The 57,258-nt window shown below is 65.0% G+C and carries 53 protein-coding genes and 1 tRNA gene; 29 read left to right on the top strand and 25 right to left on the bottom strand.

The window, feature by feature from the left end:
* Nucleotides 1-289: 289 nt before the first annotated feature.
* The gene (pan1, locus tag EYW42_RS01425) at nt 290-1,504 is read right to left on the bottom strand and encodes a proteasome-activating nucleotidase Pan1 (protein WP_135533471.1); all 1,215 of its coding nucleotides are present in this window, start codon (nt 1,502-1,504) and stop codon (nt 290-292) included.
* Between the two features lie 166 nt (nt 1,505-1,670).
* Between pan1 and EYW42_RS01430 the strand changes: the two genes are divergently transcribed.
* The 4 genes from EYW42_RS01430 to rad50 all read left to right on the top strand — a co-directional run bounded on the left by EYW42_RS01430 (nt 1,671) and on the right by rad50 (nt 6,491).
* The gene (locus EYW42_RS01430) at nt 1,671-1,940 is read left to right on the top strand and encodes a MarR family transcriptional regulator (RefSeq protein WP_135533472.1); all 270 of its coding nucleotides are present in this window, start codon (nt 1,671-1,673) and stop codon (nt 1,938-1,940) included.
* Nucleotides 1,941-2,098: 158 nt separating this feature from the next.
* Nucleotides 2,099-2,539, top strand: coding sequence for a hypothetical protein (locus EYW42_RS01435; RefSeq protein ID WP_135533473.1), 441 nt, complete (start codon nt 2,099-2,101; stop codon nt 2,537-2,539).
* Nucleotides 2,536-3,825 carry a DNA double-strand break repair protein Mre11 gene (gene mre11 / locus EYW42_RS01440; protein ID WP_135533474.1) on the top strand — a complete coding sequence of 430 codons (1,290 nt, stop codon included), beginning with the start codon at nt 2,536-2,538 and terminating at the stop codon, nt 3,823-3,825. The genes EYW42_RS01435 and mre11 overlap by 4 nt, the downstream gene beginning before the upstream one ends.
* Entirely contained in the window at nt 3,822-6,491 is a 2,670-nt protein-coding gene (gene rad50 / locus EYW42_RS01445) for a DNA double-strand break repair ATPase Rad50 (protein WP_135533475.1), read from the top strand. Before mre11 ends, rad50 begins: the two co-directional genes overlap by 4 nt.
* A 57-nt stretch (nt 6,492-6,548) precedes the next feature.
* On the opposite strand, the gene EYW42_RS01450 is transcribed toward rad50, so the two are convergent.
* Nucleotides 6,549-6,971, bottom strand: coding sequence for a DUF7346 family protein (locus EYW42_RS01450; protein WP_135533476.1), 423 nt, complete (start codon nt 6,969-6,971; stop codon nt 6,549-6,551).
* A gap of 44 nt (nt 6,972-7,015) precedes the next feature.
* Complete coding sequence (locus EYW42_RS19635) at nt 7,016-7,189, bottom strand: DUF7331 family protein (RefSeq protein ID WP_168192932.1); 174 nt, start codon at nt 7,187-7,189, stop codon at nt 7,016-7,018.
* Between the two features lie 154 nt (nt 7,190-7,343).
* Here EYW42_RS19635 and EYW42_RS01455 point away from each other — a divergent pair, with 154 nt between their 5' ends.
* The 7 genes from EYW42_RS01455 (at nt 7,344) to EYW42_RS01485 (ending at nt 15,109) form a co-directional block, all read left to right on the top strand.
* On the top strand, nt 7,344-10,040 hold the full coding sequence (locus EYW42_RS01455; protein ID WP_135533477.1) for a DNA-directed DNA polymerase: 2,697 nt from the start codon (nt 7,344-7,346) through the stop codon (nt 10,038-10,040).
* 163 nt (nt 10,041-10,203) lie between these two features.
* Nucleotides 10,204-11,118, top strand: a complete 915-nt coding sequence (locus tag EYW42_RS01460) for an ABC transporter ATP-binding protein (RefSeq protein ID WP_135533478.1) — start codon at nt 10,204-10,206, stop codon at nt 11,116-11,118.
* A 57-nt stretch (nt 11,119-11,175) separates the two neighbouring features.
* On the top strand, nt 11,176-12,606 hold the full coding sequence (gene sufB / locus EYW42_RS01465; protein WP_135533479.1) for a Fe-S cluster assembly protein SufB: 1,431 nt from the start codon (nt 11,176-11,178) through the stop codon (nt 12,604-12,606).
* Between the two features lies 1 nt (nt 12,607).
* Nucleotides 12,608-13,819 carry a Fe-S cluster assembly protein SufD gene (gene sufD, locus EYW42_RS01470; protein ID WP_135533480.1) on the top strand — a complete coding sequence of 404 codons (1,212 nt, stop codon included), beginning with the start codon at nt 12,608-12,610 and terminating at the stop codon, nt 13,817-13,819.
* A 132-nt stretch (nt 13,820-13,951) separates the two neighbouring features.
* A complete protein-coding gene (locus tag EYW42_RS01475; protein WP_135533481.1) occupies nt 13,952-14,452 on the top strand; it encodes a ferritin-like domain-containing protein in 501 nt (166 codons plus the stop codon).
* Nucleotides 14,453-14,486: 34 nt separating this feature from the next.
* On the top strand, nt 14,487-14,918 hold the full coding sequence (locus EYW42_RS01480; protein ID WP_135533482.1) for a metal-dependent transcriptional regulator: 432 nt from the start codon (nt 14,487-14,489) through the stop codon (nt 14,916-14,918).
* A 118-nt stretch (nt 14,919-15,036) separates the two neighbouring features.
* Nucleotides 15,037-15,109: transfer RNA gene (locus EYW42_RS01485), tRNA-Gln, on the top strand.
* 139 nt (nt 15,110-15,248) lie between these two features.
* Here the strand turns inward: EYW42_RS01485 and EYW42_RS01490 are convergent.
* Nucleotides 15,249-16,475 (bottom strand): MFS transporter, encoded by a 1,227-nt coding sequence (locus EYW42_RS01490; protein ID WP_375137117.1) that lies wholly within the window; start codon nt 16,473-16,475, stop codon nt 15,249-15,251.
* 598 nt (nt 16,476-17,073) lie between these two features.
* Here EYW42_RS01490 and EYW42_RS01495 point away from each other — a divergent pair.
* Complete coding sequence (locus EYW42_RS01495) at nt 17,074-18,417, top strand: aryl-sulfate sulfotransferase (RefSeq protein WP_135533483.1); 1,344 nt, start codon at nt 17,074-17,076, stop codon at nt 18,415-18,417.
* 157 nt (nt 18,418-18,574) lie between these two features.
* Here EYW42_RS01495 and EYW42_RS01500 read toward each other — a convergent pair whose 3' ends face one another.
* From EYW42_RS01500 to EYW42_RS01510, 3 genes are all read right to left on the bottom strand, one after another.
* Nucleotides 18,575-20,017 (bottom strand): aryl-sulfate sulfotransferase, encoded by a 1,443-nt coding sequence (locus EYW42_RS01500; RefSeq protein WP_135533484.1) that lies wholly within the window; start codon nt 20,015-20,017, stop codon nt 18,575-18,577.
* A 114-nt stretch (nt 20,018-20,131) separates the two neighbouring features.
* A complete protein-coding gene (locus tag EYW42_RS01505) occupies nt 20,132-21,232 on the bottom strand; it encodes a TrmB family transcriptional regulator (RefSeq protein WP_135533485.1) in 1,101 nt (366 codons plus the stop codon).
* A 200-nt stretch (nt 21,233-21,432) separates the two neighbouring features.
* Nucleotides 21,433-23,544 (bottom strand): amylo-alpha-1,6-glucosidase, encoded by a 2,112-nt coding sequence (locus EYW42_RS01510; protein WP_135533486.1) that lies wholly within the window; start codon nt 23,542-23,544, stop codon nt 21,433-21,435.
* A gap of 125 nt (nt 23,545-23,669) precedes the next feature.
* Here EYW42_RS01510 and EYW42_RS01515 point away from each other — a divergent pair, with 125 nt between their 5' ends.
* The 8 genes from EYW42_RS01515 (at nt 23,670) to EYW42_RS01550 (ending at nt 30,737) form a co-directional block, all read left to right on the top strand.
* A complete protein-coding gene (locus tag EYW42_RS01515) occupies nt 23,670-24,974 on the top strand; it encodes an extracellular solute-binding protein (RefSeq protein WP_135533487.1) in 1,305 nt (434 codons plus the stop codon).
* A complete protein-coding gene (locus EYW42_RS01520; protein ID WP_135533488.1) occupies nt 24,971-25,960 on the top strand; it encodes a carbohydrate ABC transporter permease in 990 nt (329 codons plus the stop codon). The genes EYW42_RS01515 and EYW42_RS01520 overlap by 4 nt, the downstream gene beginning before the upstream one ends.
* Nucleotides 25,957-26,853, top strand: a complete 897-nt coding sequence (locus EYW42_RS01525) for a carbohydrate ABC transporter permease (RefSeq protein WP_135533489.1) — start codon at nt 25,957-25,959, stop codon at nt 26,851-26,853. The genes EYW42_RS01520 and EYW42_RS01525 overlap by 4 nt, the downstream gene beginning before the upstream one ends.
* Before the next feature lie 28 nt (nt 26,854-26,881).
* Nucleotides 26,882-28,072: an ABC transporter ATP-binding protein gene (locus EYW42_RS01530; protein ID WP_135533490.1), complete on the top strand. Its 1,191-nt coding sequence runs from the start codon at nt 26,882-26,884 to the stop codon at nt 28,070-28,072.
* Entirely contained in the window at nt 28,072-29,004 is a 933-nt protein-coding gene (locus tag EYW42_RS01535) for a hypothetical protein (protein WP_135533491.1), read from the top strand. Before EYW42_RS01530 ends, EYW42_RS01535 begins: the two co-directional genes overlap by 1 nt.
* Before the next feature lie 156 nt (nt 29,005-29,160).
* A complete protein-coding gene (locus tag EYW42_RS01540) occupies nt 29,161-29,493 on the top strand; it encodes a DUF7344 domain-containing protein (RefSeq protein WP_135533492.1) in 333 nt (110 codons plus the stop codon).
* A 146-nt stretch (nt 29,494-29,639) separates the two neighbouring features.
* Complete coding sequence (locus tag EYW42_RS01545; RefSeq protein WP_135533493.1) at nt 29,640-29,915, top strand: HalOD1 output domain-containing protein; 276 nt, start codon at nt 29,640-29,642, stop codon at nt 29,913-29,915.
* 99 nt (nt 29,916-30,014) lie between these two features.
* A complete protein-coding gene (locus EYW42_RS01550) occupies nt 30,015-30,737 on the top strand; it encodes a hypothetical protein (RefSeq protein ID WP_135533494.1) in 723 nt (240 codons plus the stop codon).
* A gap of 47 nt (nt 30,738-30,784) precedes the next feature.
* On the opposite strand, the gene EYW42_RS01555 is transcribed toward EYW42_RS01550, so the two are convergent.
* From EYW42_RS01555 to EYW42_RS01570, 4 genes are all read right to left on the bottom strand, one after another.
* A complete protein-coding gene (locus EYW42_RS01555; protein ID WP_135533495.1) occupies nt 30,785-31,642 on the bottom strand; it encodes a TrmB family transcriptional regulator in 858 nt (285 codons plus the stop codon).
* A gap of 24 nt (nt 31,643-31,666) precedes the next feature.
* Nucleotides 31,667-32,050 carry a DUF7344 domain-containing protein gene (locus EYW42_RS01560; RefSeq protein WP_138796920.1) on the bottom strand — a complete coding sequence of 128 codons (384 nt, stop codon included), beginning with the start codon at nt 32,048-32,050 and terminating at the stop codon, nt 31,667-31,669.
* Nucleotides 32,051-32,368: 318 nt separating this feature from the next.
* Entirely contained in the window at nt 32,369-33,400 is a 1,032-nt protein-coding gene (locus EYW42_RS01565) for a DUF3179 domain-containing protein (RefSeq protein ID WP_135533497.1), read from the bottom strand.
* Between the two features lie 65 nt (nt 33,401-33,465).
* Nucleotides 33,466-34,173, bottom strand: coding sequence for an alanyl-tRNA editing protein (locus EYW42_RS01570; RefSeq protein WP_135533498.1), 708 nt, complete (start codon nt 34,171-34,173; stop codon nt 33,466-33,468).
* A 209-nt stretch (nt 34,174-34,382) separates the two neighbouring features.
* Here EYW42_RS01570 and EYW42_RS01575 point away from each other — a divergent pair, with 209 nt between their 5' ends.
* Nucleotides 34,383-35,066 (top strand): HD domain-containing protein, encoded by a 684-nt coding sequence (locus tag EYW42_RS01575; RefSeq protein ID WP_135533499.1) that lies wholly within the window; start codon nt 34,383-34,385, stop codon nt 35,064-35,066.
* Here EYW42_RS01575 and EYW42_RS01580 read toward each other — a convergent pair.
* From EYW42_RS01580 to EYW42_RS01600, 5 genes are all read right to left on the bottom strand, one after another.
* Nucleotides 35,063-35,734, bottom strand: a complete 672-nt coding sequence (locus EYW42_RS01580) for a LysE family translocator (RefSeq protein WP_135533500.1) — start codon at nt 35,732-35,734, stop codon at nt 35,063-35,065. The genes EYW42_RS01575 and EYW42_RS01580 overlap by 4 nt on opposite strands.
* 75 nt (nt 35,735-35,809) lie before the next feature.
* Complete coding sequence (locus EYW42_RS01585) at nt 35,810-36,454, bottom strand: TMEM165/GDT1 family protein (protein WP_135533501.1); 645 nt, start codon at nt 36,452-36,454, stop codon at nt 35,810-35,812.
* Nucleotides 36,451-37,140 (bottom strand): metal-dependent transcriptional regulator, encoded by a 690-nt coding sequence (locus EYW42_RS01590; RefSeq protein WP_135533502.1) that lies wholly within the window; start codon nt 37,138-37,140, stop codon nt 36,451-36,453. Before EYW42_RS01590 ends, EYW42_RS01585 begins: the two co-directional genes overlap by 4 nt.
* 396 nt (nt 37,141-37,536) lie before the next feature.
* The gene (locus tag EYW42_RS01595) at nt 37,537-38,730 is read right to left on the bottom strand and encodes a threonine synthase (protein ID WP_135533503.1); all 1,194 of its coding nucleotides are present in this window, start codon (nt 38,728-38,730) and stop codon (nt 37,537-37,539) included.
* A 131-nt stretch (nt 38,731-38,861) separates the two neighbouring features.
* On the bottom strand, nt 38,862-41,816 hold the full coding sequence (locus tag EYW42_RS01600) for a PAS domain S-box protein (RefSeq protein WP_161972899.1): 2,955 nt from the start codon (nt 41,814-41,816) through the stop codon (nt 38,862-38,864).
* A 204-nt stretch (nt 41,817-42,020) separates the two neighbouring features.
* Between EYW42_RS01600 and EYW42_RS01605 the strand changes: the two genes are divergently transcribed.
* Complete coding sequence (locus EYW42_RS01605) at nt 42,021-43,304, top strand: NAD(P)/FAD-dependent oxidoreductase (protein WP_135533505.1); 1,284 nt, start codon at nt 42,021-42,023, stop codon at nt 43,302-43,304.
* Here EYW42_RS01605 and EYW42_RS01610 read toward each other — a convergent pair.
* Nucleotides 43,287-43,973 (bottom strand): metallophosphoesterase, encoded by a 687-nt coding sequence (locus EYW42_RS01610; RefSeq protein WP_135533506.1) that lies wholly within the window; start codon nt 43,971-43,973, stop codon nt 43,287-43,289. The genes EYW42_RS01605 and EYW42_RS01610 overlap by 18 nt on opposite strands.
* The gene (gene artA, locus EYW42_RS01615; protein ID WP_135533507.1) at nt 43,970-44,950 is read right to left on the bottom strand and encodes an archaeosortase A; all 981 of its coding nucleotides are present in this window, start codon (nt 44,948-44,950) and stop codon (nt 43,970-43,972) included. Before artA ends, EYW42_RS01610 begins: the two co-directional genes overlap by 4 nt.
* A gap of 131 nt (nt 44,951-45,081) precedes the next feature.
* On the opposite strand from artA, the gene EYW42_RS01620 reads away from it, so the two are divergent.
* The gene (locus EYW42_RS01620; RefSeq protein ID WP_135533508.1) at nt 45,082-45,864 is read left to right on the top strand and encodes a DUF7839 domain-containing protein; all 783 of its coding nucleotides are present in this window, start codon (nt 45,082-45,084) and stop codon (nt 45,862-45,864) included.
* Here the strand turns inward: EYW42_RS01620 and EYW42_RS01625 are convergent, their stop codons facing one another.
* On the bottom strand, nt 45,865-46,473 hold the full coding sequence (locus EYW42_RS01625) for a J domain-containing protein (RefSeq protein ID WP_202613782.1): 609 nt from the start codon (nt 46,471-46,473) through the stop codon (nt 45,865-45,867).
* A gap of 63 nt (nt 46,474-46,536) precedes the next feature.
* The gene (locus EYW42_RS01630; protein WP_375137118.1) at nt 46,537-47,313 is read right to left on the bottom strand and encodes a PHP-associated domain-containing protein; all 777 of its coding nucleotides are present in this window, start codon (nt 47,311-47,313) and stop codon (nt 46,537-46,539) included.
* Between the two features lie 93 nt (nt 47,314-47,406).
* On the opposite strand from EYW42_RS01630, the gene EYW42_RS01635 reads away from it, so the two are divergent.
* Nucleotides 47,407-47,697: a DUF7565 family protein gene (locus EYW42_RS01635; RefSeq protein WP_135533509.1), complete on the top strand. Its 291-nt coding sequence runs from the start codon at nt 47,407-47,409 to the stop codon at nt 47,695-47,697.
* Nucleotides 47,698-47,841: 144 nt separating this feature from the next.
* Here EYW42_RS01635 and EYW42_RS01640 read toward each other — a convergent pair whose 3' ends face one another.
* The 5 genes from EYW42_RS01640 to EYW42_RS01660 all read right to left on the bottom strand — a co-directional run bounded on the left by EYW42_RS01640 (nt 47,842) and on the right by EYW42_RS01660 (nt 52,440).
* Nucleotides 47,842-48,279, bottom strand: a complete 438-nt coding sequence (locus tag EYW42_RS01640; protein ID WP_135533510.1) for a transcription elongation factor Spt5 — start codon at nt 48,277-48,279, stop codon at nt 47,842-47,844.
* Between the two features lie 2 nt (nt 48,280-48,281).
* Nucleotides 48,282-48,452, bottom strand: a complete 171-nt coding sequence (locus EYW42_RS01645; RefSeq protein WP_135533511.1) for a protein translocase SEC61 complex subunit gamma — start codon at nt 48,450-48,452, stop codon at nt 48,282-48,284.
* Nucleotides 48,453-48,521: 69 nt separating this feature from the next.
* A complete protein-coding gene (ftsZ, locus tag EYW42_RS01650; RefSeq protein ID WP_135533512.1) occupies nt 48,522-49,655 on the bottom strand; it encodes a cell division protein FtsZ in 1,134 nt (377 codons plus the stop codon).
* Between the two features lie 80 nt (nt 49,656-49,735).
* Entirely contained in the window at nt 49,736-51,061 is a 1,326-nt protein-coding gene (locus EYW42_RS01655) for a D-aminoacyl-tRNA deacylase (RefSeq protein WP_135533513.1), read from the bottom strand.
* 74 nt (nt 51,062-51,135) lie between these two features.
* Nucleotides 51,136-52,440: a sodium:calcium antiporter gene (locus EYW42_RS01660; protein ID WP_135533514.1), complete on the bottom strand. Its 1,305-nt coding sequence runs from the start codon at nt 52,438-52,440 to the stop codon at nt 51,136-51,138.
* 86 nt (nt 52,441-52,526) lie between these two features.
* On the opposite strand from EYW42_RS01660, the gene EYW42_RS01665 reads away from it, so the two are divergent.
* The 5 genes from EYW42_RS01665 (at nt 52,527) to EYW42_RS01685 (ending at nt 57,233) form a co-directional block, all read left to right on the top strand.
* Nucleotides 52,527-53,327, top strand: coding sequence for a shikimate dehydrogenase (locus EYW42_RS01665; RefSeq protein WP_135533515.1), 801 nt, complete (start codon nt 52,527-52,529; stop codon nt 53,325-53,327).
* Between the two features lie 179 nt (nt 53,328-53,506).
* Nucleotides 53,507-54,091: a DUF4332 domain-containing protein gene (locus tag EYW42_RS01670; protein ID WP_135533516.1), complete on the top strand. Its 585-nt coding sequence runs from the start codon at nt 53,507-53,509 to the stop codon at nt 54,089-54,091.
* A gap of 39 nt (nt 54,092-54,130) precedes the next feature.
* Nucleotides 54,131-55,714 (top strand): aminodeoxychorismate synthase, component I, encoded by a 1,584-nt coding sequence (gene pabB / locus EYW42_RS01675; protein ID WP_135533517.1) that lies wholly within the window; start codon nt 54,131-54,133, stop codon nt 55,712-55,714.
* Complete coding sequence (locus EYW42_RS01680; RefSeq protein WP_135533518.1) at nt 55,711-56,391, top strand: anthranilate synthase component II; 681 nt, start codon at nt 55,711-55,713, stop codon at nt 56,389-56,391. The genes pabB and EYW42_RS01680 overlap by 4 nt, the downstream gene beginning before the upstream one ends.
* Nucleotides 56,376-57,233 (top strand): aminotransferase class IV, encoded by an 858-nt coding sequence (locus EYW42_RS01685; RefSeq protein ID WP_135533519.1) that lies wholly within the window; start codon nt 56,376-56,378, stop codon nt 57,231-57,233. The genes EYW42_RS01680 and EYW42_RS01685 overlap by 16 nt, the downstream gene beginning before the upstream one ends.
* The last annotated feature ends 25 nt before the right edge of the window (nt 57,234-57,258 follow it).

Here is a 57,258-nt window from a genome sequence, read left to right on the forward strand (position 1 = left end):
AGACACCGGCACACAGTGACAGCAGTCTCGACGACCCCGACCGACGGCCGGGAGCGCGGCGCTCGGCGGTTCGTCGAGCGTCGCGCGATGACGGGGAAGGGCTGGCAGCCGTCAAGCAATAGATCCGCGACCGGTCCGATGACTGAACGGACCGAAGCAGAAGAGGAGTGGTTTTGGTCGAGCTTTTGCCGAGTCGAGCGAACACGGCGCGAAGTCGTTCGAGACGATCACCGTCTCGTCACCGCGGAAGTCGATTCGGGTTTTCCGAACGACAGCGTAAAAGGTCGCGTCAGGCGAACGTCTTCGACACCGTCTCTTCCTCGGACTCCGACTCGATCTTTTCGTAGGCTTCCTCGAAGTCGGACTGGCGGATGTCGGTCCGGTCGTCGCGGATGGCGAACATCCCGGCCTCGGTACAAATAGCCTTGATGTCGGCCCCGCTCGCTTCCTGTGCCATCTCGGCGAGCGCGGTGAAATCGACGTCGTCTGCGGTGTTCATGTCGCGGGTGTGGATCTGGAAGATGATCTCACGACCCTCGTTGTCGGGCTTGGGCACTTCGATGAGACGGTCGAAGCGACCGGGCCGGAGGATGGCGCGGTCGAGCATGTCGAAGCGGTTCGTCGCCGCGATGATGCGGATCTCGCCGCGGTCCTCGAAGCCGTCCATCTCCGAGAGCAGTTGCATCATCGTCCGCTGGACCTCGGCGTCGCCGGAGGTCTTCGACTCCGTCCGCTTTGCCGCGATCGCGTCTATCTCGTCGATGAAGATCACGGCTGGTTCGTGCTCGCGAGCGACCTCGAAGAGGTCGCGGACGAGTTTCGCGCCCTCGCCGATGAACTTGTGGACGAGTTCGGAGCCGGCCATCTTGATGAACGTGGCGTCCGTCTCGTTCGCGACCGCTTTCGCCAGCATCGTCTTACCGGTGCCCGGCGGGCCGTAGAGGAGGACGCCGCTCGGGGGTTCGATCCCGACCTCGTCGAACGCGCCGGGCTTGTTGAGCGGCATCTCGACGGTTTCGCGGACTTCCTGCATCTGCTCTTCGAGGCCGCCGATGTCGCTGTAGGTGACATCGGGGCTCTCGCTGACCTCCATCACGCGAGCGCGGACATCCGTCTCGTTGTCGAGGGCCTTCACGATAGAGAGAGAGTTGTTGACCGCGACCCTGCTGTCCGGTTCGATGTCCTCCCGCAACTCGTCCGTGACCTCGGTAAGCGCTTCCTGATTGTTGCCGTGCTGTTTGATGATGACGCCTTCGTCCGTGACTTCCTGAACGGTGGCGACGAACAGCGGCGACTGCTTGAGCTTCTTGTTCTCGTGGGTGAGTCGTTCGAGTTTCTGCTGATACTTGTTGTTCTCGGCGTTCGCGTCGAGGAGTTTGTCCCGCATCTCCTCGTTTTGAGACTCCAGAACTTCCAGGCGTTCGCGTAACGCCTCTATTTTCTCCTGTTGCGACGCCTCCTCCTCGTCGTACGGGAGATCGACGTCTTCCACGGTGTCGGTCATCACCACGGCATAAGGGGTTGACTCATAAAAGCCTGCGGGTGAGTACCCACAAACAACGGTAACACATTACAAAACTACCGCCACCCCGTTCGTGTATGAATACCCAACAGTAATATATAGAAAGGAGAAATATTATTAGCCTGTATTCACAACAGTGCAGGTACCGATGGGAGCATCAGAGTCAGCACAGCCAGAAGAAAGTGAAACGGGAGGTACCTGGGACGACGTTCGCGACCTGCCGCCGAGCGCAAAACTCGTGGCGAAGGTATTAGAGTACAACGACACGCTTACACAGAGTCAACTCGCGGAAGAAACCCTTCTACCGCCCCGTACCGTCCGGTACGCGCTGAATCGTCTCGAAGACGCAGATGTCGTCGATTCGCGTTTTTCCTTCTCCGACGCGCGCAAGCGACTGTACACACTCGCTCTAGAATGATTGTCCGTTCCGAGGGAGAACTCGCCCTCGGCTGAGACTGTCGGCTGTAACTTCGGAAAACTACTCTAACCCTTGGGGTCCGATATCATTCGAGGGATTACAGTCGATAATGTGAGCTACTCGCAGATTTTATATACCATGCCGGGTCCAGACCCGGCGTGGTCGACGTCCCGACGGCGAAACGAGCGCTCGCCGCGTTAGCCCGCGACGCCTGTGTGAGCGATGCGAGTACCGATCCGGAAGACGAACGCGGGACTGCCGACGGCACCGCGAGCGGGGCGAACGAACCAGACAGCGAGACGGCGGACCACCGAGACGTGATCGACACCGCCGCCGCCGCAGTCGAGGATATTGACCGCGCGGCCGCCTTCGACGAAACGGTCGGTCTCACCCGGTTGCGACGGGCCGTCGAACGTGTGCCGGACCGCGAGACGAAACGTCGCGGCCAACGGGCGCTTGCGACGTTTCAGCGGTTTCGCCGCGTCGCAACTGACGAGCGCGGACCAGCGGAAGCACGTCACTGCACTGTGGGCGGCGATCAGTTTCACTGCGGTCGCGGAACCGATTTAAGAAGAGATCGCCAAAGGAGGGATACATGACACGGGTGATTCACACGGGCGACACCCACATCGGGTACCAGCAGTACCACTCGCCCGAGCGCCGGCGGGACTTCCTACGAGCATTCGAGCAAGTTATCGAGGACGCACGCGAAGACGACATCGAAGCGGTCGTCCACGCCGGAGACCTCTTTCACGACCGCCGTCCCGACCTGCGGGACCTGCAAGGGACTGTCGCAGCGTTGCGCTCGCTTCGGGACGCTGACATCCCGTTTCTCGCAGTCGTCGGAAACCACGAGGGGAAACGAGACGGCCAGTGGCTCGACCTGTTTGAGGACCTCGGCCTCGCTACTCGGCTCGACGACAAACCGTTCGTGATAGACGACACCGCGTTCTACGGGCTCGATTACGTGCCCGAGTCGCGCCGCGACGATCTGGCGTACGATTTCGAACCACACGACGCCGACCACGCGGCGCTGGTCGCCCACGGCCTGTTCGAACCGTTCGCGTACGCGGACTGGGACACGGAGACGGTGCTTTCAGAGGCGACCGTCGATTTCGACGCGATGTTACTCGGCGACAACCATACGCCGGGCAAGTCCAAGGTCGAGGGTGCCTGGGTGACCTACTGCGGGTCGACGGAACGGGCGAGTGCGGACGAACGCGAGGACAGGGGGTACAACATCGTCAGGTTCGGCACCGCCGACGAGGGGATGGATTCACCCGGAGACGACGTAGCGATAACCCGCCGCGGCCTCGACGCAACCCGGGACTTCGCCTTCGTCGATGTCGAACTCGCTGAGAACGAGGGCGTCGAGCGCGTTCGAGAACAGGTACGCCAGCACGAACTGGAAGACGCCGTCGTCCTCGTCACCGTCGACGGCGACGGAGAGCCGATAACGCCCGCCGTGATCGAGGAGTTCGCCACGGAAGCGGGCGCGCTCGTCGCACGGGTCAACGACCGACGGGACCGGGACGACGAAGACGGGGAGGTGTCAGTGTCCTTTGCCGACCCCGATGACGCCGTCCGCAGGCGAGTCCGGGAGATGGGACTCAGCGAAGCGGCCCACGACGTCGACGAAACCGTGCGAGCGAGCAAGGTCGCTGACTCGAACGTCCGAGACGAAGTGTCCCGGCGCGTCCGCGGCCTGCTCGACGAGGACGCCGCGGCGTTCGATTCAGGACCCGACGAGGAAGCCCCCGAAGAAATCGAGGAAGTAGCGCCGGACAATGGCAGGTCGGTCAGTGAAACCGACGAGACCCACGACGGAGAAACAGCCGCGTCCGCCGACAGCGACGGTCAGTCGTCGATGGAGGAGTACCTGTGAAGTTCGAGCGCGTGCGTCTCCGGAACTTCAAGTGCTACGCGGACGCCGAACTGCGCCTCGACAGGGGCGTCAGTGTCATCCACGGCGTCAACGGGAGCGGGAAATCCTCCTTGCTCGAAGCGTGCTTTTTCGCGCTGTACGGGTCGAAGGCGCTTGACGACCGGAACCTGGAAGACGTGATCACCAACGGCGAGGAGGAGGCCGAGGTCGAACTCGACTTCAGCCACGACGGGGGCGCGTACGGTATCGAGCGCCGCGTTCGGTTCTCGGGAGAACGCGCAAAGACCGCGACGTGCGTGTTGGAAACCCCGGACGAAACGATAGAGGGCGCACAGGCCGTTCGAGCCGAGATAACGTCGTTGCTGCGGATGGACGCCGAGGCGTTCGTCAACTGCGCGTACGTCCGCCAGGGTGAGGTCAACAAACTCATTCACGCGTCGCCGAGCGACCGTCAGGACATGATCGACGACCTCCTCCAACTCGGCAAACTCGAGGAGTACCGCGAACGCGCCAGCGAGGCCCGCCTCGGCATCGACGACGTGCTTTCGGAACTCCGCGGCGAGCTCTCCGGTCTCGAAGACCGCATCGAAACAAAGGAGGGGAAAGACCTCCCGGCGCGCCTGAACGAACTCGAAACGGAGCGAAAGGAGGTCACGGCGGAGATAGAGCGCTTCGAGGACCAGAAAGAGAAGGCCGAGGCGTCATTAGAGGAGACAGCGGAGATCCTCGCCGAACACGAAGAGAAACGCGAGGAACTCGAACGCATCGAGGACGACATCGCGGAGCTTCGCGAGACCATCGCCGACACCGAGCGGGAACGAGAGGCGCTCACGGAACAACTGGTCGAGCACCGCGAGCGCCGGGAAACGGCCCGCGAGGAGCGCGACGAACTGCTCGCGGAAACGGATCTCGACGAGGCCGATCCGGAACGGATCGAGGAGCGCCTCGGCGAGTTAGACGAGCGTGACGAGTCACTTCGCGATGACTTAGAGGAGATCCGCGTTGCGATCAACGAACGCGAGGGCGAAGCCGAAAGCCTCAGCGAACGGGCCGACGAACTCGAAGCCGAGGCGACGGAGAAACGGGAGCGAGCGGCCGAACTCGACGACGAGATAGACGAGGCGGAAGCGACAGTCGCCGAACGCCGCGAGAAGGTCGAGGAACTCGACGACGACATCGACGCGAAGCGTGCCGTCTTCGACGACGCGCCGGTCGATTTTGGCGAGGCTGGGGATCGCCTCGCAGACCTGGAGGACGAGCGCGACGACCTCCGGGCAGACAAACAGGAGATAGCGGCGACGCTAGACGCCAAACGCGAACAGTTGGACGAGGCCGAGAGGCTCCTCGCCGAGGGCAAATGCCCGGAGTGCGGTCAGCCTGTCGAGGACTCGCCCCACGTCGAATCGATAGACGACCTCCGCGAGACGATAGACGACCTGGAGGCCGAACGGGATGACCGGGAGGACCAGATCGATGCGCTCGACGACGACATCCAGACTGCCGAGACGCTCGTCGAGGCCGAAGACGCCGTCGAGCGCATGCGAGAGAACCGCTCGAACCTGACGCAGTTGCTCTCCGAGAAAGAGGAAACGGTCGACGGGAAACGCACCCGACGCGACGAACTCCGGGAGCGAGCGGCCGAACTCGACGAGGACGCGGCTGAGAAACGCGAGACGGCCGCGGAGACGGAAGAAGCCGCGAACGAGAAACGCGAACAGATCGCAGCGATCAACCGACAGCGCGGCGATATCCGGGAGCAACGCGAACGTCTGGAGTCGCTCTCGGCCGTGGTCGAAACCATCGAGGACGCGGGTGACGCCATCGAGGAGGTCCGGGAACGCCGCGAGAGCAAGGACCAACTCAACGACGAGCGTCGCGAACGCCTCTCGGAGAAGCGTGAGCGCAAACAGGAACTCGACGACGCCGTCGACGAGGACCGCGTAGCGGAGGCTCGCGAGGAGAAAGAACGGGCGAGCGGCTACATCGAGGACGTGACGGAGCAACTCGGCGAACTGCGCGACAGACGCGACGAACTCGGGAGCGATATCGGCGGCGTCAAAAACGAACTCGACGAGCTAGACGAACTGCGAGCGAAACGGGAATCGCTGGAACAGCGCCGCGAACGGCTCGCGGGACTGTACGACGAGGCCGAGCGTCTACAGGCGATGTACGGCGACCTTCGGGCGGAACTCCGCCAGCGGAACGTCGAGACGTTAGAGCGGATGGTCAACGAGACGTTCGAACTGGTCTACCAGAACGACTCCTATGCGCACATCGAACTCGACGGCGAGTACGAACTCACGGTCTACCAGAAAGACGGCGAGACGCTCGACCCGGAACAGCTGTCCGGCGGCGAGCGCGCGCTGTTCAACCTGAGCCTGCGCTGTGCCATCTACCGCCTGCTGTCTGAGGGCATCGAGGGTGCGGCACCGATGCCGCCGCTCATCCTCGACGAGCCGACCGTCTTCCTCGACTCCGGGCACGTGTCGCGGCTGGTCGACCTCATCGACTCGATGCGGCAGTTAGGCGTCGAACAGATCGTCGTAGTGAGCCACGACGACGAGCTAGTCGGAGCCGCAGACGACATCGTTCGGGTGGAGAAAGACGCGACGAGCAACCGGTCGACGGTGACGAGAGAGCGCCCCGAGATAGCCGCCGTCGAATAGTTCAGTATCTGTCGTCGCGTTCCCAGCGGTTCGCACGCTGACGGGGTTCCGTCAGTATCAGTCCCGCAGAGCGTCGAGGGCGGCCGTCGCAGTCTCCGTCGCGTCATACCCTCGTTCCCCGGCGACGCGCGCTTCCTCGACCAGGCCGGCGGCGCGAAACTCCGCGAGCAGGCCGTGGAGGTCGCTCTCGCAGAGGTCGTAGGCGTCGAGCAGTTCGCGGATGCCGACCGGGCCGCGGTCGGCTATCTCGGCGAGCAGCCCCAGCGAGCGGTCGTCGTGAACGGCGGCGATGACCTGACGGACGTCTTCGGGAACGCCGCGGGCCGAGGTCGCGAGCGGCGACTCGCCCTCGACGACGCTCAGAGCATCGTTGTCGACGTAGCGCTCCTCGCCGGTCGCCGGGTCGCGGACGCGACTGCTCTCGCCCGACTGCTTCAACAGCAGGTATCGGTCGCCCGACTCGTCGCGTACGGTTCGCATGAAAGAAGATCGGTCAGTCGGCCGGTTATGCGTTCCGGACCGAACTACGCTTGATCGCGAAGCGAGACCGTCTCGGCTGTCTCGAGCCACGCAAGCGGGTTCTCGGCGTCGTAAAATACGACTCCGTTCTCGGTCTCGTACGCTTCGACCGAGTCAACGCCGTCCGGTTCGGGCAGGTCCGCACTGTGCTCGCCGTGAGCGCTTGCGTGGTCAGACATCTTCTCCTCCAGATTATGTTAAGTGTTACCACATTAAAGGTCTTGTTGCCGTCTGTGTTACACGTTCCGGCAGGGGAGACGAAACCCGGCCGTCGGAAGACGGCCGAGGACGGTAACCCAGACGTTTTTATCGGCGGGTTCTAACCCGCAGTACATGACTGATTCGGGCCAGACAGGGCTCGGCGAGTTCGAGGACGGAGGCGGCGAGCGTCCCGCCGGGGAGGCGCAGGCCGTCGCCGGCAACGGCGGACAGCCGACCTCGGAGGTCGTCGATCCACTGGAGGAGGCAGTCCCGGACGCCCGGGGGACGGTCGATCTCACGGTGATGCAGGTGGACTACACCATCGCCGGAAGCGGCGAAGACGAGCGACCGATCATCCACGTGTTCGGCCGTACTGCGGACGAGAGGATAGAACACGTCGAGGTTCTGGGCTTTCAGCCGTATTTTTACGCGCCGACGGATACGCTGGACGACGAGAAACTCGACGACGGTCGGATCACCGGCTGGGAGGAGGGCCACGAGAGCATCCGCGGCGAGAAACTGACGAAGATCTACGGCCGGACGCCCCGAGACGTCGGGAACATCCGGGACCGGTTCGAGCATTACGAGGCGGACATCCTCTTCCCGAACCGGTTTCTCATCGACAAGGACATCGGTAACGGGATCCGCGTCCCCGAGCGCCGTGCGAACGACGGCACGATACGTGTCCCGCACGAGGAGGTCGAACCCGTCGAGGGCGATTCGGACCCGCGAGTGAACGTCTTCGACATCGAGGTCGACGACCGCTCGGGGTTCCCGGAGGACGGCGAGGAGCCGATCATCTGTCTCACCAGCTACGACACGTACGACGAGCAGTACGTCGCCTGGCTGTACGACGCGCCGGTCGGCGGCGTCGACGCGCCGGAGTCGCTGTCGGACTACGACCCGATGCGCGAGGACGCAGACATCGAGGTTCGGACGTTCGACGAGGAAGAGGCGATGCTCGACGCGTTCGTGAGCTATATCGAGGAGACGGACCCCGACGTGTTGACCGGATGGAACTTCGAAGACTTCGACGCTCCGTACTTCCTCGACCGCATGGAAGTCCTCCAGAGCTACGACCACGAGTACGACCTCTCCATCGACCGCCTCTCACGCGTCGACGAGGTGTGGCGCAGCGACTGGGGTGGCCCGGACATCAAGGGACGGGTCGTTTTCGACCTGCTGTACGCCTACAAGCGGACGCAGTTCACCGAACTGGAGTCGTACCGACTGGACGCCGTCGGCGAGACTGAACTCGGCGTCGGCAAGGAGCGGTACACGGGCGACATCGGCGACCTCTGGGAGAACGACCCGAAGCAGTTGCTCGAATACAACGTCAAGGACGTGGAACTGTGCGTCGAACTCGACCGGAAGCAAGACATCATCGCGTTCTGGGACGAGGTGCGCGCGTTCGTCGGGTGTAAGCTAGAGGACGCGACGACGCCCGGCGACGCGGTGGACCTGTACGTTCTGCACAAGGTCCACGGCAACTTCGCCCTCCCCTCGAAGGGACAACAGGAGAGCGAGGATTACGAGGGCGGCGCGGTGTTCGAACCGATCACGGGCGTCCGCGAGAACGTCACCGTCCTCGACCTGAAGTCGCTGTACCCGATGTGCATGGTGACGACGAACGCGTCACCGGAGACGAAAGTCGACCCCCAGACGTACGACGGCGACACGTTCGTCGCTCCCAACGGCACCCACTTCCGGAAGGAACCGGACGGCATCATCCGGGAGATGGTCGACGAGTTGCTGGAGGAGCGCGAACAGAAAAAGGCGATGCGAAGCGAACACGACCCCGACAGCGAGCGGTACGACCTGTTCGACCGCCAGCAGGCGGCGGTGAAGGTGATAATGAACTCGTTGTACGGCGTTCTCGGGTGGGACCGGTTCCGCCTCTACGACAAGGAGATGGGCGCGGCGGTGACGGCGACGGGTCGCGAGGTGATCAACTTCACCGAGGAAGCGGCCAACGAGATCGGCTACGACGTGGCGTACGGCGACACCGATAGCGTCATGCTCGAACTCGGCGGCGACATCTCCGTCGACGAGGCCATCGAGCAGTCATTCGAGATCGAGGAACACATCAACGGGTCGTACGACGAGTTCGCGAGCGAGGAACTGAACGCTCGGGAACACCGCTTCCAGATCGAGTTCGAGAAACTCTATCGGCGCTTCTTCCAGGCGGGCAAGAAGAAACGCTACGCGGGACACATTGTCTGGAAGGAGGGCAAGGAAGTCGACGACGTCGACATCACGGGGTTCGAGTACCAGCGCTCGGACATCGCGCCGATCACGAAACGCGTCCAGAAGCAGGTCATCGACATGATCGTCCACGGGAAGGACAAGGAAGCCGTCAAGGACTACGTCCACGAGGTCATCGAGGATTACCAGAGCGGCAACGTCAATCTGGACGACGTGGGGATCCCCGGCGGCATCGGCAAGCGTCTGAACAACTACGACACGGACACCGCGCAGGTCCGGGGAGCGAAGTACGCGAACGCCCTGCTCGGAACGAACTTCGCCCGCGGGAGCAAACCGAAACGGCTCTACCTGGAGAAAGTACACCCCGACTTCTTCCGCCGTCTGGAAGCGGAGGAAGGGTTCGACCCGCAACGCGACCCGGTGTACGGCGCGTTCAAGAGCGACCCGGACGTCATCTGCTTCGAGTACGCGGACCAGATCCCCGAGGAGTTCGAGATCGACTGGGACAAGATGCTCGATAAGACGCTCAAGGGACCGATAGCACGCATCCTCGAAGCTCTCGATATCTCCTGGGACGAGGTCAAGTCAGGACAGGAGCAGACGGGGCTGAGCAGTTTCATGTGACACGTTCGCGTGCCCGAACGGAACCGGATCGATCAGGCAAACGGCCGGTGATCGTTTCCGTAATAGAAAATCTATTTTCCCGACAACGAAATCGAATACGGCGAAATGCGAAAGCATTATGGGGCGCACTGACCTTCGTTCAGACACCAGAGGAACATCCAGCATGGCAACATTAGAACTCAACAATCTCCACGCGGAAGTCGCTGAAGAGGGCGTAGACGAGCAGATTCTCGACGGGGTCGACCTCGAGGTGAAGTCGGGCGAGATCCACGCCCTGATGGGACCGAACGGAAGCGGAAAGTCGACGACAGCCAAGGTTATCGCCGGTCACCCGGCCTACGAAGTCACCGAGGGCGAGGTGCTCCTTCACCTCGAAGACGGCGACTTCGGCGGGGCGTTCGAGATCCCGGAGGACAAGCGTACCTGGGATCTGCTCGACCTGGAACCGAACGAACGCGCCGCGCTCGGCGTGTTCCTCGGCTTCCAGTATCCCGCCGAGATCGAGGGCGTCACGATGACGAACTTCCTCCGCACGGCTCTCAACGCCAAACTCGAAGAGCGGGAAGAGCTGTTCGAGGACGAGGACGAACACGAAGAGGAAGAGGAGGAAGCGGGCTACGACACCTCCCCGATGGAAGGTCCCGCGGACGAGGGCGAAGTCGGCGTCGCCGAGTTCCAGCAGATCCTCTCCGAGAAGATGGAACAGCTCGACATGGACGAGAAGTTCGCCCAGCGCTACCTCAACGCCGGCTTCTCCGGCGGTGAGAAGAAGCAAAACGAGGTCCTCCAGGCAGCTATCCTCGAACCCGAGGTCGCCGTGCTCGACGAGATCGACTCGGGCCTCGACATCGACCGCCTGCAGGACGTCTCGAAGGGCATCAACGCCCTCCGCGACGAGCAGGGCACCGGCATTCTCCAGATCACTCACTACCAGCGGATCTTAGATTACGTCGAACCCGACCACGTCCACGTCATGCTGGACGGGAAGGTCGCCAAGAGCGGCGGTGCGGAACTCGCAGAGAAGCTCGAAGACAACGGGTACGACTGGGTGCGCGAAGAGTTCTACGAGACGGCGTAACCGGATTCAACTAGAACCAACGCTATAAGCCCAGAACCTTAAACGATAATATCAACAATGAGCTCAGAACAAGACCACCTAAAAGAGACCGACACCGAGAAGCGCTTCGAATTCAAGAAAGAAGAAAGCGCGGCGGTGACCTCGGGCAAGGGACTGACCGAAGAAGTCGTCCGGATGATCAGCGACGACAAGGACGAGCCCGAGTGGATGCTGGAGCGCCGCCTCCGCTCGCTGAAGCAGTACCACGAGATGCCGCTCCCGACCGACTGGCCCGGCCAGCCGGACCTGACGGAGCTGGATATCGAGGAGATCGTACCGTACATCCGACCGGACGTCGACAAGCGCTCCGGCGCTGACGACTGGGACGACCTCCCCGAAGACATTCAGGACACCTTCGAACAGCTCGGCATCCCCGAAGCGGAGCGCAAGGCGCTTTCGGGCGTCGGCGCTCAGTACGAGAGCGAAGTCGTCTACCAGAACATGCAGGAGCAGTGGGAGGAGAAAGGCGTCGTCTTCTGTAACATGGACGAGGCCGTTCGGGAGCACCCCGAACTCGTCAAGGAGTACTTCATGACGAAGTGCGTCCCCCCGAGCGACAACAAGTTCGCCGCGCTGCACGGCGCTGTCTGGTCCGGCGGCTCGTTCGTGTACGTCCCCGAGGACGTCACAGTCGAGATGCCCGTTCAGGCGTACTTCCGAATGAACAGCGAGGGGATGGGCCAGTTCGAACACACACTCATCATCGCCGAGGAAGGCTCCGAAGTCCACTACATCGAGGGCTGTTCCGCCCCGAAGTACGGCAGCCACAACCTCCACTCCGGCGGCGTCGAGGTGTTCGTCGGCGAGGACGCCCACGTTCAGTACTCGACCGTGCAGAACTGGTCGAAGAACACGTACAACCTGAACACCAAGCGCGCCATCTGCGAGAAGGGCGGCACGATGGAGTGGGTCTCCGGTAGCATGGGTTCGAAAGCGACCATGCTGTACCCGTCGACCATCCTCAAGGGCCGCGGCGCGACTGACAATCACATCACCATCGCCTTCGCGGGCGAGGGCCAGGACATCGACACCGGCGCGAAGGTGTACCACAACGCGCCGAACACCAAGTCCACCATCGAGTCCAAATCTATCGCGAAAGACGGCGGCCGCACGAACTACCGCGGTCTCGTCCACATCGCTGACGGCGCGGAGGGCTCCTCCACGTCCGTCGAGTGCGACGCGCTGATGTTCGACAACGAGTCCACGTCGGACACCATGCCGTACATGGAGATCCAGGAGTCGAAAGTCGACGTCGCCCACGAGGCGACCGTCGGGAAGATCGGCGACGAGGACGTCTTCTACCTCCAGTCCCGCGGACTGGACGACGACGACGCCAAGCAGATGATCGTCGCCGGGTTCATCGAGCCCATCACGGAAGAACTGCCCATCGAGTACGCGGTCGAGCTCAACCGCCTCATCGAGCTCGAAATGGAAGGGAGCCTCGGATAACATGAGTACGCAGGTACACGCCGCCCTCGACGAGGGTACGGTACGAGAGATCTCGGAATCGCTCGGGGAGCCGGAGTGGCTCCTCGAAACGCGGCTAGAGGCGCTCGACGCGCTGGACGACCTGGCGATGCCGAGCGTCATCCGGACGCCCGGCCGCGAGTGGACGAACCTCCACGACCTCGATTTCGAAGGGTTCGTCGACCCGCTCAACGCCGCCGAGAACAAGGACCAGGTCGGTCCGGACGAAGCAGAGGTTCTGCCGTTCGCCGAGGCCGTCGACGAACACGAGGAACTCCTCAAGGAGCACTTCGGCTCCGTCGTTGATCCGCAGGACAACTACCTGACGGCGCTGTCGACGGCGCTGTTTAGCACCGGGACGGTCGTCTACGTCCCCGAAGGCGTCGACGCCGAGGACGTGAAGATCCGCACTGAGATGAACAGCCAATCGCTGTTCAACTACACGCTCGTCGTCACCGAGAAGTCCGCCTCGGTCACGATCCTCGAACGGCAGTCCACCGGCGAGGACGTGGACGGCGAACGCTACTACTCCGGCATCGTCGAGGTCGCGGCCGGCGAGAACAGCAACGTCCAGTACGGCACCCTCCAGAACGTCGACGAGGAGACGTACAACTACACGCTCAAGCGCGGTCACGCCGACACGTACGCCACCATCGACTGGATCGAGGGCAACATCGGCTCCCGGCTGACAAAAAGCTCCGTCGAGACGTACCTGAAAGGCGACTCCTCGGAGAGCCAGATCGTCGGTGCGTTCTTCGGTCACGGGGACCAGCACTTCGACGTGAACGCCCGCGTCTGGCACGAGGCCGAGCACACGACGGCCGACCTCGTGACGCGCGGTGCCCTCGACGACGAGGCGCGCTCCGTCTACGAGGGCGTTCAGGACGTCGGCAGCGACGCGTGGGACACCAACTCCTACCAGCGCGAGAACACGCTGATGCTCTCGGACGAGAGCGAGGCCGACGCGTCCCCGAAGCTGATCATCAACAACCACGACACCGAGGCGTCTCACAGCGCCACGGTCGGGCAGGTCAGCGACGAAGACCTGTTCTACATGGAAACCCGCGGGACGGACCCCGAGAGCGCGGAGAACATGCTCGTCGAGGGCTTCTTCGTGCCAGTGCTCGAAGAGGTCGCCGTCGACGAACTCCGCGACGATCTGACGGATCTCGTCGCGGCCAGGCTGCGCGAGTAGAGCGGCCACTTCGTAACCGCGGGAACACGGCCGGCGTAGCCCGCGAGTACCGAGACGCGACCTGTTTTCTCCCCGGTTTCGCAGTTCGGTAAAGTAGGGAGGGTTAAGTGACCCCCGCACTGAACGGTAGATATGAGTCTGGGTCAACGCGTCTCGACTGACCACCAGCTCGCGCGACTCCTCCAGATAGGTGTCGTGCTGGAGGAAGTGGTCGAGGCGCGCGCCTATCGCCACCTCGAATCCCTCGCTGCGGACGAACGGGAGGAACTCGGCGACGAGATTGTCCACTTGCTCGAACACGCCGCCGAGGAGTCCGAGGAGCACCGGGAACGGCTGGAAGGATTGGTCGAAGAACTCGATGCGGACACCGTCGCTTACGAGGAGATCGAACGACTGGTCGAGGCCCAGTACGGCCAGACGAGTCCGGACGATTTCGACGGAGTGCTGTACGATGCGCTCTGTAACGAGGAGACGGCCTACAAGTTCTACGACGACCTCATTGAGGCGGTCGAGGCGAGCGACGCCGACTACGCCGTCGACCGCGACCGACTCCTCGACACGCTGAAGTCGATCCGAGCGGAGGAGGAAGAGGGCGTCGAAGAAGTCACAGAGATCATGGAGCGGCGAGAATGAACTGGGACACACATCGGCGGCGAGGGGGTAACGCATGAACACGGGAGACCAGTATCTAAAGGCGATCTACCTCGCACAGCGACTGGAGGACGGTCCGGCAGCGACGGGAACGCTCGCAGACATGCTGGATGTCAGCCCCGCCAGCGTCAACGAGATGATCGGAAAGCTCGAAGAGCGGGGCATGGCCGACCACGAGAAGTACAAGGGCGTCACGCTCACCGACGAGGGCATCGCACAGGCCGAGGACGCGCTCCAGACCTACTGCATCATCGAGCGCTTCCTCGCCAACGTCCTCGAAGTCGAGGACTTCCGCGGCGAGGCCCGCGCCCTGGAGAGCGTCATCGACGACACCGTCGCGGAGCGACTCGACACCATCATCGACCGCCGTGAGGAATGTCCCGACTGCTTCGATGCCGGGGAAGACAAGTGCGAGTATCTCGAACCGGTCGTCGAGAGCGCTGACTGAGCGGCGGTTCCGTCGGACGAAACGGTAACTCATAAACGGTCCAGGCGAGTACTGTTATCCGAAGTCCCGTAGAAGTCGCGAACGCGGAAGCGTTGCGGGACCGGAAAGCAGACAGTGCAGTCCCGTGGTGTAGTGGCCAATCATATGGGCCTTTGGAGCCCACGACGGCGGTTCGAATCCGCCCGGGACTACTTCTGCCGTGAGCAACTACGCTAGCGGCGAGTCTCCTCGCGGATTCCGAACCCAAAGGACGAGAGGATTTGACCCGCCCGGGACAATAACACCGTTCTTAGATCACTTCGGAGACAGCCGAACGCTCCGCTGTCGAAACTACGGTTCCGGTGCGAACCACGCGAGCGCTATACCGACGACGCCCACGGCTCCCGCCACCACGAACGCCGTCCCGTAGCCCGTCGCTCCGATCAGCGCGCCGGCGGCGATGGGGGCGACGAACGCGCCGGCGAGGCCGATGCTGGTCAGGAGGGCGACGGCCGTGGCGGCTACTTCCGGCGCGACGAGTTCGCGGACGTAGGCGAACACGAGACCGAGACAGAGCTGGATCGCGAACCCCGCAACGAGGAGCGCGGCGACGACCACGGGGACGGTCCGGATGGCGGTGAACCCGGCGATGACCGGCGCGGCGACGAGGAACGAAAGCAGGATGACCGGTCTGCGACGACCGCCGAACAGACGGTCAGACAGGAGGCCGCCAGTCATTCGCGAGAGCGCGCCGACCGCGGGAAACAGCGCGGTGAGCGCGCCGCTGACCGCCAGCGACAGGTGGACTTCCTCTGCGAAGTACGACGGTGCCCAGCTGTTGACGAAGAGATAGAGCGCGTAGCCGAGAAACCCGAGCCCACAGACGAGCAGGACCTGTCGGTTCGTGACGACGGATCGGAGATCCTGCAGCGTCGGCGTCGGCGTATCCGTGGCTCGTCCCAGCCCGCGGCTGGTCGGCCAGAACACAGCCAGTCCGACGACGGCGAGGCCGGTAAATACGGGAAACACCGCCGGCCAGCCGAACGTCGCGGCGACGATCGGACCCGTTCCTTGTCCGATGGCGAAGCCGATAGGCCCGCTGGCGGTGAACGTCGCGACGGCCGACGCCTGGCGGCTAGCGTCGAACGCCCGGCCGACGATGTCGATGCCGGCGTTCCAGACGACGACGTAGGCGATGCCACCAAGCACCCGCGAGGCGAGCAGTGACCGGAACGAACCAGCGGTTGCGGCAAACCAGCCCCAGATACCGGCGATCAGGAGGACGCCGACGGCGACCGCGACCGCCCGGCGGGAGTCGGTGCGGTCGAGGACGATACCGACGGGGACGCTCGCGACGACGGCAGTTCCGAACATGACACTGACGACGAGTCCCGCGGAAGACGGACCGACGCCGAGAGATTTCCGGATCAACGGCGTCACGCTCGCCGGGACGAGTTCGTACGCACCGAGGGCGATCGACATGAGGCTCGCCCCCACGATCAGACCCGTCCCTGATCGGTCGCTGGCGGTCGTCCTGCCGGTCTCGACTGTTCCCTGTGGACGCTCGCTACTCGGCACTGAACCGTGGTTTCTCCGCCCCTCGTATCAAGCTGTCGTAATAACAGAGCGACAGCCCGGCAGTGGAGATCCGGTCAAACGTGTCCGACATCGCGGTAGAGTCAGCGCGGCGGGGCGACGGCCGCGGTTCGGGCTGTCGGTTCCGGTCCGATCCCCTCCACCGCGTGGTCGTCCCGCAGTTCGGACACGTCGCACGGCCCTCAGAGCCGGTATGTTGCCGCGTCTTGCCGCACTCGTGGCAGATGACGACCCATGATACGGACTGTTGTAACTGTGTACCGGTATGCACCGACCCCGTGTCAGCGCTATCCGGAAATGACTTACAACGGTCCGTATGACTCCCGGCCGAGAACTCCTCGCCGTCTTCGGAGTCGAGCCAGTACGCGGCCGATTCGTCGTTCGTTCCGGGAACGACCACAGTGTTGCCTTTCGACGCGATCCGGTCGCGTTGCTGTCTGTCGATATGCCTCGCATCGGAGTTCCGATCCGTAGTGCCATCCCTTCTGGTATTCCTCGTTGGATTCATCTCGCGGCGGGCGGGTCGTTTTCGGCGGTCGGTCAGAGAAGATTCATTACGAATGCCTCTCACTGACCGTATATGCGTACCCTCCTACTCGGAATAGTGGTCGTGCTGTCGGTCCCGGCGATGGCTATGCCCGCCACCGTCGTGGCGGACGCCACACAGGAATCGAGCCCTGACGGTCCACCTAACCCCTGCGTCGGAACGATGACGGAGCAACCCGACGAGGAGACCCTGATAAGCATCCAGGGGATCCGGCTGACGGACGACGGATACGTGAAGAAACCGGCCATGCTCGTCTCGTTCGCGCCGAACGGGTCGTTCGAGTGGGCGCGGAACGCGTCCGCTCACGGCCGTTCGTGGGCCTACGACGTCGACCCGATGGACAACGGCGACCTCCTGTTCGCGACGACCGAACACGGCGTCTCGCTGGTCGGCCGTCTGGACCCGGACGAGAACGAGTACGTCTGGCTGGAGCGGTTCGAAGAACCGGAAAGCGACGAGAACCCGCATGTGATCGATGCCCACGACGCCGACCGACTCAACGAACACGAGATAGTGATCGCGGACAAGGGCGAGGGGCACGAGCGTCTCCTCGTGTACAACCGGACCCGCGGTGAGGTCGTCTGGGAGTGGCGGTTCGAGGACCACCCCGAGGTGTTTCCCGAGAGCGGCGGCGGTCCCGCCGAGGACTGGACTCATCTCAACGACGTCGAAGCCGTCGGCGACGACCAGTTCATGATCTCGGTTCGGAACTTCGACCAGGTCGCGTTCGTCAACCGAACGACGGGCGACGTAGACCTCATGCTCGGCGAGGACGACAACTACGACATACTGAACGAACAGCACAACCCGGACCACCTGCGTGGCCCCGACGGCGAGCGAACCGTGCTGGTCGCCGACAGCGAGAACGACCGCGTCGTCGAGTACGCGTACGACGACGAGACGGAGTCGTGGGACCGCGTCTGGGCGGTGACAGGGATGGACGAACCGCGAGACGCCGACCGCCTGGAGAACGGGAACACGCTCATCGCCGACCGGATGGGCCACCGACTGGTCGAGGTGAACCCCCAGGGCGAGGTCGTCTGGGAGGTGTACACGCCGTGGGAACCGTACGACGCCGAGCGGGGTAACGTCGACGAGTCCGACGGCCCGACGATGCGCGAACTTGATGCAAACGGGAGCTACGAGGCCCGCGGGGGCGCTAACTTCACCGGCGAGGACATCGAGAAGTGCGCGGCGTCGATGTACGAATTCGCCCGTCAAACGAACGGCGACTCGAAGGAGGAAACGAGCGGCGTTTCGATGTCGAACGGCAGTATCGTCACGGGTGACGGAACCGAAATTCCGGTCGTTCCCCTCGCGGCCGGGAGCGTCGTGGTGGTCGCACTGGCGGCACTGGCGTACCGCCAGTGGAGTTGAGGAGAGGAGTACACCTGCCGTTCGAGCGTTTACCCGGAGCCGTCAGCCGAGGGTGTGGGAAGTCGTCAGTGGACGCGAGAGATGTGTCGGAGAGTCGCCAGTGTTGAAGCCGAGAACGAACCGGGGAGTAAAGCGAAAAAGCGGACTGCTCCGGTTCTCAGTCGCGTACCTGACTGCTGAAGCGGTCGAAGCGGTTGCGGACGGCAGCGAACAGGCGACGGCGGTTGAGGACTACCTCGCTGAGCCCCCAGAAGACGGTGAGGACGCCACCGAGAGCCACTGAAAGCGCCGTCCACGAGTCCATCCACACCGGTCGGACCCACGGTTCGATATGCGCCCAGCGGGTCGCCAGTTCGTTCGTCCCGTCCTCGATGACCGTTCCCGAGCCCACGTCGATAATCGCGTCGGCGACGGTGTAGCGGCCCGCCGGCCCCTCGTCGTCACCGCCGTGTACCGTGTAGCTCCCCGACGCACCCTGTTCGCTTATTGCCGGTCCGTTCGACCCTTTCTCCCCTCGCTCGGCGTCGTACGGAGCCCACCCGGCGTGGAACTCCCAGACGACCTCGCCCTGGGGCGACACTTCGACGACGCGGTGGTTCAGAGTGTCCGTGACGAGCGTGTTCCCGTTCTCCAGGCGGTCGGCATCGCGGGGCCAGTTGAACCCGTCGACCGACCAGGTTCGTTCCCACGAACACTCATCCGGCGGCGTCCCGGCTCCGAGTCGGGGGTCCGCGTCGCCACAGTTCCGTTCGTACTCGACGACGCGGTCGTTCTCGCTGTCGGCGACAACCATGACCGGCGTCCCGTCCGCCCGTTCGAAGTAGTCCGGATTGTGCTGTTCGAAGAGGATATCGTGGTTGTCGTCCTCGCCGAGTCGCATGACGATCTCGTCGGTCTCCCGGTCGATGACTATCGACTGGTCGAAGTTCCGCGGCGACGCCAGGACGTACCGGTCGCCGTCGCCGATCACTTCAGCGTCGTTGACGTGGGTCCAGTCCTCGCCGAACCCGCCGTCCGTGTCCTCGGAGTAGTGGTCGCGGAACTGCCATTCCCATTCAGTCTCGCCGGTCGCGTTGTCCGCGATGAACAGGCGGTCGTTGCTGACGCCGTTCTCGTACTCGCGCATGTTGGCGACGAGCAACCGGTCGTCGGAGATGTAATCCACGTTGTGGGTGTCCTCTAGGTCGTACTGTTCGGTCCAGACCGGGTCGTTCGTCTCCGGGTCGAATTCGAAGACGACGGTTCCGCCGGGATTGGTGGAAGTAACGAAGAGGTTCCCGTTCGCCATCGGGTCAACGTCGTAGAACCAGCGCGCGCCGACCTCCTCGCCGTCGAAGTTCCAGAGGAGTTCGGCGTTCTCGTCGGCGGCGACGAGACGGGCGGGCTTTTTGGGGTCACCGGTGCCGTCGAAGTGGAATCCCTGAATGCTGACGTACGTCTCGTTATCGGCCGTTCGCTCGACTGTCCCGGGGGCGAGTTCGACCGACTGCGGGTTGAACGCGGCGTACACGCCCGGTGCGAGGAGGACGCAGACAAACACTGCGAGGGCGCCCCGGACGAGCCAACGACGCGGAGGGAGTGCGTCACGGTCCAATTCCATACGCCCTCTGGGAAGCACCGCTACGAATTCCTTGTGGTGTCGACCTCCGGAGAGAACGGAAGTTCCGATCAGGGACCCGAACCCATCGACCCGCACCGCTGCCGAACGTTCGCGTTACGGGCGACGAATTTCGAGCCCGTGAGCGGCGACGTCTTCCAGAATCGCGTCCCACCCGCCAACGGTCACCTGACCGTCGTCCGTCTCGACGACGAGACGCGCCACCTCGGGAAGGACGAACGTCTCCTCGGCGCCTAACGAGCTTTCGAACACGTAGTCCACTACTTGGCCCTCCCAGGTTCCGCTGCGACCCGTGTCGGTGTTGTGACCCTCGACGTACACACTGATGTCACCGCTGACTTGCGGTTCCTGCCCGTCCGACTGTTCCGGTTCGCCCTGCTGACTACCCATAAGGTCGATGTGGTCGATGATAGCTCGCCAGGGTGTGAGATAGCGCCGGGGATAAGAGAACCCAGTCTGAATCCGTTTCGACCCCATCCAGAACTGCTCGCTGTACCGCTGGAACATCTCGACCATGCTCTCGTCTCTCGTGATCAGCGACGGGCGGGTCACGGCAGGCGACGCGAGGCCGCGGAAGACACCGTACTCCCGGTCAGCGGCGACGACCAGGTCAGCCGACGGTCGGTGACGGACGACCAACCCGTCGGGAAACGCCGCGTCCTCGACCGTCGACCTATCGTCCGCCTGGACGAGCAAGCGGACGGTCACGCCGCGCTCTAGCGCCGAGCGGATGTCCCCACGCAGGTCGGCGTACCAGTCCATCGGCAACGAGAGAAAGAGCCACCACTCCGCGCTCTCTACCGCATCACGGATGTGGCGACGCGTCGACGATTCGTGGTTCACGACGGTGACAAAGCCCATCGACGTGTCGACCTCGTCGAACCGCTGTCCGAGGTCGGCTATCGCGGTGTCGACGTTTGACTCGAACCGGTCCAAGCGTTGCTCTTTCAGTTCGGTCAGTCCCACTTCCGGCGGCACGGCCACGGCCTCTTTCCCACCGCTCCCCTCGTGGATTTCGAGAAGGCCGAGTTTCTTGAGGTCGTCGACCACGTCGTAGATCCGCTGTTGCGGGATGTCCGATTCGTCGGACAACGCCGACAGGCGAGCGGTGCCGAGACTCACTGCGGCGACGTAGGCGCGCGACTGATACTCAGTCAGACCGATCTCTTGCAGGAGGTCGACGATCGAGTCGTCCATCTACGCTCCCCCGGTCCCTCCCTCGCGCTGACAACTCTGCCGTCGGTCTCGGTTCATGCTGTGTGCACTACCCGGTTCGGTCAAATAACCTTCGAAGACAGTGGTCAATGGTATCACGTACTGTCGGCTGTAATCGATTGTGGGGCTTCGCCGGATCGGTACGGTGAACGTCTACAAGGACGTACAGCCGCAAGTATCGGTCATTCCCACGCATCGACAACTGGGACGGCCGCGTTCGAACTAAACGCGTCCGGCTCCCGGACGGAACAGGGATCGAACGGTCCCGGGCCGAGATCGAACACGGCCCGAAGGAAGGCGAACGGTGCGGCCGCCGCCCAGGCCTGCGGCCGGCAGGCGGACGGGTACGGAACGGGGTCCACGACGCCGTCGAACCCACAGAACAGTTCCGGCGCGCTCTCTCCGTCGATCCGAGACAGCGCGTCGAGTTGAGCCGCGGCGACGGTTTCGGCGGCGTCGTGGCGCTCGTAGCGTGCCAGACCGAGAGCGACCAGCGCGTTGTCGTGAGGCCACACCCCGCCGGCGTGGTACGAGACGGGGCTGTACCCGTCGTCGTCCGCGCTCAGAGTTCTGAGGCCCCACCCCGAGAACAGGGCAGGGTCCAGCAGGCGGTCCGCCACGGCGTCGCCCCGGCGGTCCGGGACGATGCCCGACCAGAGACAGTGACCGACCGTCGAGACGACCGTGTCGACCTGCCGTCCGTCGGCGGTCAGCGCGGCGGCGTAGAACTCCCGGTCCGGCATCCAGAACGCCTCGTCGAACCGCGCCGCGAGCGCCGCCGCGCGGGCCGTGAGATCGCTCGCTAGCTCGTCGTCGCCGCGAACGACGGACGCCAACTCCGCCGCTCTCGTCAGCGCGTCGTACACGTACCCCTGTACCGCAGCGCTGGCGAGCGGCGGCGACGCCTGCGTGCCGTCCGTGTGCTGGACCCCGTTCGCGCTGTCGCGCCACACCTTGTGGACGACGCCGCCGAGGCCAAGTTCCCGGTAGTAGAGAAACGGGTTGTCCCCGACGGCCTCAACCTGCCGTTCGATCCAGTCCAGAGCAGCGTCGAGAGCGCCCCACAGGTCCGTCACGAGTTCGTCATCACCGGTCCATCGCCACGTTTCGTGGAGCAGTACCGCCCACAGCGGCGTCGCGTCGACGGAGCCGTAGTAGGGAGTCTGCGGGATAGCGCCGGTCCGGGCGAGTTCTCCACGCCGGATCTCGTGAAGGATCTTCCCCGGTGACTCATCGCGGCGTTCGTCGGTACAGGTGCCCTGTCGGGCCGCCAGATACCGGACCGTTCCCCGGGCGAGCGCCGGCGCGACCGGCAACAGCGAGTACGAGGAAAGCAGGGAGTCGCGGCCGAACACTGTGACGAACCAGGGAGCGCCGGCAAGGGGCACCGGCCCCTGATCGGTGACGGTCGTCAGTGCCGATACGTCCCGGCGAGCCTGTCGAAAGATCCGGTCGTACTCCGCGTTCCCGGTACGGATCGGCCCGTCCAGGATAAACGGGCCGTCGCGGCGAGTTCCCGGAGTTTCCGGCCGCCCCTCGTCAGCCGCCACGCGCTCACGGTGAGCGTCGCCGTTACTCGTCTCGCTGAGTGGTCCGTCACTGTCGACGTTGCTCGTCTCGCCGACTGCCCCCTCACCGCTTTCCGCCGCTCCGTCGCCCGCAGGTGACGGCGTCGCCCGAACGGTGGACTCGCCGCGGGGGACAACCTCGACGGTGGTACGCCAGCGCTCCTGCGGCGAGAGCGTCGGGGAAAACGTCGCCGTGCAGTGGTCGAGACGCGTCGGTTCGGCGTCGAACGTAACTGTCGTCTCCAAGGGTGTCGTCCCCCCGTTCCCGTCCGCCTGGTCGGAGGCGAACGTGACGGTGCGGTCGTCGACGGTCGTACTGACCGCTCGGTCGGTCGCCTCGTGGATCCCGCGGACCTCGAAGATGTCGGTGAAATCGGCGTCAAAGCGAACCGTGACCTCGAACGTTCGCTCCTCCGGAAAGTGGTTGTGCAGGTCGAACTGCTCGACTACCGCGCCTTCGGTGACCGTCTGTCGGCGGGTCAGGGCGACGGTCGCGTGCTTGGTCGTGACGGTGTCGGAGATCTCGTTTACCGTCGTTCCGACGCTCGCGTACCGTCTCGTCCGTCGCGTCGGCGGGCGGCGGTCGTCGCTGACCAGCGTCAGATCGATCCCCGCAACATCCACGGCCAACGGGAGGAGATAGCGCGTATCGCCGTGGTACAGCCCTCCCGCGTCGGATCGATCGTCGGCGACGAGGTACGTCACGCCGTCCACCAGAGTGTTCACAGTCCCGACTCCGAGGGGAGCGGCAAAAGGGTTTTTATATTCACCACTACACGTGGTGGTCAACAGCCGCACTGTGGACCGATTCCCTACGTTTATGCGGGAGGGAGTTCCTGTGGTTGACGAAGATGTTTGCCGCTGGACATTCCGCCGAGCGGCCGACCGCAAGCAGGCGGTCGCTACTCGCTGCAGTGGGGAGTAGCGGCCTCGCGGGGATCTCGGGGTGTTCGCGGATTCTGGGGACTAGCGGTGGTACCGGTATCACGCTCGAATACGTCGAGGTAGCCGGCGCACGGACGAAAGAGACGTTTCAGCCTATCGTCGACGAACTGAACGCGGCGTACGACGACGAGGTCGACCTCCAGTTCACCCAGATCCCCTACGAGAACATGCGGAGCCAGTTACAGACGCGCGTCGGCGGCGGGAACGCGCCCGACATCGCGGCGCTCGACCAGATCTGGCTCGGCACGTTCGTCGACGCCGGCGTTCTCCTCGAACTGGACGCGGTGGCGGACGACACCGACCTCGACGACTTCCTCGACCCGTTCGTCGAAACCACTCGATTCGACGGGCATCAGTACGCCTTTCCGACGACGACAGACGTTCGCGGGATGTACTGGAACAAAGCGGCGTTCGAGGACGCGGGTCTTGACCCCGAATCTCCGCCGGAGACGTTGCCGGAACTGTTAGACGCCGCCGAGACCCTCCACGACCCGCCCGGCAGGTACGGCGCGACCCAGTTCGTCAACGGCGGCCGCTGGACCGTGAACCTCTTCTCGGCGGGCGGGAGCGTGATGAGCGACGACGGCACCGAACCCCGCTTTCAGGAATCGCCGGGCGCGTCGGCCGCCGCGTTCCTCGACGACCTCTACAACGGCCGGCGCGTGGGTCCGCCGGACCCGGCGTATCGAAACAGCGCACAGACCGCCCGCGAGTTCCTTCAGGGGCAGTACGCCATCACCGTCGTCGAGGGGTCGTGGCTGGACTACTTCTGGCGCAACCTCGGCAACGAAAACCCCGAGATGGTCGAGCGGTTCGGCTTCGCGCCCACACCTCGGCCGGCGGGGGGAGAGACGGCGACGATGAGCGGCGGCCACGTGTGGACCGCGTTCGAGGACACCGACCATCCCGGCGTCGTGCGGGACTTCCTCCGAATCGCGACGGAGCAGGAGTTCATGCAACACCTTGCCGCCGAGGCCGGAGAGATCCCAACCAGAGAGTCGCTTCAGGACGAGGACGAGGTGTGGGCCGAGATCCTCTACGCCGATACCGTCCGCGACATCCTGTCCGAAACGAGGCTACGGCCCGTCCGGAACTGGCCGGTCGTCGCCGACTCGCTCGGCCCCGCCCTCCAGCAGGTAGCGTTCGACGAGCAAGCGCCCGAGACAGCGCTGAACGCGGCCGCAGAGGAGGTACGGTCGAAACTCGGATGACTGACGACGCCGGGACCACGCGACCCGACCACCGAGAACCGGACGGCTCTACAGTCGCTCGGCGAGAACCGGCCCTCACTCTAACGGAACGCGTCTTCGAGGCCGTCGACCGTCGTCTCCCGTATCTCTTTCTCGTCCCCGCGCTCGCTCTCGTCGCGTTTCTCGTCGTGTATCCGGTCGTCCGGGCAGTCGAACTCAGCCTCCACGAGGTGGTACTCATCAACCTGTCCGACCAGCAGTTCGTCGGGGTGTCGAACTACGCCACCGTCGTCTCGGACCCCGTTTTCGCGACGGTGATGCGAAACACCGTCGTGTTCGTCGGCGCGAGCGTGCTGGGACAGGTCGCCGTGGGCCTGGGGCTCGCGCTGTTGCTCGAACGGCGGTGGCTCGGCGGTCGATTGACGCGCTTGTTCCGGTTGGCGTTCGTCCTCCCGTGGGCGACGACGGGCGTCATCGTCGCTTTCTCGTGGCAGTTCATGTTCCACCCGCGGATGGGGATCGTCAACGAGACGTTGCGGGCGCTCGGCGTCGCGACCCCGCCGACCTGGCTCAACAGCACCCGGTGGGCGATGGCCGCCGTCATCGTCGCCACCGTCTGGCGCGGGGTCCCGTTCTCGCTCATCTTCCAGACCAGTGGCCTCCAGAGCATCCCGTCGCGACTGTACGAGGCCGCCGACGTCGGAGGCGCGTCCCCGGTCCAGACCGTCCGCCACGTTACCGTCCCGCTGCTGTGGCCGTTCGTCGCTATGAACCTCGTGCTGGTCACACTGTTCACCGTGAACGTCTTCGACATCGTCTTCGTCATGACCGGCGGCGGTCCGCTCCACGCGACCGAGGTGCTGTCGCTGTACATGTACGAGACGGCGTTCGATGTGGGGGCGTTCGGGCGGGCCAACGCTGTCGCGGTGATCCTGTTCGGACTCAACGTCGCCGTCGTCGTGCTCTATCTGGTCGCGTTCGACCGTGGCAACGGGGGTGCGCGATGAGGTCTCGTCTGATAGCGTTGCGGTATCACGCTCGCGACCGACTGCGTGCCGCCCGTCGTTACCCGGAGCGGACGGCCGCCCGTGTCGCGACGGTGGTCACCCTCGCGACGAGCGCGGCGTTCATCGCGCTCCCGCTGTACTGGCTGTTCTCGGCCGCGTTCCGTCCACAGGAGGGGATCGAAGTGCCGCCGCCGCTGTTTCCCAGCCGGGTGACGTTCGATAACCTGACTGCCGTCCTCGCCGAAACCGCGTTCCCGACGTACTTCGTAAACAGCGTCGTCGTCTCCGCCCTGACGGTGGTTCTGGCCGTCGTCATCGCGACGCCGGCGGGGTACGCGCTCTCCCGATACGACCTGCGGTACGAGCGAGCGTTCATGCTCGCGGTACTACTCGTCCAGATGATACCCCTGCTCGCCCTCGTCACGCCGCTGTATCAGCTGTTCGCGGCCGCCGGGCTGCTCGACACGCTGGCCGTCGTGATAGTCACTGACACCGTGATGGTCGTCCCCGTCGGTATCTGGCTGATCAAGGAGTACTTCGACACCCTCCCGGAGGGACTCGAAGAAGCCGCCCGCGTCGGCGGCGCGACGCGACTGCGGGCGTTTCTCGTTGTCCTCCCGCTGGCGCGTCCCGCCGTCGGGGCGACGGCCGTCTTCGCGTTCGTAGTCTCGTGGAACCAGTTCGTCATCCCGCTCACGTTCACGTCCAGCCAGGCGGTGTGGACGTTCCCGGTGGGGCTCTACGAGTTCATCTCCCGCAGAGGGGTCGTGAACTGGCCGCTTCTCGGGGCGGCGAGCCTCTGGGCGATGCTCCCAGTACTGGTGTTGGTCGCCGCCTTCCAGCGCCAGTTCGTCGCCGGGCTTTCGGGCCGGTTCGGTGGAGGGCGGAGATGACGGCGACAGACACTGAGAGTGACCGACCATGACCGACATCGAACTCGACGGTATCGACGTATCGTACGACGGAGTGACGGCGGTGACGGGCGTCGACCTCCGCGTCCGCGACGGGGAGTTGCTCGTCCTCGTCGGCCCGTCCGGATGCGGGAAGACGACGTTGCTCCGGACGGTAGCCGGCCTGGAGCACCCCGATGCTGGCGAGGTAGTGATCGACGGGCGACGCGTGACCGACCTGCCCGCCCGCAAGCGCGACGTCAGCCTCGTCTTTCAGGACTTCGCGCTGTTTCCGCACCTGACCGTCCGCGAGAACCTCTCGTTCGACCTTCGGATGCAGGGGTACGACGACGCCGACGACCGCGTTCAGGACGTGTCCGAGATACTGGAGATCGGCGGGCTGGTAGACCGGTCCATCGACGAACTCTCGGGTGGGCAGAAACAGCGCGTCGCGCTGGGTCGCGCGATCGTCACCGAACCCGCGGCGTTCCTGCTCGACGAACCGCTAGCGAACCTCGACGCGAGCCTCCGCGAGCGGATGCGGACGGAAATTGCCCGCCTACAGGACGACCTCGGCGTCACGACGGTTCACGTCACGCACGACCAAGCCGAGGCGCTGACCATGGGTGACCGCGTGGCCGTCGTACGGGACGGCCGGATAGCGCAGGTCGGGACCCCCGAGGAAGTCTACCGGTCACCCGCATCGGTGTTCGTTGCGGGGTTCGTCGGTAGTCCCGCGATGAACCTCCTCCGCGGACGGTACGATTCCGACGTGGACGCAGTGGAGATAGGGAGTGACGAAGACGCTGCCGACCCACAGGCCGCGACCGCGGGAGTCGAACCCGCAGGCGAGGAGACCAACGACTCACAGACCGTGCCCGTCGGTGTCGGCGGCATCGAGGACGACAGCGCGGTGGTGCTCGGTATCCGCCCCGAACACGTCGAGGTAGAACCCGAGCGGCGTCGGGACGACGGCTGGTTCGACGCGACCGTCGCCTTCGACGAGTTCCGCGGCGCGGACAGGTACGTCTACCTCGAAGCGGCGGGCTGTCCGGAAATCACCGCCCGAGTCCCCGGACACAGTTCCGTCAGCGTCGGCGAAACGCTGGCGGTCCGGTTCCCACCCGAGCGGCTCCACCCCTTCGACGCCGACACGGGGCAGCGGATCGCGACGGGTGAGCAGGCCAAATCGGAGGCTGCCGCACCCGAGGGTGACCGGTGATGACCGGGTACGCACGCCTTCCGGCGGTCGACCTCGACGGCGCGGAAACGGTGTTCGAACCGCCGGACGGGGGCGAGGGCCACTGGGTCGGAGCGCCCTGCGTCCACCGGCACGACGGAACGACTTATCTCGCCGTCCGGTGGCGTGACCCCGAAAGGCGGGGCTACGCTGTTGCTGTGTACGAGCGGACTGCACCGAACGAGTTCGACGAGCGAGTCCGTCTCACGGCGGACGCCCTCGGCGCGGTCAGCGTCGAGCGCCCCGCGCTGGTCACTGACCCGCGGACCGACGACCTGCACTGCTATCTTCCCGTGGAACACGGCGAAAACGACTGGACCGTCCAGAAACTCGACGCCGCAACCGATCCGTCCGGATTCGACCCGGGCACCGCACGGGACGTACTCGTCCCGAAACCGGGAACGACCGACGAGGAGACCGTCAAGGACCCCTGCATCGTCACGCTCGGCGGCCGTTACTACATGTTCTACGCGGGCCACGACGGCGTCTCCGAGCAGGCCCACCTGGCGACGAGCGCGGACGGCGAAACCTGGACGCGCGCGGAGACCAACCCGGTCCTCGGCCGGAGTGGATGGCACGACCACCACACCCGCGTCACTGCAGTCTGCCCCGCGCCGGACGCCCCCGTGTGGCTCGTCTTCTACGACGGGAGCGCCACCGGCGATTACGGCGCGACGTGGAACCTCCGGACCGGCGTCGCGATAGCCCGGGACCTCCGGCGGCCGGTCGACACCACCCCTGACGAACCCGCGCTCTCTGCACCCGTCAGCGGCGGCGAAACCGGGCTCAACAGCTTCGGGACGTGCCGGTACGTCGATATTCTGGACGACGGAGACGAGCGCGAACTGTTCGCGGAAGTGGCCCGGACCGACGGAGCGTTCGAACTCAGACGGTGCAGTCTCTCGGAGCGGTAGTCGCTGCCCCGCCTCCGAGAGCGCCTCATCGCGTCGGGTCGATAGCGACGGAGACAGCGTTCGCTCTCTGGAACGCTAAATAGTTGGGGTGAAGTTTTTATAGGTTGTGCCGTGAATTAGAATATAGGAATTCACCACTCCGGAAGGTGAAGATATATGAACGCTGAAAACCGCACCGCGGTCTCCCGCGAACGGACGGTAGAAGAGTTCGACGAAGTGTTCGATCTGCTCGCACATCCGCACAGACGGACCGTTATCGACGAACTCGAATCGGACGTGACGGTCACCGTCCGCGAACTCGCGGAGCGGATCGCTGAGCGTCGGGACTCGGCCTCGCTGTCCAGCGCCCGGATAGCGCTCTGCCATAATCACCTGCCGCGACTGGCCGAGGCGGGGGTCGTGAGCTACGACCACGACGAGAAGCGGTGCGAGCTAAACGACGCAGCGGCCGTCCGGGCCGTCCTCGCTACCGCTAGAGAACAGGTCTGATTGCTCCGCTCTAGCCGTCCGGTTCGTGCCGACGCGGTCAGTCTGCCCCGGGACAACTAGACGCTTGCGTGCAGGTTTTCACCTTCTGTGGTGGTGAATATCAAACGGCCAACATGATTTATGTATCGGCGGGCAGAAGAGGTGTTATGCACAGCGAGGGGCCAGTCGGAGTCGAAATCGCGAAACGGATCGCAAGCATCGAAGACGTAGACCCGACAGATCTCGAACCGCCGCTTTACGACGCCATCGACCTCGACGCGCTCGACGCGTTCCTCCGGAGTTCTCACCCGGACGAGACTACCGTCGAGTTCAGGTACGAACAGTACAGTATCACCGTCGACAGCGCGGGCGATGTCCGCGTGGACGTGCCGTACGACACCGCCAGCGGGAGTCAGTCGCAGAAGCGACAGACGTCCGACTGACTTCCGTACGGAAGTCAGTAGCGACTGCTGAGTTCCCGCGACGACCCGAAAGCGAACCGTCCGACGAAGTTATCCCCGCAGCACCCGTCCTCGAAACGGATGACTGAGGGAACCGACGCGGACGTGGCTGATGCCCAGACGGCCGCAGAGCGACGCGACGAGGTCGTCGCGCGTGTAACCGACCACGCGGGCCAGATAGCGCGCGAACTTGCACTGCTTCGGGGCGATGACTACGGAACGGAAACGTTCAGTACCGACGCCGGGGAGTGGGCGATCAAGTACGAGGCCGGCGTCCTCCAATACCTCCGGTTTTCCGGCCGTTCCGGCGGCGAGACGTACGTCGTATCGACACAACAGCCACCGGATCCAGACGAACTCGCAGAGGCGATGGAGGACTACGACGCGTTCGTCGCGGCGTGGAACGAGTACGTACGGTCGTTAGAGGGCACTCTGGATGACGTATCCGCGTCGTTCCCGGCGGTGGAATCAACTCAGGAAGTCGCCGCCGAGCGCGACAGGATCGTCGCACAGGTCCGCGAGGTAGCGAACGCGATGGCCGGTGAACTCCACCGGTACGAGGGGAGCGACTACGGCGAGTTCACCGCCCGAGTCGACGGGAAACGCTGGAAACTGAAGCGAGACGGGTCCGAAACCTCGTACCTCCGCGTGGGCGGCGACGGCGGCATCTACATACTCTCGCAGTACGGCCCGCCGTCGCCAGCGGACCTCCGGGCGAACCTCGACGGCGTCGTCGGGTTCGTCGAGGCGTTCAACGAACACGTCGACGATGTCGACGCTGACCTGTCGTCGGTTTCGCTGTAGGTCTCTGGGGCGGGACGACACGTCGGTACGGTGACCCGCGTCGCCGGTCAGCCCCCGTCGGATCCGTCTTCGGTTCTCGCCGCGTCTTCGTCGGAGGTCAGTCCGATCTCTCCGCGGTAATCGAACGCGTCACTGTCGTCGATCCTCGCGGTCAACAGACCGCGGATCCACACCAGCAGTCCGTGGTCGACGCCGCGACACCAGATGCCCGTCTGTTCGATGACGCCGGGCAGGTCACCCTCCCGTGCGGCGCTCAGAAGGATCGCGTTGCGGTCGACCATGACGATGTGGCTCGGTTTGTGCCCCTGTTCGGGTGGCATCACGTCGAGCGACTCGTACACGGACACCGTCGCGGCCGGGATCACGTCCAGAACCTGTTTTTTGGCCGACTCGGATGGGACCTCGACGAGGACGTCGACGTCGTTCCGTGCGAGTTCGTCGATCTTGTCGAACACTTCCTCGTCGACGCCCCCCTCGTGACCGACGAGGAGATACACTTCCGTCTCGGCGTCGTCGAGGAGGGTCTCGGTGCGGTCGATCACGTGGTCCCGATTCGCGATTGCCCAGACACCTTGTTTCTCTAGCCGACGGTCGGTGTCGACGTTGCCGAGCGCCTCGTCGACCTCGTCAAGAGTCGTCCGAAAGTCGCGGTCGAACACGGAGAGGGCCGTCTCAGTTTCGACCGCCTGGTACTCCCGCGGTTCGGACTGCTGGACGTCGACCAGGCCGCGTTCGTGCAGACGTTCGAGGGCGTCGTACACGCGCGACCGTGGCACGTCCGAGAGCTGGCTTATCTCCTTGGCGGTGCCCTTGCGTATCCGAGAGAGCCCGACGAAACAGCGAGCCTCGTACTCGGTCAAACCAACCGATTCGAGCGCCGTGACAGCGTCATCGTCGGATGTCATACTAGTAGTCCCTCATACAATCAGTTATACCGACCCGCCAGAGCTATCAGCTGGTTTCAACAACGCCCGCGTGTCGTCCAACGCCGGTTTCGGGACGACTGTCCCGGCGTCGTCGTCGTGACTCGCGACGTTTGCCCTGAAGAGCTTCGGGATGTGGACCTGTACGAGCGAGGTCCGGATCCGCTGGCGGTCCGGCGGCGAACCGTCGCGGTCAGTATCCCTCTGTTTCTCGTCGGCGATCCGGTCGACGATATCTGCGACAGGGACAGAACTGTCGGCGTCGAGAAGCGCGCTAACGACGATCCGTCGTCGTGGGTCAGCGAGCGCCTCGCTCAACTCGTCGACCGAACGATCACCCCCATCAGTTCGGACGGTTCCAGTCCCGCTAAATCGCTGCAAGCGGTCCATCACTACCTATCGGGTACTGGCAGGCCTCTTTTAAGCTGATTGTCATTCGAACGATCCGAACAGATCTGTTGTTACTAGAGTGACAACAGCCATGACGACTAAAGTGACAACAGAGATCGGTGAGCAGTTCCGGTAGGACTGCTACGGCTCAGTCGAACGGACCGTCACAGCGACGCCGCGGGTAGGAGTCGAACCTACAACCCGTTCCCGGGGCCGGCAAAGCCGGTGGGCTCTCGCACGTACCCAGCCACGGCACACTCAGTTCAAGAAGCGGTATCGCATTAGTAATGCACCGTGTACGGCACCGGAAGCCAGCGCCTACGCCGCGTCGCGGTCATCTGACCCGAAAAACGCGTCCCCGTGGTCGTCGCGCCATGCGAACGCGAACAGGCGGCGCGTCGGGGCCCTGTCCAGCGACCGACCGTCCCGGCTCTCCCCGGTCGCTCCGGACCAGCGCGTGCCGTCCGCGTAAAACCGCTCTTCGTCAGCGGAGTCGGTATCAACGGGGTCGAACCGCAGACCCGTCTCGAACGCGTGGATGCCATCGGCCGTCGAGAAGACCGCTATCTCCGTCCCACCGACCGCGACGTGGACGACGCCGCCGGCCTCCTCGACGCGGCGACGGGGAACGCCGAGGGCGTCGCCGCCGCGTTCGATTCCGAGGACGACGTCCTTCGGGTCGAGGTTCGGATGATCCCACTCACGCTCTCCGTCGCCGCCACGGTGTGCCGCCAGACCGAACCCCTCAGTCTCGAAGTACGACTCGTACGGAGCCTGGTCGTACTCGATCGGTTCGGGGTCGGAACCCTCGCCGCTGGCCTCGCTCTCGCCGCCGGGGGGCGCCAGAACGACGCCGTCCGGGTTCGAATCGCGAAACCGCTCCCAGGTCGTCATCGCGGCCGGGAGAACCCGCAGGCTCTCCCCCGCCAGAACGCCCGCGATGGCCTCGCCGCTCGACTGCTTCCACTCGCTTTCGGTTTCGCGGTCGTACATCACCAGGTCGTCGTCGGCCAGTTTTCCCGAGACTCCGAAAGTCGAGACTTTCGAGTCGCCGTCCGCTCCCATCGGGGAGTCGACAGAGGTCCCCCTGCCGACCTCGCGGTCGTAGACGACGGCGCTACCGCAGAGCGGACACCAGGTGACGGCGACGGGACGGTCGGCCTCGGGCGTCGCGATCACGTCGTTGACTATCTCGTGATAGTGCAGGTACCGTACCGGATAGGCCTTCGGTGGTGTCGCGTCCGTAAGCGCGACGACCTGGTCGTCCGGATCACCGTCGTACTTGTCGACGAACTCGGGGTCGTCCACACTCGGGATGGCGTCGCGCGGGATGACCTGTCGCACGTTCATGCGTGACGGTTCGTCCGGCCGCGGGGAAAACGCTGTGGCGGTTCGCGGTCGGCGGGCGGGAGGAACTACGACGACAGGGCGAACGAGAGCCGTTCCTCCTCTGGTCCCTTCGTCTCCCGTCCCGTCGCCTCGAACCGACCGATCTCGGCGGTGTTCGAGACGTGAGTGCCGGCGCAGGCGGTGCGGTCGTATTCCCCTATCTCCACGATCCGGACCTCGGTGATGCTGTCGGGCAGCAGGTGGATCCGGGTGCGGTCAGGGTCGAGGCGTTCCTCTGCTACATCCCTGTCCAGTTCGTACCACTCGACCGGAATGGACCGCTCGATCAGTTCGTTCATCCGCGACGTGATGTCCGCGAGATCCGCCTCTGTGAAGCGGTCGTACGCGCAGTCGATCCGGGCCCGGTCGGCGTACAGCTGATTACCTGTCGTCTCCGCATCGTACTCAGCCAGCAACAGCGCCGAGAGGAGGTGCTGGGCGGTGTGATAGCGCATGTGCGCCCGGCGGCGGTCCCAATCGAGTTCGCCGGAGACAGCTGTCCCCGCCGCCGGCGGATCCCCGTCGACGGCGTGATAGATAGTGTCTCGCTTCTGGACATCGGTTACGCGCCACGTCTGACCGTCGGCGGAGAGCGTCCCCTCGTCGGGAGGTTGTCCGCCGCCTTCCGGATAGAACAGCGTCCTGTCGAGGACGATGCTGTCGTCGGCGACGCGCTCGACGGTCGCCTCGAACTCGCACTTGTCCGATAGATCGAGATAGAGCGGTTCGGTCACGTCCGATGCCAGGATTCGACGGTACTTATACACTGACGTGCGGTTGTCAGCGAAGCGTTCCGTAGGGACGGCCCGGAAAATTGCGGGGCCGTCCTAGTCGAAACAGGGACGGCAGACAGTATCATTCGAGGTGTCGTAACGCTAAAGAGTCGAACAAACGTTTGTATACACACCAATGAGTAACGGATCTACGCTATGGGGGTGGTATCGTGGGGGTTGAGATAAAGGAGTCCCGCGTTACCGACGAGGAACTCGACCGGATGGCCGCCTTTGTCTTCGAGTATCTCTCGGCCAGTGTCGAAAACGAGGACGAGGGGGGACGGATGCGATGGTATCCCTGGCACTCCGCAGACTACCGCCACAACCACATCCTGAACGTCGTCGAACTCGCGGAGGAGATCGCACGGGCCGAAGGGGCAGACGTCGACGTCACTCGCGTCGCCGCACTGTTTCACGACGTCGCCAAACTGGACGCCGAACAGGACATCCACGCCGAGGAAGGTGCCCGCGTCGCCCGCGAGTATCTGCAGTCCCGCGGAGACTACCCGCAGTCGTTCGTCGACGCCGTGTGTAACTCCGTCGCCGAACACTCCTATCAGGGCGACCTCTCGGACCTGCCGTTAGAGACGCAGTGTCTCGTCGAAGCCGACCTGCTCGACAAGGTCGGCGCGAACGGGACCGCGCTGATGTTGCTGCGGATGGGGTACGAGGCACGGACCCACATGGACGCCGCCGAGATGGTCGACCGCGTCCTCGAACGCGGTCGGGACGCCGCCGACCGCGTCCAGACCGACACGGCCGAGAGCATCGCCTACCGCCGACTCAAGCGCGTCAAATGGTTCCGGGAGTGGCTCTCGGACGAGGTATCCGCGATAGACGAACCGGCGTTTTAAAGCAGCGTTCCGGCGGCATCCGACAGGAAGACGACGCCGAACCCGGCCAGCACGGCGGCGCTCACGTACGCCACGGCGGGCGCGAACGCGTCAGTCCGTCGTCCGGCGCTCACGAGCGCCGCAGGGAATCCCACAACCCAGAGCACGATCCCGCCGAAGAATCCGACCAGAAGCGCCGGCGATCCCGTTTCGACGACGAACGTCCCTGCGAGCGCTTCGCCGATGTACGGCACCGGAGCGAACACGTCGAGCGTTCCGGGTTCTAACAGGCCGACGCCGATCGTCAGCCAGAAGACGATCTGGTACGGGTTCGTCAGCGCCAGTACGAACGCCTTGCGGAACCCCTTATCCGTCTCTGCCGCGTCACCGGTGAACCCGCCCGACGCCTCCGTAAACGCGCCGTAGGCGAAGTAGAGCATCAACAGTCCGCCGATGCCGACCATCACCGCTCGGAGCGTCGGAAGGCGCTCGACGGCGGCGACGACCCCGAACAGCGCAAGCACGAAGAAGACCGCGTCCGCCGTCATCGCGCCGAGTCCGGCCCAGAACCCCGACCGCCATCCCCGCAGAACGCTCTCTTCGGCGATAATCGCGTTCATGGGGCCCGGCGGAGCGGCGAGGGCGACACCGAAGACGACTCCGGCGACGGAAGACGTCAGCATCGACATACCCATACATACCCCAGTGAGCCGTGAAAAACTGTCCGACAGCGGCCGGAGTCGCCGCTTCGTCCGCACGGGAGCCTACAGCGGAAGCACGGAGACGCCGAACGTCAGGTCCGCGGTGATGTCGGCGGCGAAAGCCAGGAAGACGACCGCGGAGAGCAGATAGAGATACCGCTTGACGTTGTACTCCTCCATCAAGTGGGCGAAGCGGTGGAAGCAGTAGGCGTTGACCATGCTCACGGGGACGATAGCCAGCATCTCGCCCGCCCAGATAGCCGACCCGGCGGCGTACTGCGCGGCGAGGCCGATAGTTATCAGTTGGGTCTTGTCGCCGAACTCGCCGAGCGCCATCACAGAAAAGGACGGAACGAACCCGGCGGCCCGACCGTCGCCAGCGACGTCGATATCAGTTAGCAGGCCGCCGTCGGTGACCATCGGAGCGTCCGTCTCGGGGATCGAGTAGAGAAGCATCCCCGCGAACAGGACGAACAGGACGGCGGTGGCGATGTCGAGGTACGTTTCGGGGAGGGCCCCCTGAAGCGCCCGACCCAGGGCTATCTCAAGAACGGTCCATCCGGCAAACGCACACGCGGCACCCGCGACGACGATGACGGGGCGGTACTTCGTCGCAAGCCCGGCGATGACGAACTGCCCCTTCTCGCCCGGAAGCGCGAGCAGTTGGGCCGTGAACGCGATGACGAGCACGTCGATCCAACTTGTCATGCTTCCTCGACCACCGACTCGTCGCTATCGGTCGCAACCGACACGCGGATCGAACGGGCGACGGACTCAGGGAGGCTCTGTTCGTCCCCATCGACATCGACGGTCACCATCCCGAACGGCGCGACATCGGTGATTTCGAGCACCGTTCCGGGGACGACACCGGCGTCCTGCAGGTAGGCCAGTTCGTCGGCGTCCCGGTCGCTCACGCGTTCGACTTTGAGCCGTTCGTTCTCGCCGTGTTCGTCGAGGCGCGTTCCGGTTCCCTCGTCGGGCGGTGTCAGATCCGGACTCGGGATCGGATCGCCGTGCGGGTCGACCTCCGGGTCCCCGAGCGCGTTCGCGACCCGGCGCTCGAACTCCTCGCTGATGTGGTGTTCGAGCGCGTCGGCCTCGTCGTGGACCTCGGACCAGTCGTAGTCGAGGTGTTCGGTGAGATACGCCTCCAGTAGTCGGTGATGGCGAACAACCTCCACCGCGACAGTCTCGCCGTCCGCCGTCAGTTCGACGCCCTTGTACTTCTCGCGGTCCACCAGTCCGCGCTCCTCCAGACTGTCGACCATGCTGGTGACAGTGGGCGCGGTAACGTCCAGATACTCCGCGAGCCGCGACGTTCCGATGGGCGCGCCCTCGTCCCGCTCCAGGTAGTAGATCGCTTTCAGATAATCTTCCATCACGTCGCTCAACATTCTCAACCAAGGATTAGACACATCTAAACATAAGTGTTTTGCAGTCAAAACATTGTGTCGCTGAGAGGTCGGCCGGACGCGCGTCGCCGACCGCCGAGGCGCGCGTCGACGGGGGAGGGCAGGCCTGCTGCAAGCGATGTACCCGCGAACGAACACAGGAGCGGTCTCAGCGGCAATCGCAGAGCCCAGCGATGCCACGGATCTCGGGTTCTTGAGTACGACCATTGAACGGCGCGAACGTAGCGAGAGGAGTGAGTTCGGTCGAGCGTTCTGCGAGGACTGCGAGCGGCCCGCCGCCGGCGGACCGCTCGGCACGCGGTGGTTCGAGACGGCCGAGCCGTCTCGTCGTCGCGGGAACAGCGGAGCGGTTTCCGAACGACAGCGCAAAAGTTCGTGTTACACGCCCTGTCCCATCAGGTGGCTCCGCAGGATGTCGTCGTCCTTGTTGCCCGCGCCGGTGTTCAGCAGAACAACGGTGTCGTCCTCGTCGAACTCGCCCCGTTCCGAGAGCTCCCACGCGCCGCTTGCCGCCGCCGCGCAGGTCGCTCCCATCTCCAGCCCTTCGTTCTGGGCGACGGCGATGGCGCTCTCAAGGATCTCGGAGTCGTCGGTCGCGACCGCACCGCCGCCGCTCTCGCGGAGCGCATCGAGGATCAGCGGACTCGCGCCCGGGTCCGGGATCTCGATACCGCCGCAGATGGTGTCGGGCGTCTCCGTCGGTTCGTGGCGGTCGAGGCCGCGCTCGAACGCGTCGACGATAGGCGCACACCCCGCCGACTGCGCGGCGTACATCGCCGGCAGTTCGTCGGTCAGCCCCAGATCGCGAAGTTCCTTCGCGCCCTTGTGCATGCCGACGAGGCCGACGCCGCCGCCGGTCGGGTAGACAACGGCGTCCGGAACCGTCCAGTCCTCCTGTTCGACTATCTCGTACAGCATCGTCTTTTTCCCCTCGTGGCGGTAAGGCGTCTGGAACGTCTGTAGCGAGTACCAGTCGTCGTTGTCGTCCATCGCGTCATCGTAGGCCGCGCCGGCGTCGCCGATGCGACCGCCGACGACGGTCATGTCGCCGCCGTGGACGTTCACCATCGCCTTGTTCGTGAACCCGGCGCGCGAGGGAAGAAAGACGTGCGAGTCGAGGCCAGCGCGGGCGGCGTACGCCGACGCGGCCTGCCCGGCGTTGCCCGCGGAGGCGAGCGCCACGTCCTCCGCCTCGTGCTGTGCGGCGGCGGTGACGGCGACCGTCTGCCCGCGGTCCTTGAACGTCCCGGTCGGATTACGCCCCTCGTCTTTGAGCAGGACGCGCCCGACGCCGAGTTCGTCGGCCAGGGCGGGACACTCGACGAGTTGGGTCGCCCCCTCGTCCATCGTCACGGCAGCGTCCCGCGTGAACGGGAGCAGTTCCTCGTAGCGCCACATCGTTTCGAACGGTCGCTCGGCGAGCGTGTCGCGGTCTAACTCGACTGCGTCGTAGTCGTAGGTCGGGTCGAGTATACCGCCGCAGTCGGGGCAGCGGTGAGTCGCCGTCTCGGCGTCGAACGTCTCGCCGCAGTCCAGGCACTCCAGTCCGACGAACGCCTCCGTCGTGTCCATAGCGGGGAGTTGCCGTGCCGGCACCTAAGTCCTGTCTCTCCGTCGCCGTCGCGTCGGCCTCGTCGGCCGTGCGGTCGGGTCTGAAAACAGTCTCGTCAGGATCACCTCAACGGCACGGCGAGCCGCGCGGATCAGTCCTCAGCCGGCGGCAGCGTGAACGAGAACGTCGATCCCTCTCCGGGCTCGGAGTCGACCCAAATGTCGCCGCCGTGGCGTTCGACGATACGCCGAGAGAGCGCCAGACCGATGCCGGTTCCGGCGTGTTCCTCCGGACTGTGTAGTCGCTGGAACACCCGGAATATCCGTTCGGTGTCGTCGGGGTCGATACCGATCCCGTTGTCGGAGACGGAGATCGTTTGCTTGTTCCCCTCGGTTTCGCCGGAGATGTGGATCCGCAGCGGTCCGTCGTCGCTGTATTCGATCGCGTTACTGACGAGGTTCTGGAACACCTGCCGCAGTTGGCTGGCGTCGCCCTCTACGCGCGGCAGTGACTCCGTCGTTATCTCGGCGTCGCTTTCCTCGATACGGAACTGTAGGTCTTCGAGGACGTCCTCTACGACCGCGTCCAGTTCGACCGGTTCGAGCGGTTCGCCCTGCGTGTCGACTCGGGAGTACTCAAGTAATCCGTCGATCATCTCGCCCATCCGGTCGGCCCCGTCGACCGCGAAGTCGAGAAACTCCCGTCCGTCCTCCTCGAGTTCGTCGGCGTACCGTTTCTCGATCAACTGGAGGTAGCTCGAAACCATCCGAAGCGGTTCTTTGAGGTCGTGCGAAGCCGCGTACGCGAACTGTTCGAGGCGCTCGTTGGACTCCTCGAGTTTTCGCTGGTACTTCATGCGCTCGGTGATGTCTCGGGCGACGGCGAGCATGTACTCCTGGTCGAGTTCCACGTGAGTGACGTTGACCTCTACGGGGACTGTAGTTCCGTCCGCCCGCCGGTGAGCCCCCTCGAACGTCAGTGAGTCCTTCGCCCGGAGTTCTTTGACGTGGTCCTGGAAAGCATCGAAGTCGGGGAGATTCGTCTCGATGTCCAGTACCGTCATGTCGAGCAGTTCCGCCCGGTCGCGGCCGAGTCGATGGCAGGCCGTATCGTTGATGTCCAGCAACTGCGCCGTTTCGGGGTCGATGACGAACACCCCGTCGTTGGAGTGGTCGATGAGATTCCGGAACAGTTCGAGTTCCGACTCGCGTTCCTTTCGGTCGGTGATGTCCCTGATGATGCCGGTGAAGAGCGTGTCACCCTCATGCTCGATCTCGCTGAACGAAATCGCCAGCGGGACGTCCGTTCCGTCCGCGCGCACTCCGGGAAGTTCGACGTAGTCCCAGTCGATGGTACGCTCACCCGTTTCGAGATATCGCCGCAATGCTTCGTCGTGTTGTTCGGTCAGGTCCTCGGGCATGAGTTTAGCCAACGATTCACCGGTGAGTTCCGCCTGGCTGTATCCGAACACGTCGGCGACAGCCGGATTCACCGACCGGACCGTACTGGTCTCGTCGACGGTGATGATTACGTCGCTCGCCGCCTCCGTTATCGCCCGGTACTGTTCCCGGATTTCCGTTATGTCCTCTTCGACGGACACTACCTGTTCGATGTCCCCGTCGCTGTTCAGGATCGGCGCTGCGTTGATCGAGATAGATCGATTGAAACGGTCCGGAAGTTCGACCTGAGCCGTCCAGTCGTAGACTGGCTCGCCGGTCTCGATCACCTTCGCAAACGGTTGGTCCTCGAACGGTATCGGCTCACCGGCCTGGTCGTAAAACGTCTGATCGCCGACGTGAAACCGCCCGATATCCTCGTCAGAAAGGCCGCGTAAGGCCAGTGAACGCGAATTAGCCCGATCGATCTCGCCGTTTGACGAGAGTACCGAGATACCGACCGGTGCGGACTCCATCATCTGTTCGAGGAGGTCTCGCTCGCGGTTGAGAGCGTCCTCGGCTCGTTTCTGGGCGACGAAACTGCCGAGTTCCGCGGCGACCGAACTGACGGTGTCGACCTGGCGCTCGTCGGCCGTCCGGCGTTCGAACATGTAGAATTCGAGGACGACCGCGACCTCGCCGTCGACGATAACGGGGACGCCCAGACCGGCTTTCATCCCGACTTCGTCCGCTAGATCGGTACGGGGAGAGACGGTTTCCGGAACCGCCGATACGTCCGGGAACCAGACCGGCTCCGACGTTTCCAGAACCCGGCCCGGAATCCCTTCGCCGGGACCGAACGTGAAGTCAGTCGACGCTTCGCCGAAGGCTGCAAACGCCGACGACTCGACGGACGCGTCGGTCAATCGCTCGACTGACCCGTCGCCGCTCGGGACCCACGCCTGCCCGCCCGTCCAGTCGGTCCACTCGCAGACGTCTTCGAGCGCCGTTCGCAGGCCGTCCTCAAGCGACTCGGCGTTCGCGATCGAGCGGCTTACCGACAACTGGAGTTGCTGTTCATCGTTTGCCAGTTTCCGGTCGGTGATGTCGTAGTAAAACTCGACGCGGCCGCCGGCGTACCGCCCCGATTCGATGGGCTTGCTGTGATGTTCGAGCCAGTGGCTCTCGCCGTCGTCGCCGGGGGTGATCCGGCACTCGAACGTTTCGTCGTACGTGTTGTTGTCGTAGGTAGCGAGGACCGTGTCGATGAACTCGTCCGTGTTCGAGACGGCGTCAGTGATCGACTCACGAATGAGTTGTCGCTTATCTCGCCCGATGGCGTCGGATCGGTCGATGCCGAAGTAGCGGCCGGCCGCTTCGTTTACCCACGCGACCGTGAAGTCCGCGTCGAGAACGAACACGCCGATGCTAGCGCTGTCCAAGGCGTCACTCACTAACGACGGCAGTCCGCTCTCGTCCGGACTGGGCACTTCAGGGAAGGGACTAGCCCACGGAGGTCGCCACCAGATGGCGTCCCCATCGCCCACCCGTTTCGCCCTCAGGTCGCCGTTGTCGGCGAGTTTCTCCAGACGGTCGGTCGCAGTCCCGCTCGCACAGTCGAGAGCGTCGGCGACTTCCCGAGTCGTGAGCGGTTCGGACGGGTCGTCACGCGAGTCGAAGAGCGCCAGTGTTTCGGCGTAGACATCGCCATGCGATTCTGGCGGTGACACACCCTCTAGGCGGAAGTGGCTGGTTAAATGAGTTCCGTCAATTGCATAGCAGGTGACATTCACCGCACATCTCTCCGTCGTATGTCCGGGAACAAGTGGCCGACTGCTCCGCGACATCGCTTCGTTTGTCAGCGCATCCGTCCCGTAGTCCGAACGGACGAACGTCTCACAGCCGTTTTGTAGCGGCCGCCCTACGTCTCTGGCATGACCGAAGACGCGACTGTCGTCGTGGCCGGCGGCGGCCTCGCAGGGTTGGTCGCCTCGCGCCATCTCGCCGAGGCCGGGGTCGACGTTACACTGTACGAGCGCGAAGGGACCGTCGGCGGTCGGGTCCGGACCCATCGGGAGGGCGGGTTCGTCTTCGACCGCGGGTTTCAGGTGCTGTTTACGTCCTACCCCGCCGCACGGCGCGAACTGGATTTCGGCACGCTCGACCTCCGCCGGTTCACACCGGGCGCGTGCATCGCCCGGCCCGGCGAACGCTCTATTCTCTCGGACCCGCTGCGCGACCTCGGCGCGCTGACGGAGTCCCTGTTCAACCGCGAAGTGACCGTCCGCGATAAGCTCCTGACGCTGAAACTCCGCCGCGAACTGGCGAAGAGGTCCCGCGAGGAGATATTCTCGGGCTCCGACGCGTCTATCGGCCGGTACCTACGCGAATACGGCTTCTCCGAGGGGTTCGTCGAGCACTTCGCCGCGCCGTTCTACGGCGGGATCACGCTTGACCGCTCGCTCTCGACCTCGAAACGCGTCTTCGAGTACACCTTTCGAGCGCTCTCGAACGGGGCGATAGCCGTCCCCGCTACCGGGATGGGAGCGATCCCCCGCCAACTCGCTGACCGGGCTGAGGCGGCCGGCGCGACGGTCGAGACCGACTCCGAGGTCGAGTCTGTCGACCGGACCGGCGACGGCGTGACGGCGGCGCTCGACGGGGAATCGGTCGATGCCGACGCCGTCGTCGTGGCGACCGACCCCAAGTCGGCCCGCGATCTGACCGGCATCGAGTCCGTTCCGACCGACGCCCGCGGCTGCGTTACTCAGTACTACGCCTATCCCGCCGCGAAGCGGATCGACGCCGGGAAGCGCCTGATCCTCAACGCCGCCGGCGAGGACCCGAACCACGTCGTCGACCTCTCGGCCGTCGCGCCCGAGTACTCGCCGGACGATACGACGCTGCTTTCGGTCACCTTCCTCGGCGAGCGAACCGAGACCGACGGCGAACTCGCGGACCTGACTCACGAGGCGCTGGCGTCGTGGTACCCCGAACACAGCTTCGCCGACCTGGAGCTAGTGCGGACGGAGCGGGTCCCGTTCGCCCAGTTCCGCCAGCCGCCGGGGTTCCGCGAGTCGCTCCCCGGCGTCCGGACGCCCGAGGGCCCGGTTTACCTGGCCGGAGACTACACCGGGTGGTCGTCGATCAACGCGGCGATGGAGAGCGGCCGTCGCGCGGCGGAAGCGGCGATAGACGACCTACAGGTGCGGCCGTAACTGGCCGAGCGGAGGGAACTCCAGCGTCTCCCCCGCGTCCGGGTCCCGGACCACCGGTCGGACGGCGTCGGCGTCAGTTACGAGCGGCGACGCGAAATCCCGCGTCCGCATCCCGTTGATCGTCACGCCCGCCGCGAGACGTGTAAACGCCGGGAGCATCACGACGTCGGCGTCGCGGTAGAGGCGCTCGCCGACGAGATAGCAGTAGCGTTTCTTGCCCTCTATCTCGACCGCCGGATGGTCGTGACCGACGACGTACCGCCGTGCGTCCGCGGACGGTTCCTCGTGGCCGTGACAGACGACCGTCTCGCCGTCCGCGAGGCGGTACTCGTCGGGCGCGGGTCCGTCGTACACCGCGTCTATCTGCCTGTCGTGATTGCCGGGCGTGACGACGAGGTCAGCCCCCCGGTCTCGAACCGTCGCACGGACTCGGTCGACGGTTTCGGTCACCCCGTGTGGAACGCGGTCGAACGCCTGGAGCAGGTCGCCGGCGATCACCACCTCGCCGGGGGCGAACTCGTCGAGCAAGGCGTCGACACGGGCCGCGAGGTCCGACCGCTCGCCCAGCGGGAACTCGACGTTAGAGGCGGCGGCCTTGCCGACGTGAACGTCGGAGAGAACGAGAGCGTCAGCCCCCGGGAAGTAACACGCCCGGTCCCGGAACTTCATTCGTCCGGGCCGCCGTCCGCGCGGACTGGCTGACCCAGGGCGTCGGCGAGGTCGTACTCCGTCCCGGTCACCACGAACAGCGCCTCCTCGATAACGTCTAACAGTTCCGGCAGTTCGCGGACGACCAACCAGGTGATAGCGACGAGCGCGACGACCGAGAGGCTCTGGCTAACGACGCGGTCGGCGATGAAGTACGAGGCCAGTTTCGGGTCCTGATAGCCCGCGTACTCAGTCGCGATAGTGATGAATATCTCCTGCTGGAACCACTGCCGGCCGAAGGCGACGGCGATGAACACGTTGCGGGCGATGTTCAGCACCCAGATTATCGCCACCGCGATGCCGAGCGCCTTCGCCTTCCGGCGGAGCGGCGCTCGAACCGCGGCGATGAGGCCGCCGAAGATAGACATGCTCCCGATGCCCGTACAGGCGGTGACGATGTGGGTCGTGTACGTGTGGCCCGTCGCGTCCTCGAAGACGAACATGCTCAGATACCCCTGGACGGCGACGTCCTTGTCCACGGGGATGAACTCCGGCGAGTAGCCAAGCGCCGTGATGACGGCGTACGTCTGGGCCGCGACCGTCTCGACGAGGAACCGCCGGAACAGCGGAACCGTTTCGGCGGGCAGGTAGACGAGACCCATCACGCCGACCGCGTGCGACAGCGTCAGGAGCGATTCGCGGCCGTCGTACAGCAGATACCCTGTGTACACGCAGGCCGGGACGGCGACGAGGGAGAGCGACCCCTCGATGGCGCTTTTCATCTCGAACCAGAACGTCGGGAACACCGACAGCCAGAAGACGCCGAACAGCACCCACGTGGCGCTCGCGAGATAGCGGGCCGCAGTCCGGCGGCCAGCCCAAGTGAGCGCAGACGCGACGACGAAGGCGGCCACCACTGTCCAGGCTAACGCGTCGGAGACCGACGCGAGGGGGGCAAATACGCCGGGAATAGAGAGGGCGATCACGTCTGTATCCATAGGAACGTCGAAATAAAATGTTGACGGCATCCCGTCGCGGACGCACAACCGCGTCCCACCCCGGTCCGATCCGGCGATGTCGGGCGTGTCGGTCGTCAGGGTTTTTATCCGGGGGCGACGACTGTGGGGACATGGCCGACGTCCTAGAGAACAAGCGGGCCGCGACGCGGTTTCGTATCCTCGTCGAGATCGCGGACCGGCAACCCGCCGTAAGCCAGGGCGAGATCGCCGAGTCGGTCGGCGTCACCAGCCAGGCAGTCAGCGAGTACATCCGCGAACTCGTCGACGACTCGCTGGTCGAGAAGGAGGGCCGGTCGCGCTACCGCGTGACAAAAGAAGGCGTGGACTGGCTACTGCAGGCGGCGACGGACGTCCAGCGATTCGCCGAACACGTCACCGAGGACATTCTCGGAAGCGTACAGGAAGACGCCGCTATCGCTACCGCGGACATCGATGAAGGCGAGACGGTCACGCTCTCGATGCGCGACGGCCTCTTTCACGCGACGCCCGGCGGAGAGGGTCCAGCGACGGGTATCGCGACGACGAGCGCCGCGGAAGACGAGGACGTCGGCGTCACCGGGTTCGAAGGGATAATCGACCTCGACCCCGGTACCGTCACCGTCCTGCAGGTGCCGCCGGTTCGGTCGGGCGGGAGTCGCGCGGTCGACGGGACGGCGCTTGTCGAGGGCTGTGCGGCCGCGGACACGGTCGCCGCCGCCGGCGTGGAAGCGGTCGCCGCGCTCCGGCGTGCGGATGTCAGCCCGGACACCACGTTCGCGGCCGGCGAGGTCGCGGCGGACGCCGCGAGTCGCGGTCTGGACGCGGTCGTCGTGGCGACCGCCGACAACGTCGGGCGCGTGACCGACGCCCTCCGAGACGCCGACGTCGCGTACGAAGTGTCGGACGCGACGTGATCAGGTCCGTTTCGAGTGCTCTCTGGCTCTCGCGTACGCCTCTCTGACCCGCCGGAACGATTTCTCGTCGCCGCCGTGGTCGGGGTGCGTCTCTTTGACCTGCTCCCGGTAGGCCGCCTTCACCTCGTCGGCACTCGCACCGGGAGGGAGCCCCAGCGCTTCGAACGCGGCACTGATCCCGTCCGCGATGTCCGGTTCTCGCTCTCGCTCCGGCGTGTCGAACGGGAGACGACCGCCGAGATGGGCACCGGGCAGTTCGTGTTCGATCAGGACGGCGTCGGTGTCCGTGGTGTCGATCCTGAAGTACGCGTGGGCGTCGAACGTGACCGCGACGTCGCGGTGGGGGAGATAGAAGGCAACACGCTGTCCCCGCACGGCGTGGTCCTCCGCGTAGGGTTCGCCGATCTCGCGGAGGTAGTCGCGTATCTCCGCCCGGCGCTTGCTCTCTCCGGTGAACCCGTCCGTCGGTCCCGTCGGTCCTGTCGTCGACTCGGGGAACAGTCGCCGCCCGGCGACGAACACGCCGGCGACGACCACACTGAACGCCGCGCCGAGCGCGAGGCCGACCAGCAACCACCGGGGAACCGACCAGAGCCAGTCGATCGGCACGCATCTCCGTACGGCGCGGTCGTCAAAGAATCTACTGTTCGGGGTCGACAGTGCCGGCGGCGGTCAGTACACCGCCACGTCGTCGAACGCCCCGTCGTACGCGATGTGGTCGGGATGCGTCGGTTCGGTGCCGGAGAGGAACAGTCGGTCGACCTTCGCCCAGGTGTTCTCCCAGCCCAGGTGGGCCCGCTCGGCGAGGCGTCGGCCGTAGTGCGACAGTCCGTTTCGGTGTCCGGTTCGGCTGACATCGCCCGCTTCGAGCGCCGCTGTCAGCGACGACTCCGTCACCTCGTCGCCGAGAGCCTCGCCGTCGAACGCCGTCCAGGCCGCTCCGACGGTTCCCGGTAGGTGAGCGTACGACGACCCGAACGGCGGCAGGTCCTGCCGCGCGGCGATGGTCCGACTTCGGCGGTTACTCCGGTCCGTCACCTTCGGGTTGTACGTCTCGATGGCGGCGATCTCTTCCCGGTAGCGCTGGATCGCCGCTTCGTCGAGGCTGACGTTCAGAAACTCTGGATGCGGGACGAGCACCGTCGCGTCCTGGCGCTCGAACTCGGTCATCGCCCCGTCGAGCGTGATGAAATCCGGAACTGGGTCGGAGAGCCCCAGTGCGAGGACGTGCTGTCGGTTCCGCCACGTGCCAGTAAACACCTCGCGTGCGGGGAAGACGCGCAGTTCGTCGTCGGAGTACGCCGACGCCGTCGCCTCGATTTCGGGGAGGCGCGTGAAGTGCGGCGCGTACACCAAGGCGTCTAACCCGCTCGCTTTCGCGCGCCGAACTACCTCGTCGTCGAGCACTTTCACGTGCATATCGACCAGCCACTCGTCGCTCGCTGTCACGCACACCTCTTTTAGGGGGGTCACATTATGGGTTCTGGTTCGACGCCTCGTCAGTCGGAAAAGCCTTTACGGCAGGGACCCGACGTTCGGGCAATGGTCTGGGAATGTGGTATCGACGGATGCGGAGACGTGTTCGACGACGCCGAGAGCGCGATTGTCCACCAGACGAACGAACACGAGCGCCGCGAGTGTAAGGTCTGCGGCGTCGTCGTCCCCGACGGCTATCTCGCTATTCGCCACGCTTTCGAGGAACACACCCGCGCCGAGTACGTCCGCGCCTACGGTGCCGACTCCGAAGAAGTGCGCCAGCGCGAACAGGTGAAAGAAGCCATCGAACACGAGGCCGACTTACAGCGCGTCGTCGACCAGTTGAACGAGGAGTAGGGTGACGGCTATACCGGCTGTTTGTCTACTCGAACGGACTGTAGAAAACGCTCGCTCACTGAAAACCGAACCGGGACCGCGTTCTGTCGACTACCGCTTTCTGAGCACTGACGAGCGGAGCGAATCAGGGATCAGCGGAGCACGTTAGCGTTCCTCGGAGTCCAGTACGCGGATCTGGTCGCCGCGGACGGTGACCGGAATCGGGACGGTCGCCTCGTACAACTCGACGGTGACCTGGTCTTTCCCCTCGTCGATCCGCTGGACCTGCGCCTTCTCGCCTTTGAACGGTCCGGCGATGAGTTCGACGATGTCGCCTTCGGCGATCCCCTCCACGTCCGGTTTGGGCGAGAGGAAATGCTCCACCTCGGAGATGTCGCTCTCGCCGGGGACCATGCTTCGCGCGTGAGGGATCTCTTCCAGAACGCGGGAGATGATGGCGTCGTCCTCCGCCTCGACCATCACGTAACTCGTAAGCGAGTCGGGCGCGAGTGCCGCGTGGATGTCGTTTTCCTCGCGGTTCATGATCATGTCCGCGACGGTTCGTTCCTGGCTCGCGGTGGTCTTGACGGCGTAGACCGGCATGGTCAGACCCCCTGGACGAACGTCATCAGCAGGAAGATGACGAAGCCGAGCAGGCCGACGAGCAGGATGCCGGCACCGGCGATCTTTGCGATCTGGGAGAACTCGTCCCAAGAGGGGGTACTCGCCAGCTTGAGCACCCGCACGTACGATGTGATGTCGTATGGTACTTTCATGGAGAGAGCTTACGGACGCGCCTTTTTCTATCTATTGCTACGGGGCGGAGCGGATCCGTGATCGTCACGTTATTCCACGTAGTCGATATCTTCGGCCTGCTGTGCGGCCTCTTCTTGGGCCGCCTCGTTACGGCCGTAGATCTGGGGCGATTCGACGCCGGTGACGACGATCATGGTCCGCATGGAGCCTTCCAGCGTCTCGTCGATGGAGGTGCCCCAGATGATGCGAGCGTCGGGGTCGATACGGTCGTATATCTCCTCGACGACGCCTTCCGCCTCCTCGATGGACATGTCCTGTCCGCCGGTGACGTTGACCAGCGCCGAGTTCGCGCCGGAGATGTCGACGTCGAGCAGCGGCGACCGCAACGCGGTCTTGACGGAGTCCTGCGCTTTCGCATCGGAGTCGGATTCGCCTAAGCCGATCATCGCGACGCCGCCGCGTTCCATCACGGTGCGGACGTCCGCGAAGTCCAGGTTGACCAGCCCGGGCTTGGTAATGAGTTCGGTGATCCCTTTCACCGAGCGCATCAGCACTTCGTCGGCCACTTTGAACGCCTGCCGAACGGGGAGTTTGCCGACGGAGTCGAGCAGTCGGTCGTTCGGCACGACGATGACCGTGTCGCTCACGTCGCGAAGGCGTTCGAGGCCCGCCTCGGCGTTGGTACGGCGCACCTCGCCTTCGGCGGTAAACGGCGTCGTCACGATGGAGATAGTCAGCGCGCCGGACTCGCGGGCCGCCTTCGCCACGACGGGAGCGCTACCGGTTCCAGTTCCGCCGCCGAGACCGGCGGTGACGAACACCATGTCGGACCCGTCGATGGAGTCGATGATCTCCTCTTGCGATTCGATCGCGGCTTCCTCGCCGACCTGCGGGAGCGACCCGGCACCGCGCCCCTCGGTCTTCTGTTCGCCCATCAGGATCTTCGTGTCCGCCTCGATGCCGACGAGATGCTGAACGTCCGTGTTCGCGGCGACGAGTTTCGCGCCGTGAATGCCTTCCTCGGCCATCCGGTCGACGGTGTTGCCGCCCGCACCGCCGCAGCCGACGACGGTGATGTTCGTCTGGAGTTCCTGGAGAACGTCTTCTAGCTCGTCGTCGGTCATCTTCCCCGACGGGTTCACGTTGCGAGCCCCCGGGTCCTCCTGTGGGCCGGCCCCGTCTTCTTCGGCTTCGTCGATTGCTTCGTCTACGATCGAGTCCATTCTTGGGACCCACTATTTGATGCAGGTTAATTACCTTTCCCCCCGCGGGTCGGACAGGCGTCTGACAAGTTAGGGTTCGGTTAAAGATCGAATCGGTGCGTCCGTTCGGTGTGAACGACCTCGGGGGGGATCGGTTCGCCGTCGACTGTGACGGACTCGCCGTCCGCCAGGGCACCGAACGCCGGCCCTTCGGGGACGCCCAGTTTCGCGGCAAGTTCCGGGTCGAACACCGTCTCAGTGGCTACGAGAGCGTCTCCGTTTCGGGCGACTTGGTCGTACTTTTCGGACAGTATCGCCGTCAGCGCGTCCGCGAGATCAGCGGTGTCTGTCCCGGTAGGGACGGCCGCGCGCCCCTGGGCCCTGGTGCCGTTCTCGACCGTCTCAAACGCAACCGTAGCGGACGCGACGGCCGCGCGCGTGGCGTCGGGGTCTATCGCCTGAGCCTCGGCGAGCAGTTCATCGGGGAGCGAGACGACATCGAACTCGCCCGGGGCCGGTTCGTCGCGGTCGCCGAACCGTAGTCCATCGTCGATGCTGTCGAGGGCCGACTCGACCCGTTCGACGAGCGGGAGCGGTCGGTCGTCGACCTCTCGCACCCAGGTTTCGCTGACGACGCGGTAGCCCAGATCCTCGATAGTCCGCTCCAGTTCCGGGTAGTCGCCGTCGACCACCGCGTACTCTGTGCCGCTCCGTTCGAACGTCCGCCGAACCACGTCGCGGTTGGCTTCCGGTGATCCCATCGCGTCTACGCACCAGTCCGCGGCGATGTGACCGACCGCCCAGTCCGTCTCGCGGACGATCCGGGTGAACCGCGGGGCGTAATGACCGCCGCCGAACCCGACGACTGTTCGGTCGCGGTGCGGGGTCGTCCCGCGCAGGTCGAGGATGGCCCGAGCGACGGCGCGGGCACCCGCAGGGTCGCGCCACTCGGCCTCGTCGCTGCCGAGTTCGACGAACATCGAGGGGACGCCGACGCGACTCGGGCCGTGGTGCGTACACTCGATCCCGACGCCGTACCCCTCGGGCGCGTGTTCGGCGAACGACTCGACGCACCGGGCGTGGGCGTTCGGACACGCTTCCGCGAGCGCACCGGCCTCGCCGCCGAACTCCGCCGGCCCGAAGTTACCGGTGAAATGTGCCGTCAAGAGCGGTCCGGTCTCGCCTGAGTGCCGGGAGGCGAACACGAGTACGTCGGGGTCGTCGAACGCCGCCGCGGCGTCCTCGACGTTCAGGTGGAGGTCGTCGAACGTCCGGAGTTCGAACCCGTCGGTCCGGTAGCACGCGCCGCCGCCGTCCGCGTCCGGGCGGCTATCGTCGACGCGGCGTTTCCACTCACCTAGTTCCAGCAGGCGTTCGCCGATGTGTTCGGAGGCTTCATCGGCGCGGCTAACGACGATCGCTATCACTGCCGGAGGTATTCCGTGCCCGGGGAAAAAGCGTGTCGAAACGGTCTGTACGTGCGTTTTAGCTGATAGTACGGTCAGTCAGACTCGGCGACTGGTTGCTCGTTCAGGGCGTTCGCCCGGGCCAGTCTGCCGACCGTCCGAACGTCGTCCATTCTGGTGACGAACATCGCGCCGCCGATGAGCATGTAGATGACGGTGTAGACGATGAGCAGGTCGTAGGTGCTGATGAACTCTATGGTCCCCCGGATATGCAGATACTCGATGCCGACCTGCGAGACGAACAGGACCAAGAGGGTGACCGCCTCGCGCATCGAGATGCGGAAGTTGATCAGCACGGCGAGGGCGAAGAAGCTCTGAGCCGCGGTGATCCATATCTCAGCGGCCTGCGTCGAGTTGAACTCCAGCACGCCGTACGCGCCCTGCGAGATGCTGAATACGATGCCGAGCGTCCCGATGAGCAGCGTCCACTGGTTGAGTTTCGACGAGATGAGCGCGTTGAACGCCGCGGTGGTCCGCGCCTTGTTCACCAGATACGCGGTGACGATGAGTTCCGGGCTCTCGCTCGCAAGCGGCGCGATCCACTGGATCATGAAGAACTCGGGAATGCCGTACTGTACGCCGATATCTTCGAGGCCGTGCGCGAACGGTTCGACGGCGGTGAAGATGAGAAAGCCGGAGTAGCCGAAGAGGAGGAGTACGGACGGTATCCGGACCGATGCAGGCGTTTTCTGGAGGTACGCCGGGACGCCGACGTGTACCTCCTCCTCCTCGGGGTCGCCGCGGATGACGATCCCGATGTAGGCGACGTAGAGGCCGACGAGTATCAGCATGTCGAGGATGTCGATCCCGCCGTTGAGCGGGACGAAGAAGGCCCAGAGAGTCGCTAATGCGAGGAAACAGACCTCCGTAGCGATGCTCCGGTCGAGGAGGACGGTGTCCGTGAGAAAGCCGTCGTTGTGCTCGACGGCGACGTCGCCGCTCGCCTTCGCCCGGTAGATGGAAAACAGCGCGATACCGGACCAGCCCAGGCCGATGAGGATCCGGTTCGCACCGGTCATGTTCGCCACGGCAAGGTCGGCGTCACCCACCACCCCCTGTCCGGCATTCCACGCGTAGAGCGCGTCCACCGCGTACTCCGGCGCGACCGCGAGGATCGCGAGGACGGCGATAGCGAACGCGCGCGGCACGTCCTTTTCGGCGGTCTCTGCTCCCCACGCGAGGAGGAACGACGCGCCGAGAACGGAGAGACCGCTTATCGCGACGGTCTGTACGTGACCGAGGGCCTCCGTACTGTTCATCAGGTAGACGAAAACCCAGGGGAGCGTCGCGATAACTGTGACCACTACGGCGACAAGCGGATGTCGTAACCGATCGTTCATCAGATCGGTCGTCATGCAGAGGAACCGTAGTTCTTGCGTTGTCCGGAGAACGTATGAGTTATGCGCACAGACTCACTCCGGAGCGTATGGACGTATTCGGACTCGTCGGAAACCCCGTTTCTCACTCGCTCTCGCCGCCGATGCACGAGGCGGCCTACGACGCGCTCGATATTGACGCGCGGTACGTTACGTTCGAACCGGCGAAAGACGGTATCGCCGACGCGGTACGCGGCGCGGACGCACTCGGCGTGACCGGACTGAACGTCACCATCCCGTTCAAACAGGACGTCGTAGATGTCGTCGACGCGGACGACCTCGCGACGCGCATCGGTGCGGTCAACACGATAGACTTCACCGGCGACCGTCCGACCGGACACAACACGGACGCCGCGGGCGTTCGCCGGTCGCTCGTCGAACACGGTTCGGATCTCGACGGCGCGACGGCGGTCGTCGTCGGTGCCGGCGGCGCGGGGCGCGCCACCGCGTTCGCGCTCTCGGACGCCGGGTCGTCGGTGCGGATCGCCAACCGCACCGCATCGTCGGCCCGCGACCTGGCCGAGTCGGTGCCGAACGCGTCGGGTCACGAACTCGACGCCGTCCCGGACCTGCTCGCGGACGCGGACGTCCTCGTCAACGCGACGAGCGTGGGGATGGAGGAGGACGCCTCGCCCGTCGCGGCGAGCGCGATTCACGGCGACTTAACCGTGTTAGACGCAGTGTACTCGCCGCTGGAAACCCGCCTCCTTCGGGACGCCGAAGACGCCGGAGCGGCGACTGTCGACGGTGCGTGGATGCTCCTGTATCAGGGTGCAGCGGCGTTCGAGCGATGGACCGGCCACGAGGCACCCGTCGACGCGATGAACGCGGCGCTGCGCTCCCGACTCTGAGCGAGAGGACCCGTGTCGGTCGAATGGACGCTCCGACGCTCGGCCGAGCGACCACGCCCGGCCCGAATAGGCGGATCATACTCAGTACGAACAGGTAGCCGTACTCTGTAGCAGTAGTCGCCGCGCTATCCAGCCAGAGGCGGACGAGTTTAAGTGGGGCGGTAATCTATTGTCAGCCAATGGTGCTGAAAAAGCTGAAGTCGTTGCTCGGGTTCGACGATTCGGAGTCCGACGCCGACCGAGAGCGCGACATCGGCGTGACCGTCGAGCGCGAACCGGCGACGCCGGACACCGAGTCGGAGGACGCGGTGAAAGGGACCGGCGACGAGGCCGGAACCGCCGGCGCGTCCGCCGAGAGCGAACCGGCGACGCCCACCGAACCGACTGACGACGAACCGGCGACTGAACCGACCGACGCTATCGAAGAGGCCGAGGAGGACGCGGATGACGGGCCCGCGACAGCGGACGAAGCGGCGTCAGAACCAACAACCGAATCGGAGTCGGACGTCGAAGACGGTGAAGACGCCGTCGACGAATCCGGCGACGAAGCGGCGACGGAAACGGAGACGGGCGACGAATCGGCTGACGGCGAACCGACGGACGTGATCAAGGGCATCGGCCCGGCGTACGCCGAACGGCTCTCCAACGTCGGTATCGACACCGTGGACCAACTGGCTGAGGCCGACGCGGAGTCCCTCGCGGAGGAGACCGATCTCTCCGAGAAGCGTCTGAGCGAGTGGGTCCAGCGAGCCGAGGTCCGGTAACCCGCGAGACGATCCGTGACCGGCGATCTCTTCTCTGCTATGGCCGACCCCACCGTGGCGACCGACCGCGGGGCGTTCCGCCGGGCGGCGGCGGACGCGCCGGCGGGGGCACGCGTTCCCGTCGAGGTCCGCGTCGCCGTCGAAGACCCGTTCACAGCGTACCGTCGCGCGCGACAGGACGACGGTGGCGACGCCTATCTCGCGACCACCGGCGGGCAGTCTGGATGGGGGTATTTCGGGGTCGACCCGGTAGAGCGCCTGACCGTCTCCCCCGACGCGGAGACCGCGCCAGCGCCACCGCGGGCGGCGTCGGGAGACGACGGACCGGCCGCGGCGTCGCCGTCTCTCGACGCGCTCGACGGACTCCTCGACGGCGAAACGCTCGTCCGGGGCGACTGCGACGTTCCGTACCCCTGCGGCGTCGTGGGATGGCTCTCCTACGACATCGCGAGGGAACTGGAGGACCTGCCGGGACTCGCCGCTGACGACCGCGGTCTTCCGCGCCTGCAGGTCTCCGCGTACGACCGGATCGCGGCGTGGGAAGAGCCGCGGCAAGGCGACCGGGTGACGCTTCGGGTGACCGCCTGTCCGCGGGTCGGCGATGCGGCCGCGGACGCGGCGTACGAACGCGGCCGGGACCGCGCGCTCGAACTCGCGACGGCCGTCCGCGACGGCGACCCCTCCGTCGGCCGACCGTCAGTGACCGCCGACCTGGCGACGTTCGAGAGCGACTGCGGCCGCGAGGCGTACGCCGACCGCGTTCGGACCGTCAAGGAGTACGTCCGCGAAGGCGACACGTTCCAGGCGAACGTCTCCCAGCGTCTGACCGCACCCGCTGCGGTGCATCCGGTCGCCGCGTTCGACGCGCTCCGGACGGTCAATCCCGCGCCGTACTCGGCCCTGCTGGAGTTCCCGAGTGCCGACCTCATCAGCGCCAGCCCGGAACTCCTGCTGGAGCGAAACGGCGACGAGATCCGAACGGAACCGATCGCGGGGACGCGGCCCCGCGGCGAGACTGCGGAGGCGGACGAACGGCTGGCGGTCGACCTGCTGTCGGACGAGAAAGAACGCGCGGAGCACGCGATGCTCGTCGACCTCGAACGGAACGACCTCGGCAAAGTGAGCGAGTACGGCTCCGTCGAGGTCGAGGAGTACCGCCGCGTCGACCGGTACTCGGAGGTGATGCATCTGGTCTCGCTCGTCACGGGCCGGCTGCGCGACGGCGCGACGCTCGCAGACGCTATCGCCGCGACGTTCCCCGGCGGGACTATCACCGGCGCGCCGAAACCCCGGACGATGGAGATCATCGACGAGGTTGAGACGACCCGACGCGGCCCGTACACCGGAAGTATCGGTATCTTCGGATTCGACGGGCGCGCGACGCTCAACATCGTTATCCGGACGCTGGTTCGCCGCGGCGACGAGTATCACCTCCGCGTCGGCGCGGGCGTCGTCCACGACTCCGACCCCCACAGCGAATACGACGAGACGCTGGACAAGGCCCGCGCGCTGGTCACCGCAGTCGACGAGGCGCTCGGCGAGCGCGCGGAACTGAGTGTCGAGTCGGCGGACGGTCCCGCGGACGAGCGACGCGGCGTCGAGACGGAGGGCGATGAGTCGTGATCCTCGTCGTCGATAACTACGACTCCTTCGCCTACAATCTCGTGCAGTTCGTCGGCGAAGCGGTGAGAGACCGCGGCGGCGACGGTGACGGCGTGGTCGTCCGGCGAAACGACGAGATAGATATCGACGGGATCCGCGAACTGGACCCCGACGGCGTCGTGGTTTCGCCCGGGCCGGGCACGCCGGCGGAAGCGGGCGTTTCACTGCCGCTCTTCGCCGAGACGGACTACCCGGCACTCGGCGTCTGCCTGGGCCACCAGGCGCTCTGTGCGGCCCACGGCGCGCCGGTCCGCCACGCCCCGGAGGTCGTCCACGGGAAACCGTCGCGGGTCACTCACGACGGCGACGGTATCTTCGAGGGGCTGTCAGACCCCTTCGATGTCGGGCGGTATCACTCGCTCGCCGTCGAGCGCGGCGACCTGCCGGACCCGCTCGTCGAGACGGCGCGTACCGACGACGACCGAGGCGTGTTGATGGGCGTCCGCCACGAGTCGAAACCGCAGGTCGGCGTACAGTTCCACCCCGAGAGCATCCTCACCGGTACTGCCGGGCGGACGGCATCGGCCGGCGACAGCGCCGCAACGAGCGAGAACCACCCCGTCGACGGCGGCGCGACCGCGCGGTCGCTCGGCGTCGGCAAACAGTTGATACGGAACTTCGTATGCAGTACCACGTGAACGGCGACCTCGTTCCGGCAGGGGAAGCGACGGTGAGCGTCCGCGACCGCGGGTTCCAGTACGGCGACGCCGCGTTCGAGACGCTGCGGGCCTACGGCGGCGACGTGTTCGAGTGGCGGGCCCACGTCGACCGGCTGGAACGGACCTGCGAGACGCTCGGTATCGACCACGGCCTCTCGGACGGCGACCTCCGCGTCCGCGTGCAGGAGGTGCTCGACGCGAACGGGCTGACCGACGCGTACGTCCGCCTCTCCGTCACGCGCGGCGTCCAACCGGGGAAACTGACACCGAGCGATGACGTGGACCCGACGGTGGTGATCATCACAAAGGAACTCCCGCGCGGCGGCACCGAGGGGCCGGCAGTGTGGGACGCCCCGGCCGACGTTCAGACTGTTAAGACCCGGAAACCGCCCGAGTCTGCGATGCCCGCCGACGCGAAGACGCACAACTACCTGAACGGGATACTCGCCCGGCAGGAACTCGTCGAAGCCGACGAGGCGCTCCTGCGCGACGTCGACGGCAACGTCGCGGAGGGAGCGACGAGCAACCTCTTCTTCGTCGACGGCGAGGGATTGCACACGCCGAGCGAGGACCTGCCGCTCCTGCCCGGAGTCACTCGGGCGGTCGTCGCGGACCTCGTCGAGGACGCGACCGACGTTCCCCTCCAGACGGGTCGGTACAGTCCGGAGGACGTCCGCAGTGCCGAGGAGGCGTTTCTCACCAACACGACGTGGGAGGTCCGACCCGTCGCCACCGTCGACGGCATCGAGGTCGGCGGCGGCCCCGTCACGCGACTGCTCTCGACGCTGTTCGACAAACTCGTCGAGCGCCGCCATTACTAGCGACGCATCCCGTTTCGGACGATTC

The organism is Halostella pelagica (genome assembly GCF_004762015.1).
Lineage (GTDB): Archaea > Halobacteriota > Halobacteria > Halobacteriales > Natronoarchaeaceae > Halostella > Halostella pelagica.

Bases quoted from the DNA above. Each gene is read 5' to 3' on its own strand.
- EYW42_RS01500 (WP_135533484.1), bottom strand. From the start codon at position 20,017: ATGGAATTGGACCGTGACGCACTCCCTCCGCGTCGTTGGCTCGTCCGG.
- EYW42_RS01565 (WP_135533497.1), bottom strand. From the start codon at position 33,400: ATGAACGTGCGACAGGTCATCCCGCGCGACGCCATCCCGAGTGTGGAC.
- sufB (WP_135533479.1), top strand. From the start codon at position 11,176: ATGAGCTCAGAACAAGACCACCTAAAAGAGACCGACACCGAGAAGCGC.
- pabB (WP_135533517.1), top strand. From the start codon at position 54,131: ATGGCCGACCCCACCGTGGCGACCGACCGCGGGGCGTTCCGCCGGGCG.
- EYW42_RS01515 (WP_135533487.1), top strand. From the start codon at position 23,670: ATGTTTGCCGCTGGACATTCCGCCGAGCGGCCGACCGCAAGCAGGCGG.
- EYW42_RS01585 (WP_135533501.1), bottom strand. From the start codon at position 36,454: ATGACAAGTTGGATCGACGTGCTCGTCATCGCGTTCACGGCCCAACTG.
- EYW42_RS01535 (WP_135533491.1), top strand. From the start codon at position 28,072: ATGACCGGGTACGCACGCCTTCCGGCGGTCGACCTCGACGGCGCGGAA.
- EYW42_RS01530 (WP_135533490.1), top strand. From the start codon at position 26,882: ATGACCGACATCGAACTCGACGGTATCGACGTATCGTACGACGGAGTG.
- EYW42_RS01525 (WP_135533489.1), top strand. From the start codon at position 25,957: ATGAGGTCTCGTCTGATAGCGTTGCGGTATCACGCTCGCGACCGACTG.
- EYW42_RS01610 (WP_135533506.1), bottom strand. From the start codon at position 43,973: ATGAAGTTCCGGGACCGGGCGTGTTACTTCCCGGGGGCTGACGCTCTC.
- EYW42_RS01455 (WP_135533477.1), top strand. From the start codon at position 7,344: ATGACTGATTCGGGCCAGACAGGGCTCGGCGAGTTCGAGGACGGAGGC.
- EYW42_RS01605 (WP_135533505.1), top strand. From the start codon at position 42,021: ATGACCGAAGACGCGACTGTCGTCGTGGCCGGCGGCGGCCTCGCAGGG.
- EYW42_RS01540 (WP_135533492.1), top strand. From the start codon at position 29,161: ATGAACGCTGAAAACCGCACCGCGGTCTCCCGCGAACGGACGGTAGAA.
- EYW42_RS01555 (WP_135533495.1), bottom strand. From the start codon at position 31,642: ATGACATCCGACGATGACGCTGTCACGGCGCTCGAATCGGTTGGTTTG.
- EYW42_RS01590 (WP_135533502.1), bottom strand. From the start codon at position 37,140: ATGTTGAGCGACGTGATGGAAGATTATCTGAAAGCGATCTACTACCTG.
- EYW42_RS01480 (WP_135533482.1), top strand. From the start codon at position 14,487: ATGAACACGGGAGACCAGTATCTAAAGGCGATCTACCTCGCACAGCGA.
- EYW42_RS01665 (WP_135533515.1), top strand. From the start codon at position 52,527: ATGGACGTATTCGGACTCGTCGGAAACCCCGTTTCTCACTCGCTCTCG.
- mre11 (WP_135533474.1), top strand. From the start codon at position 2,536: ATGACACGGGTGATTCACACGGGCGACACCCACATCGGGTACCAGCAG.
- EYW42_RS01660 (WP_135533514.1), bottom strand. From the start codon at position 52,440: ATGAACGATCGGTTACGACATCCGCTTGTCGCCGTAGTGGTCACAGTT.
- EYW42_RS01495 (WP_135533483.1), top strand. From the start codon at position 17,074: ATGCGTACCCTCCTACTCGGAATAGTGGTCGTGCTGTCGGTCCCGGCG.
- EYW42_RS01475 (WP_135533481.1), top strand. From the start codon at position 13,952: ATGAGTCTGGGTCAACGCGTCTCGACTGACCACCAGCTCGCGCGACTC.
- EYW42_RS01450 (WP_135533476.1), bottom strand. From the start codon at position 6,971: ATGCGAACCGTACGCGACGAGTCGGGCGACCGATACCTGCTGTTGAAG.
- pan1 (WP_135533471.1), bottom strand. From the start codon at position 1,504: ATGACCGACACCGTGGAAGACGTCGATCTCCCGTACGACGAGGAGGAG.
- EYW42_RS01560 (WP_138796920.1), bottom strand. From the start codon at position 32,050: ATGGACCGCTTGCAGCGATTTAGCGGGACTGGAACCGTCCGAACTGAT.
- EYW42_RS01595 (WP_135533503.1), bottom strand. From the start codon at position 38,730: ATGGACACGACGGAGGCGTTCGTCGGACTGGAGTGCCTGGACTGCGGC.
- EYW42_RS01545 (WP_135533493.1), top strand. From the start codon at position 29,640: ATGCACAGCGAGGGGCCAGTCGGAGTCGAAATCGCGAAACGGATCGCA.
- sufD (WP_135533480.1), top strand. From the start codon at position 12,608: ATGAGTACGCAGGTACACGCCGCCCTCGACGAGGGTACGGTACGAGAG.
- EYW42_RS01550 (WP_135533494.1), top strand. From the start codon at position 30,015: ATGACTGAGGGAACCGACGCGGACGTGGCTGATGCCCAGACGGCCGCA.
- EYW42_RS19635 (WP_168192932.1), bottom strand. From the start codon at position 7,189: ATGTCTGACCACGCAAGCGCTCACGGCGAGCACAGTGCGGACCTGCCC.
- EYW42_RS01670 (WP_135533516.1), top strand. From the start codon at position 53,507: ATGGTGCTGAAAAAGCTGAAGTCGTTGCTCGGGTTCGACGATTCGGAG.
- EYW42_RS01685 (WP_135533519.1), top strand. From the start codon at position 56,376: ATGCAGTACCACGTGAACGGCGACCTCGTTCCGGCAGGGGAAGCGACG.
- ftsZ (WP_135533512.1), bottom strand. From the start codon at position 49,655: ATGGACTCGATCGTAGACGAAGCAATCGACGAAGCCGAAGAAGACGGG.
- EYW42_RS01635 (WP_135533509.1), top strand. From the start codon at position 47,407: ATGGTCTGGGAATGTGGTATCGACGGATGCGGAGACGTGTTCGACGAC.
- EYW42_RS01460 (WP_135533478.1), top strand. From the start codon at position 10,204: ATGGCAACATTAGAACTCAACAATCTCCACGCGGAAGTCGCTGAAGAG.
- artA (WP_135533507.1), bottom strand. From the start codon at position 44,950: ATGGATACAGACGTGATCGCCCTCTCTATTCCCGGCGTATTTGCCCCC.
- EYW42_RS01645 (WP_135533511.1), bottom strand. From the start codon at position 48,452: ATGAAAGTACCATACGACATCACATCGTACGTGCGGGTGCTCAAGCTG.
- EYW42_RS01580 (WP_135533500.1), bottom strand. From the start codon at position 35,734: ATGTCGATGCTGACGTCTTCCGTCGCCGGAGTCGTCTTCGGTGTCGCC.
- EYW42_RS01505 (WP_135533485.1), bottom strand. From the start codon at position 21,232: ATGGACGACTCGATCGTCGACCTCCTGCAAGAGATCGGTCTGACTGAG.
- EYW42_RS01640 (WP_135533510.1), bottom strand. From the start codon at position 48,279: ATGCCGGTCTACGCCGTCAAGACCACCGCGAGCCAGGAACGAACCGTC.
- EYW42_RS01620 (WP_135533508.1), top strand. From the start codon at position 45,082: ATGGCCGACGTCCTAGAGAACAAGCGGGCCGCGACGCGGTTTCGTATC.
- EYW42_RS01520 (WP_135533488.1), top strand. From the start codon at position 24,971: ATGACTGACGACGCCGGGACCACGCGACCCGACCACCGAGAACCGGAC.
- EYW42_RS01430 (WP_135533472.1), top strand. From the start codon at position 1,671: ATGGGAGCATCAGAGTCAGCACAGCCAGAAGAAAGTGAAACGGGAGGT.